The 55,780-nt window shown below is 68.3% G+C and carries 56 protein-coding genes and 1 pseudogene (2 of these 57 only partly in view); 30 read left to right on the plus strand and 27 right to left on the minus strand.

Features of this window, described 5'->3' with window-relative positions; translation table 11 throughout:
• The 4 genes in view from ACO0LU_RS15295 to ACO0LU_RS15310 are tightly spaced (at most 54 nt apart) and all read left to right on the plus strand, a layout consistent with a single transcriptional unit that may run on beyond the window.
• On the plus strand, positions 1-135 hold the 3' portion of the coding sequence (locus ACO0LU_RS15295) for a YqeB family protein (protein ID WP_424792215.1). 366 nt of this gene lie to the left of the window's left edge; the window shows 135 of its 501 coding nt (coding positions 367-501); its start codon lies beyond the left edge, outside the window; the stop codon is at positions 133-135.
• A 50-nt stretch (positions 136-185) separates the two neighbouring features.
• Complete coding sequence (locus ACO0LU_RS15300) at positions 186-650, plus strand: hypothetical protein (RefSeq protein WP_424792216.1); 465 nt, start codon at positions 186-188, stop codon at positions 648-650.
• A 54-nt stretch (positions 651-704) separates the two neighbouring features.
• Positions 705-1,184: an RNA polymerase sigma factor gene (locus ACO0LU_RS15305; RefSeq protein ID WP_424792217.1), complete on the plus strand. Its 480-nt coding sequence runs from the start codon at positions 705-707 to the stop codon at positions 1,182-1,184.
• Positions 1,181-1,852, plus strand: coding sequence for a methylated-DNA--[protein]-cysteine S-methyltransferase (locus ACO0LU_RS15310; protein WP_424792218.1), 672 nt, complete (start codon positions 1,181-1,183; stop codon positions 1,850-1,852). The genes ACO0LU_RS15305 and ACO0LU_RS15310 overlap by 4 nt, the downstream gene beginning before the upstream one ends.
• 28 nt (positions 1,853-1,880) lie before the next feature.
• Here the strand turns inward: ACO0LU_RS15310 and ACO0LU_RS15315 are convergent, their stop codons facing one another.
• Positions 1,881-2,444: an NADPH-dependent FMN reductase gene (locus ACO0LU_RS15315; protein ID WP_424792219.1), complete on the minus strand. Its 564-nt coding sequence runs from the start codon at positions 2,442-2,444 to the stop codon at positions 1,881-1,883.
• 75 nt (positions 2,445-2,519) lie between these two features.
• Between ACO0LU_RS15315 and ACO0LU_RS15320 the strand changes: the two genes are divergently transcribed.
• The 3 genes from ACO0LU_RS15320 (at position 2,520) to ACO0LU_RS15330 (ending at position 4,641) form a co-directional block, all read left to right on the plus strand.
• Positions 2,520-3,092 (plus strand): GNAT family N-acetyltransferase, encoded by a 573-nt coding sequence (locus tag ACO0LU_RS15320; protein ID WP_424792220.1) that lies wholly within the window; start codon positions 2,520-2,522, stop codon positions 3,090-3,092.
• Between the two features lie 80 nt (positions 3,093-3,172).
• Complete coding sequence (locus ACO0LU_RS15325) at positions 3,173-4,072, plus strand: sulfurtransferase (protein WP_424792221.1); 900 nt, start codon at positions 3,173-3,175, stop codon at positions 4,070-4,072.
• Between the two features lie 83 nt (positions 4,073-4,155).
• Entirely contained in the window at positions 4,156-4,641 is a 486-nt protein-coding gene (locus tag ACO0LU_RS15330; protein WP_424788781.1) for a SufE family protein, read from the plus strand.
• Positions 4,642-4,648: 7 nt separating this feature from the next.
• Here the strand turns inward: ACO0LU_RS15330 and ACO0LU_RS15335 are convergent, their stop codons facing one another.
• The gene (locus ACO0LU_RS15335) at positions 4,649-5,407 is read right to left on the minus strand and encodes a hypothetical protein (protein WP_424792222.1); all 759 of its coding nucleotides are present in this window, start codon (positions 5,405-5,407) and stop codon (positions 4,649-4,651) included.
• A 97-nt stretch (positions 5,408-5,504) separates the two neighbouring features.
• On the opposite strand from ACO0LU_RS15335, the gene ACO0LU_RS15340 reads away from it, so the two are divergent.
• Positions 5,505-6,557, plus strand: a complete 1,053-nt coding sequence (locus tag ACO0LU_RS15340; protein ID WP_424792223.1) for a LacI family DNA-binding transcriptional regulator — start codon at positions 5,505-5,507, stop codon at positions 6,555-6,557.
• A gap of 65 nt (positions 6,558-6,622) precedes the next feature.
• Here the strand turns inward: ACO0LU_RS15340 and ACO0LU_RS15345 are convergent, their stop codons facing one another.
• The 7 genes from ACO0LU_RS15345 to ACO0LU_RS15375 form a co-directional block, all read right to left on the minus strand.
• Positions 6,623-9,199 carry a glycoside hydrolase family 2 protein gene (locus tag ACO0LU_RS15345; RefSeq protein ID WP_424792224.1) on the minus strand — a complete coding sequence of 859 codons (2,577 nt, stop codon included), beginning with the start codon at positions 9,197-9,199 and terminating at the stop codon, positions 6,623-6,625.
• Between the two features lie 116 nt (positions 9,200-9,315).
• Positions 9,316-10,731 carry a GH1 family beta-glucosidase gene (locus ACO0LU_RS15350; RefSeq protein ID WP_424792225.1) on the minus strand — a complete coding sequence of 472 codons (1,416 nt, stop codon included), beginning with the start codon at positions 10,729-10,731 and terminating at the stop codon, positions 9,316-9,318.
• Positions 10,728-11,702, minus strand: a complete 975-nt coding sequence (locus ACO0LU_RS15355) for an ABC transporter ATP-binding protein (RefSeq protein WP_424792281.1) — start codon at positions 11,700-11,702, stop codon at positions 10,728-10,730. Before ACO0LU_RS15355 ends, ACO0LU_RS15350 begins: the two co-directional genes overlap by 4 nt.
• A gap of 8 nt (positions 11,703-11,710) precedes the next feature.
• Positions 11,711-12,664: an ABC transporter ATP-binding protein gene (locus ACO0LU_RS15360; protein WP_424792226.1), complete on the minus strand. Its 954-nt coding sequence runs from the start codon at positions 12,662-12,664 to the stop codon at positions 11,711-11,713.
• Position 12,665: 1 nt separating this feature from the next.
• Positions 12,666-13,634 (minus strand): ABC transporter permease, encoded by a 969-nt coding sequence (locus ACO0LU_RS15365; RefSeq protein ID WP_424792227.1) that lies wholly within the window; start codon positions 13,632-13,634, stop codon positions 12,666-12,668.
• On the minus strand, positions 13,631-14,626 hold the full coding sequence (locus ACO0LU_RS15370) for an ABC transporter permease (protein ID WP_424792228.1): 996 nt from the start codon (positions 14,624-14,626) through the stop codon (positions 13,631-13,633). The genes ACO0LU_RS15365 and ACO0LU_RS15370 overlap by 4 nt, the downstream gene beginning before the upstream one ends.
• Positions 14,627-14,777: 151 nt before the next feature.
• The gene (locus ACO0LU_RS15375) at positions 14,778-16,568 is read right to left on the minus strand and encodes an ABC transporter substrate-binding protein (RefSeq protein ID WP_424792229.1); all 1,791 of its coding nucleotides are present in this window, start codon (positions 16,566-16,568) and stop codon (positions 14,778-14,780) included.
• A 213-nt stretch (positions 16,569-16,781) separates the two neighbouring features.
• Between ACO0LU_RS15375 and ACO0LU_RS15380 the strand changes: the two genes are divergently transcribed.
• Positions 16,782-17,213, plus strand: coding sequence for a DUF6653 family protein (locus tag ACO0LU_RS15380; protein ID WP_424792230.1), 432 nt, complete (start codon positions 16,782-16,784; stop codon positions 17,211-17,213).
• A 138-nt stretch (positions 17,214-17,351) separates the two neighbouring features.
• On the plus strand, positions 17,352-18,266 hold the full coding sequence (locus ACO0LU_RS15385; protein ID WP_424792231.1) for a hypothetical protein: 915 nt from the start codon (positions 17,352-17,354) through the stop codon (positions 18,264-18,266).
• Here the strand turns inward: ACO0LU_RS15385 and ACO0LU_RS15390 are convergent.
• Complete coding sequence (locus ACO0LU_RS15390; protein ID WP_424792232.1) at positions 18,245-19,093, minus strand: NAD(P)H-dependent oxidoreductase; 849 nt, start codon at positions 19,091-19,093, stop codon at positions 18,245-18,247. The two genes, ACO0LU_RS15385 and ACO0LU_RS15390, sit on opposite strands and share 22 nt — an antisense overlap.
• A gap of 85 nt (positions 19,094-19,178) precedes the next feature.
• Here ACO0LU_RS15390 and ACO0LU_RS15395 point away from each other — a divergent pair, with 85 nt between their 5' ends.
• Positions 19,179-19,535, plus strand: coding sequence for a winged helix-turn-helix transcriptional regulator (locus ACO0LU_RS15395; RefSeq protein WP_424792233.1), 357 nt, complete (start codon positions 19,179-19,181; stop codon positions 19,533-19,535).
• A gap of 3 nt (positions 19,536-19,538) precedes the next feature.
• Complete coding sequence (locus ACO0LU_RS15400; protein WP_424792234.1) at positions 19,539-20,039, plus strand: DUF456 domain-containing protein; 501 nt, start codon at positions 19,539-19,541, stop codon at positions 20,037-20,039.
• Between the two features lie 515 nt (positions 20,040-20,554).
• Here ACO0LU_RS15400 and ACO0LU_RS15405 read toward each other — a convergent pair.
• Positions 20,555-21,145 carry a dihydrofolate reductase family protein gene (locus ACO0LU_RS15405; RefSeq protein WP_424792235.1) on the minus strand — a complete coding sequence of 197 codons (591 nt, stop codon included), beginning with the start codon at positions 21,143-21,145 and terminating at the stop codon, positions 20,555-20,557.
• Between the two features lie 69 nt (positions 21,146-21,214).
• On the minus strand, positions 21,215-22,054 hold the full coding sequence (locus tag ACO0LU_RS15410; RefSeq protein ID WP_424792236.1) for a helix-turn-helix domain-containing protein: 840 nt from the start codon (positions 22,052-22,054) through the stop codon (positions 21,215-21,217).
• A gap of 1,007 nt (positions 22,055-23,061) precedes the next feature.
• On the opposite strand from ACO0LU_RS15410, the pseudogene ACO0LU_RS15415 reads away from it, so the two are divergent.
• The 6 genes and pseudogenes from ACO0LU_RS15415 to ACO0LU_RS15440 all read left to right on the plus strand — a co-directional run.
• A pseudogene (locus ACO0LU_RS15415) lies at positions 23,062-23,217 on the plus strand (DUF190 domain-containing protein); the annotation flags it as partial.
• Between the two features lie 34 nt (positions 23,218-23,251).
• A complete protein-coding gene (locus tag ACO0LU_RS15420; RefSeq protein ID WP_424792237.1) occupies positions 23,252-23,377 on the plus strand; it encodes a hypothetical protein in 126 nt (41 codons plus the stop codon).
• A 249-nt stretch (positions 23,378-23,626) separates the two neighbouring features.
• Complete coding sequence (locus tag ACO0LU_RS15425) at positions 23,627-24,796, plus strand: MFS transporter (protein ID WP_424792238.1); 1,170 nt, start codon at positions 23,627-23,629, stop codon at positions 24,794-24,796.
• 398 nt (positions 24,797-25,194) lie between these two features.
• Entirely contained in the window at positions 25,195-25,428 is a 234-nt protein-coding gene (locus tag ACO0LU_RS15430) for a FitA-like ribbon-helix-helix domain-containing protein (RefSeq protein ID WP_424792239.1), read from the plus strand.
• Complete coding sequence (locus ACO0LU_RS15435) at positions 25,425-25,823, plus strand: type II toxin-antitoxin system VapC family toxin (protein WP_424792240.1); 399 nt, start codon at positions 25,425-25,427, stop codon at positions 25,821-25,823. Before ACO0LU_RS15430 ends, ACO0LU_RS15435 begins: the two co-directional genes overlap by 4 nt.
• Before the next feature lie 208 nt (positions 25,824-26,031).
• Positions 26,032-26,718: an SDR family NAD(P)-dependent oxidoreductase gene (locus ACO0LU_RS15440; RefSeq protein ID WP_424792241.1), complete on the plus strand. Its 687-nt coding sequence runs from the start codon at positions 26,032-26,034 to the stop codon at positions 26,716-26,718.
• A 175-nt stretch (positions 26,719-26,893) separates the two neighbouring features.
• On the opposite strand, the gene tenA is transcribed toward ACO0LU_RS15440, so the two are convergent.
• A complete protein-coding gene (gene tenA, locus ACO0LU_RS15445) occupies positions 26,894-27,568 on the minus strand; it encodes a thiaminase II (protein WP_424792242.1) in 675 nt (224 codons plus the stop codon).
• Between the two features lie 117 nt (positions 27,569-27,685).
• Positions 27,686-27,946, minus strand: coding sequence for a hypothetical protein (locus ACO0LU_RS15450; protein ID WP_424792243.1), 261 nt, complete (start codon positions 27,944-27,946; stop codon positions 27,686-27,688).
• A gap of 161 nt (positions 27,947-28,107) precedes the next feature.
• Between ACO0LU_RS15450 and ACO0LU_RS15455 the strand changes: the two genes are divergently transcribed.
• From ACO0LU_RS15455 to ACO0LU_RS15470, 4 genes are read left to right on the plus strand one after another with little or no spacing between them, the layout of a single operon-like run.
• Positions 28,108-30,204, plus strand: coding sequence for an MMPL family transporter (locus ACO0LU_RS15455; RefSeq protein ID WP_424792244.1), 2,097 nt, complete (start codon positions 28,108-28,110; stop codon positions 30,202-30,204).
• Positions 30,170-31,426 (plus strand): sensor histidine kinase, encoded by a 1,257-nt coding sequence (locus ACO0LU_RS15460; RefSeq protein ID WP_424792245.1) that lies wholly within the window; start codon positions 30,170-30,172, stop codon positions 31,424-31,426. Before ACO0LU_RS15455 ends, ACO0LU_RS15460 begins: the two co-directional genes overlap by 35 nt.
• The gene (locus ACO0LU_RS15465) at positions 31,423-32,043 is read left to right on the plus strand and encodes a response regulator (protein ID WP_424792246.1); all 621 of its coding nucleotides are present in this window, start codon (positions 31,423-31,425) and stop codon (positions 32,041-32,043) included. The genes ACO0LU_RS15460 and ACO0LU_RS15465 overlap by 4 nt, the downstream gene beginning before the upstream one ends.
• Positions 32,044-32,079: 36 nt before the next feature.
• Positions 32,080-32,532, plus strand: coding sequence for a DUF2871 domain-containing protein (locus tag ACO0LU_RS15470; RefSeq protein ID WP_424792247.1), 453 nt, complete (start codon positions 32,080-32,082; stop codon positions 32,530-32,532).
• A gap of 465 nt (positions 32,533-32,997) precedes the next feature.
• Here the strand turns inward: ACO0LU_RS15470 and ACO0LU_RS15475 are convergent, their stop codons facing one another.
• Positions 32,998-33,885 (minus strand): PHP domain-containing protein, encoded by an 888-nt coding sequence (locus ACO0LU_RS15475; protein ID WP_424792248.1) that lies wholly within the window; start codon positions 33,883-33,885, stop codon positions 32,998-33,000.
• Between the two features lie 260 nt (positions 33,886-34,145).
• Here ACO0LU_RS15475 and ACO0LU_RS15480 point away from each other — a divergent pair, with 260 nt between their 5' ends.
• Complete coding sequence (locus ACO0LU_RS15480; RefSeq protein WP_424792249.1) at positions 34,146-34,517, plus strand: DUF4267 domain-containing protein; 372 nt, start codon at positions 34,146-34,148, stop codon at positions 34,515-34,517.
• A gap of 205 nt (positions 34,518-34,722) precedes the next feature.
• Here ACO0LU_RS15480 and ACO0LU_RS15485 read toward each other — a convergent pair whose 3' ends face one another.
• Positions 34,723-35,739 (minus strand): magnesium and cobalt transport protein CorA, encoded by a 1,017-nt coding sequence (locus tag ACO0LU_RS15485; RefSeq protein ID WP_424792250.1) that lies wholly within the window; start codon positions 35,737-35,739, stop codon positions 34,723-34,725.
• Between the two features lie 415 nt (positions 35,740-36,154).
• On the opposite strand from ACO0LU_RS15485, the gene ACO0LU_RS15490 reads away from it, so the two are divergent.
• Both ACO0LU_RS15490 and ACO0LU_RS15495 read left to right on the plus strand, forming a co-directional pair.
• Positions 36,155-36,721 (plus strand): flavodoxin family protein, encoded by a 567-nt coding sequence (locus ACO0LU_RS15490; protein ID WP_424792251.1) that lies wholly within the window; start codon positions 36,155-36,157, stop codon positions 36,719-36,721.
• Positions 36,722-36,886: 165 nt separating this feature from the next.
• Positions 36,887-37,381: an SRPBCC family protein gene (locus ACO0LU_RS15495; RefSeq protein WP_424792252.1), complete on the plus strand. Its 495-nt coding sequence runs from the start codon at positions 36,887-36,889 to the stop codon at positions 37,379-37,381.
• Between the two features lie 29 nt (positions 37,382-37,410).
• Here the strand turns inward: ACO0LU_RS15495 and ACO0LU_RS15500 are convergent, their stop codons facing one another.
• The 4 genes from ACO0LU_RS15500 to dnaB all read right to left on the minus strand — a co-directional run bounded on the left by ACO0LU_RS15500 (position 37,411) and on the right by dnaB (position 43,333).
• Entirely contained in the window at positions 37,411-38,547 is a 1,137-nt protein-coding gene (locus ACO0LU_RS15500; protein ID WP_424792253.1) for a methyltransferase domain-containing protein, read from the minus strand.
• Between the two features lie 5 nt (positions 38,548-38,552).
• On the minus strand, positions 38,553-39,911 hold the full coding sequence (locus ACO0LU_RS15505; RefSeq protein ID WP_424792254.1) for an FAD-binding oxidoreductase: 1,359 nt from the start codon (positions 39,909-39,911) through the stop codon (positions 38,553-38,555).
• 228 nt (positions 39,912-40,139) lie between these two features.
• Complete coding sequence (locus tag ACO0LU_RS15510) at positions 40,140-41,780, minus strand: LuxR C-terminal-related transcriptional regulator (protein ID WP_424792255.1); 1,641 nt, start codon at positions 41,778-41,780, stop codon at positions 40,140-40,142.
• Between the two features lie 200 nt (positions 41,781-41,980).
• Complete coding sequence (gene dnaB / locus ACO0LU_RS15515) at positions 41,981-43,333, minus strand: replicative DNA helicase (protein WP_424792256.1); 1,353 nt, start codon at positions 43,331-43,333, stop codon at positions 41,981-41,983.
• A gap of 426 nt (positions 43,334-43,759) precedes the next feature.
• Between dnaB and ACO0LU_RS15520 the strand changes: the two genes are divergently transcribed.
• From ACO0LU_RS15520 to ACO0LU_RS15530, 3 genes are all read left to right on the plus strand, one after another.
• Complete coding sequence (locus ACO0LU_RS15520; protein WP_424792257.1) at positions 43,760-45,109, plus strand: MATE family efflux transporter; 1,350 nt, start codon at positions 43,760-43,762, stop codon at positions 45,107-45,109.
• Positions 45,110-45,295: 186 nt separating this feature from the next.
• Positions 45,296-47,335 carry an aldo/keto reductase gene (locus tag ACO0LU_RS15525; RefSeq protein WP_424792258.1) on the plus strand — a complete coding sequence of 680 codons (2,040 nt, stop codon included), beginning with the start codon at positions 45,296-45,298 and terminating at the stop codon, positions 47,333-47,335.
• Positions 47,328-48,371 carry a LacI family DNA-binding transcriptional regulator gene (locus ACO0LU_RS15530; protein WP_424792259.1) on the plus strand — a complete coding sequence of 348 codons (1,044 nt, stop codon included), beginning with the start codon at positions 47,328-47,330 and terminating at the stop codon, positions 48,369-48,371. Before ACO0LU_RS15525 ends, ACO0LU_RS15530 begins: the two co-directional genes overlap by 8 nt.
• 51 nt (positions 48,372-48,422) lie before the next feature.
• Here ACO0LU_RS15530 and ACO0LU_RS15535 read toward each other — a convergent pair whose 3' ends face one another.
• The 6 genes from ACO0LU_RS15535 to ACO0LU_RS15560 form a co-directional block, all read right to left on the minus strand.
• The gene (locus ACO0LU_RS15535) at positions 48,423-48,722 is read right to left on the minus strand and encodes a DUF4333 domain-containing protein (RefSeq protein WP_424792260.1); all 300 of its coding nucleotides are present in this window, start codon (positions 48,720-48,722) and stop codon (positions 48,423-48,425) included.
• A gap of 246 nt (positions 48,723-48,968) precedes the next feature.
• Positions 48,969-49,424 (minus strand): 50S ribosomal protein L9, encoded by a 456-nt coding sequence (gene rplI / locus ACO0LU_RS15540; RefSeq protein ID WP_424787294.1) that lies wholly within the window; start codon positions 49,422-49,424, stop codon positions 48,969-48,971.
• A 19-nt stretch (positions 49,425-49,443) separates the two neighbouring features.
• Positions 49,444-49,692 carry a 30S ribosomal protein S18 gene (rpsR, locus tag ACO0LU_RS15545; RefSeq protein ID WP_424787293.1) on the minus strand — a complete coding sequence of 83 codons (249 nt, stop codon included), beginning with the start codon at positions 49,690-49,692 and terminating at the stop codon, positions 49,444-49,446.
• A gap of 60 nt (positions 49,693-49,752) precedes the next feature.
• Complete coding sequence (locus ACO0LU_RS15550) at positions 49,753-50,271, minus strand: single-stranded DNA-binding protein (RefSeq protein WP_424792261.1); 519 nt, start codon at positions 50,269-50,271, stop codon at positions 49,753-49,755.
• A 10-nt stretch (positions 50,272-50,281) separates the two neighbouring features.
• Entirely contained in the window at positions 50,282-50,590 is a 309-nt protein-coding gene (rpsF, locus tag ACO0LU_RS15555) for a 30S ribosomal protein S6 (protein ID WP_424787291.1), read from the minus strand.
• A 251-nt stretch (positions 50,591-50,841) separates the two neighbouring features.
• Positions 50,842-53,025, minus strand: coding sequence for a transglycosylase domain-containing protein (locus ACO0LU_RS15560; RefSeq protein WP_424792262.1), 2,184 nt, complete (start codon positions 53,023-53,025; stop codon positions 50,842-50,844).
• 653 nt (positions 53,026-53,678) lie between these two features.
• On the opposite strand from ACO0LU_RS15560, the gene ACO0LU_RS15565 reads away from it, so the two are divergent.
• Together ACO0LU_RS15565 and ACO0LU_RS15570 are read left to right on the plus strand one after the other, a co-directional pair.
• Positions 53,679-54,758 (plus strand): inositol-3-phosphate synthase, encoded by a 1,080-nt coding sequence (locus ACO0LU_RS15565; protein ID WP_424792263.1) that lies wholly within the window; start codon positions 53,679-53,681, stop codon positions 54,756-54,758.
• Positions 54,759-54,866: 108 nt separating this feature from the next.
• On the plus strand, positions 54,867-55,418 hold the full coding sequence (locus ACO0LU_RS15570) for an rRNA adenine N-6-methyltransferase family protein (protein WP_424792264.1): 552 nt from the start codon (positions 54,867-54,869) through the stop codon (positions 55,416-55,418).
• Positions 55,419-55,517: 99 nt separating this feature from the next.
• On the opposite strand, the gene ACO0LU_RS15575 is transcribed toward ACO0LU_RS15570, so the two are convergent.
• Positions 55,518-55,780, minus strand: partial view of an alpha/beta fold hydrolase gene (locus ACO0LU_RS15575; RefSeq protein WP_424792265.1) — the 3' portion only. It continues 541 nt past the right edge of the window; only the last 263 of its 804 coding nucleotides appear in the window; its start codon lies beyond the right edge, outside the window; the stop codon is at positions 55,518-55,520.

Here is a 55,780-nt window from a genome sequence, read left to right on the forward strand (position 1 = left end):
GTGCGCCGCAAGGGGAGCAACATCGTGATCCTCAGCGCCACCGGCCGCGAACTCTTCCACGGCGAGGTCGAGGGATCCAAGGACGCACTGCGCGAGGCGTTCCTGCGCCACGACTACCCCTGGGAATCGGCCTGACCCGCACCGCTGACCCGCCTGTCCTTGAGGTCGGGTGAGATCATGGGGGCATGGCTACCGCCGTTCCCCGGCTGCAGGACGAGCAGCGACGCCGCGTTCGAGCTTTCACCCTCTCGACGATCGGCGTGGTGATCCTGTTCGTGGTCGCGATCATCACCTACGCGCTGGTGGTCGGCTTCGCCGTACCCGGCACGGGCACGATCGCCTCGGTGGCGCCCACACAGGAGAACGGTCGGGACCTGATGGTGCGCGCCGAGGTGACCGAATGCGACGAACTGACCGGGATCGAGGTACGTGAGTCCCGCAACACCGTGACCCTGACCGCCCGCACCACCAGCCCGAACGCCACCCGGTGGGGCGGGCTGAACTGCCCCGACGTGGTCACCGCCATGTTCTACACCGTGCGCCTGGACGCGCCCCTGGGTGAGCGCGCCGTGGCCGACTCCTCCAGGCCCGATGCCGAGGTGCCCGTCCTCGCCGACCCCGCCGACCTGCTCGAGCCTCGGCATGGCTGAGGCCCCGCACGACCGGCAACCTCACATCCACGCCGCCGGGTGCGTCTACCGGGTATGACGACTGTTCCGTTCGAGCAGGTGGTGACTCGCCACGGGGCCACCGTGCTGCGCGTGTGCACCGCGCTGCTCGGCCCCGATCACGCCCAGGACGCCTGGTCCGAGACGTTCCTGGCCGCATTGGGTGCCTACCCCGACCTGGACGAGGGGGCCAACCTCGAGGCGTGGCTGGTCACGATCGCTCGCCGCAAGGCGATCGACCACATCCGGCGCACGTCCCGCCAGGCCCGTCCCACCGCCGTCATCCCCGAACGCCCCGGTGCCCACTACCGGCCCGGCGGGTGGGAGCGCGACCTGTGGGAGGCACTGGGTGACCTCCCGGACAAGCAGCGCCACGCCGTCGTCTATCACCACATCGCCGGGCTGCCCCATGCCGAGGTCGCCGCGATCCTCGGCGGCAGCCCGGCCGCGGCGCGACGCGCCTGCGCCGACGGAGTCGCCGCGCTGCGCAGGCACTACCTCGAGGAGGCACAATGACCACCCACCACATCAACAATGGCGCCCGGCCCGCCGGTCCCGAGAGGCCTCCGGAGCGCACCGGCGTTCGCGCTCTGGATGAGGCGATCCGGGGAACCGTGGAACCGGCCACACTGGCGCGGCTGCTCGACGACCTGGCCGAGCGTGCCGATCACGACGGATCGCTGGACGTGGGCTACGACGTGGTGGACACCCCGATCGGGGGCCTGCTACTGGCTGCCACACCACGGGGTCTGGTGCGCGTGGCGTTCGAGTCCGAGGGGTACGAGGCGGTGCTGACGAACCTGGCCGCACGGATCAGCCCCCGGATCCTGCGCGCACCCGGGCGGCTGGCACCGGTGCGGACACAGGTCGCCGAGTACTTCGAGGGCCGACGGCGGCAGTTCAGCGTCGAGGTGGACCTGTCCCTGACCAAGGGGTTCCGCCGGGAGGTGCTCGATGAACTGCGGGCGGTGGAGTTCGGGGAGCGCGTCACCTACACCACCCTGGCCGCGCGGTCCGGACGGGCACGGGCGGTGCGTGCAACCGCGAGCGCCTGCGCGACCAACCCGGTGCCGGTGGTGGTGCCCTGCCACCGGGTGGTGCGCTCCGACGGCTCCCTGGGTGGCTACCGCGGTGGATTGCCGGCGAAGGAGAGGCTGCTGGCGCTGGAGTCGGTGGCGGCCTGAGCGGAAGGAGGTGCTCAGCCGGCTCAGGTCAGGAGCTCGAGCGCTGCTCGTCCAGGAACTGCGCGAACGCGTCGACGAACTCGCTGATCACGTGCCGCACACCATCGTCATGGATGGTGCCGTCCTCGTCGATCGTTCCCTCGGTGTACTGGAAGTACATCTCCGGGGCTTGCAGTTGCGGGGAGTCGGAGTAGGTGAGCATCGAGCGCAGGTCCTGCTGTGCCACCGCGGTGCCGACGGCGCCCGGGGAGGCGCCACAGACGGCGGTGGGCTTGCCGGTCAGGGAGTTCTCCCCGAAGGGACGGGACGCCCACTCGATCGCGTTGGTCAGCGCCGCGGGCACCGACCGGTTGTACTCCGGGGTGATGAACAGCACCGCGTCGGCGCCCTCGATCTGATCCTTCAGCCGCTTCGCGGGGCCGGGCAGGTCATCATCAAGATCGCGGTTGTACACGGGCAGGTCACCGATCTCGATCTCGGTCAATCTCATCCGGTCCCCGGCCACGTGCCCGAGGGCGGCGGCCAGCCTCCGGTTGATCGATTCCTCGGACAGGCTTCCCACGATGAATCCGACGTCATAGATGGTCGCCATTCTGTGCACGGGTGCGGCCGGAGCGCATCTTCCGGCGCTCGGGCACCGGGCCCGACGGTGGCGTACCGTTCGGGTGTGGCCACCAGTTCAGCCCCGCGCCCGGACGTGCTGATCCGCCCGCTCGTGCCGGCCGAGGCCCGCGATCGCGGTCTCGTGCAGGCCGTCACGGCCCTGACCAACCAGGTCTACGCCGAGGCCGAGGCCGGGTTCTGGCGGCAGGGTGCCACCCGCACCGACGCTGGGCAGGTCACCACCGCGATAGCCGCCGGCTCGCTCGTCGTGGCCCAGCCGGTCGACGGCGGGCGCATCGTCGCCGCCGTGCACTCCAGCACCCAGGGTCAGGTCGCCTCCTTCGCCATGCTCGCGGTGGCACCGACGGCCCGCGGCGTGGGGCTGGGCCGCCGGCTCGTGCAGACGGTGGAGCACCTGGCGCGGGAGTCGGGCGCCACCTCGATGCAGATCGAGGTGCTCACCCCCACCGACCGGCCGCACGCCGGCAAGGCCGAACTGGGCCGCTGGTACGAGCGCCTGGGCTATGCCCGTTCCGGGGAGGTCGAGGTGACCGCCCGCTATCCCGGGCTGGCCGAACGGCTCGCAACGCCCTGCCGGTTGCACCTGTACCGCAAGGCGCTGGTGTCCAGCACGTGAGCACCGCCGCCCACACGTTCCCGGGGCGGCGGCGTGGATGAGAGGATCGGTGCAGACCACGTCCATTCCAGGAGGCACCCATGGCTCTGCCCTTTGACGACCACCCCAAGTTCGCCGCCTACGCCCACCCCGAGAAACTGGTGTCCACCCAGTGGCTCGCCGACAATCTGGGCCGGCCGGGCCTGGCGGTGGTGGAGAGCGATGAGGACGTCCTCCTCTACGACACCGGTCACATTCCCGGCGCCGTCAAGATCGACTGGCACACCGACCTGAACGACCCGGTGACCCGTGACTACGTGGACGGGCGGGGCTTCGCCGACCTGCTCGGCCGCAACGGCATCAGCCGCGAGGACACCGTGGTGATCTACGGCGACAAGAACAACTGGTGGGCGGCCTACGCCCTGTGGGTGTTCACCCTGTTCGGTCATCAGGACGTGCGCCTGCTCGACGGCGGACGGGCCGCATGGGTGGCGCAGGAGCGGGAGTCCACCACCGAGGTGCCCAGCCCCGAACCCGTGGACTACCCGGTGATCGAGCGCGACGACTCGGCGATCCGGGCCTACAAGGAGGACGTGCTGGACTTCCTCGGTGGGCAACTGGTCGATGTGCGCTCGCTGCCGGAGTACACCGGGGAGAAGACCCACATGCCCGATTACCCGCAGGAGGGCAGCCTGCGTGGTGGGCACATCCCGGGTGCGGAGTCGGTTCCGTGGGCACGCGCGGCCAACGAGGACGGCACCTTCCGCACCCGCTCCGAACTCGAGGAGATCTACCGGGGCGAGAAGGGCCTGAACCCACAGGAGCCGGTGATCGCCTACTGCCGCATCGGGGAGCGCTCGGCGCACACCTGGTTCGTGCTGCAGTACCTGCTCGGGTTCCCCGACGTGCGCAACTACGACGGGTCCTGGACCGAGTGGGGCAATGCCGTGCGGGTGCCGATCGCGGTCGGGTCCGAACCGGGCCAGGTCCCCGGTCGCTGAGCCGGCCCGCGAGCGCACCAGCCCGGGAGCGCACCAGCCCGGGAGCGCACCAGCCCGGGAGCGCCCGGGGGCGCACAGGTGAGATGATCGGACGTGGCCACCTTTCCCGTCTGATCGAAGGAACGCCCGTGTCATTGCCTCCCGCCATGGCCCAGATCGTGGACGACTTCAACGCGCTCACCGTCCCGGACCGGCTGCAACTGCTGCTGGAGTTCTCCGGCGGTTTGCCGCCGCTGCCCGAGCGCTACAGCGACCATCCGGAACTGCTCGAACCGGTTCCGGAGTGTCAGTCACCGCTGTTCCTGGTCGCCGAGGTGGACGGAACCGGGGACGACGGCGTGGTCCGGTTGTTCTTCTCCGCACCTCCCGAAGCACCCACCACGCGCGGCTTCGCCGGGATCTTGCAGGAAGGTCTGGACGGGCTCACTGTGGCCGAGGTCCTGGACGTGCCGGCCGACGTCTCGGACCAGCTGGGCCTGGGTGAGGCGGTCAGTCCACTGCGCCTGCGCGGCATGGCCGGGATGTTGTGGCGGATCAAGCGGCAGGTGCAGGCCAAGGCCGCGCTCTGACCCCACCTCAGGCTTGCTGGGCGTCCCGGGCGGGCCGGGAGGGCGCATCGAGTGCACCGGCGATGCGCTGGCGGACCGCGTCGTCGGTGGCATCGGGGATGGCGATCAGACCCAGCAGCTCGTGCTGAGTGCGTCGGTAGGCCTGCTGCCGTTCTGCACTGGTGGCGGCGGAGTCCTCGGCCAGGGCCAGGAACTGCTTCGCCCGTTCCAGGGTGCGCCGTTCCTCGGGGGAGAAGTCGGTGGACCGGCGCCGCTTGGCCTCCCGCTCTGCGATCTCGAAACTGATGGCGTACTCCCGCACGGCCTCCCGGTAGTCGGCCAGGGCTTGCTCCTCGCCCAATCGGGCCGGATCGTCGGGCCGCAGGCCGTCGGCGGTGCGCTTGGCCCGGTGGAACTCCACGGTCACCGGTTCACGCATATCACTCATCACCGGGAAGTCGATCAACTTGGCCAGGTCGAGCTCGTAGGACAGCCAGCGCTGGTCGATCTCCTGATGCTCGGCGATCAACCGCTGGGCCTCGCTGCGCCGGGCGGCCGCCTGCTCCGCCCTGGCCGCGCGGTCGCGGCCGCGGCCGCGGCCCGGTGCGCCGTCGGCGACGGGCGGCCGGTTCCCGTACTTGATCCTGGCGAGTTCCAACTTGTGCTTGCGCCGGCGTTCATCCCAACGGCGCACGGCTCGGGCCCAGCCCCCCGCCACCCCGGTGAGGATCCCGCCGAGCGGGAAGACCAGCCACCAGTACGAGCCGATGAACTCCCAGACATTCACTCCCCCAGCGTAACGAGCGGGTCCCAGCCGGCGCCATGACTACTGTCATCCAGCCGATCCCGAGCATCCTCGCGCCCGGCCGTGGGACAGTAACCGAGTGAGCAACGGCAACCGCCTGACGATCGCCGATCTGGCCCGCCGGCTGGACCTGTCGCCGGCAGCGGTCTCCTACGCCTTGAACAACCGGCCGGGGGTGAGCCAGGAGACGCGTGACCGGGTGCAGGCCCTGGCCCGGGACCTCGGGTGGTACCCGAGTTCATCGGCGCGAGCGCTGTCCAAGGCGCGCACCGGTTCGATCGGGATGGTGCTCTCCCGTGACCCGGAGATGATCGGCACCGAGCCCTACTACATGCAGATCATCGCCGGGGTCGAGCATGTGCTGATCGAGGCGGACATGTCCCTGACGCTGCGGATGGTCAGCCCGCAGTCCGGTGCGGACCTGGCCATCTACTCGCGTTGGGCGGCCGAACGCCGGGTGGACGGCGTGATTCTCTTCGATGAGCACGTGGACGATCCCCGGTTGCCGCTGCTGACCCGCCTCGGCCTGCCGGCGGTGCTGCAGGGTGGTCCGGCGACCAGTTCGACCATCCGCAGCATCGAGACCGATGACCGGGCGGTCGCGGAACTTATCGTGGACGCGTTCGCCGCCCTGGGGCACCGATACCTGACCTACCTCACCGGACCGTTGCGCATGATGCACGAGCGGCACCGTCTGGCCCAGGTTCGTGCGCAGGCGGAGCGGCGGGGGATGAGCATCGAGGTGATCGAGGGTGACTACACGATGGCCGGGGCGCATGCCCTGATCTCGGAACAGTTGCGCACCGGGCCGGTGCCGAGCGCGATCACCTGCTCCAACGATCTGATGTCCGTCGGCACGCTCCAGGCGGCCGAGGAGGCGCGGGTCAGCGTGCCCGGGGACCTGTCCCTGATCAGTTGGGATGACTCGCTGCTGTGCTCGGTCTCGCGTCCGGCGATTACCGCGGTGGACCGGCACCCGGTGGAGTACGGGATCCGCACGGCGCAGGCCCTGCTGCACCTGATTCGCGGCGGTACCGACACCACCGAGGAACTCACGCCCAGCCAGATGGTGCTGCGCGGGACCACCGGGCCGGCACCGGGTTGGGTGCCGGCCCACAACCTGGGCGGTTAGCGCCGGGACCGTCCTGTTGCGATTCGCCCCGACACCCACTCCGGCTTCCCTGCCGGCCCAGCCGATCAGCGAGCAGGGGCCAGTTCCTCGATGTCGTTGGCCGCGCGCAGCACCGGGCGGGTCATCAGCGCCTCGGCGTGCTCGGGGCCGGCGCCGGGGATGCGGATCCGGGTGGACTCTCCCGGTAGCAGCGTGATGAGCGCGCGGGAGGCCACCGCCGACGCCGGCAGCGGGTCGCCGTCGGCGTTGAGCAGCCGGTCGGGGAAGACGGTCAGGTCCCGCACCAGCGTTTCGGCGGTCACCACCAGGTCGACCCCGTCCTGCGCCTGGTGCACCTGGGTGTCCCAGCCGGCGCGCGGGTAAGCCAGTTCGGTGTCACGGGCCCAGAACCACGTGGTGCGCTCCGCACCCGGGGCCTCGATCACCAGCAGCTCGGCGCGCTCGTCCCCGGGTGTGGCGACCCGGGCCGGCAGGGCCACCTGCGCCGTACCGGCGACGGGAACCTCGAGGGCAACCTCGGTGCTGGCGTGCTCGGTGCCGTCGAAGGCCACCCGGCGCACCGTCGCAGTGACGCTCCAGGGCTGCCCGGAGTCGTTCACTGCAGCCAGGACCAGAGCCCCAACGCGTGGCTGCACGCTCAGGCGTTGCGGCGCGAAGGCCGAGCGGAGGGCGTACCACAGCGGCTTGAGCCGCTCCTGCGAGTCCACCGCGGCCCAGGAGATCACCGGCCAGCAGTCGTTGAGCTGCCACACCAACGCCCCGGTGCACCGCGGCAACGAACGTAGGTGGTCCACGCCCAGGATCAGCGCGCGGGCCTGGTGCAGCTGGGCGATCCACAACCAGTCGTCGTCGGTAGCCACGGCGGGGAAGTGCGCACCGATGCGGCTGTTCAGCTTGTGCACCCCGTTCTCCGCGCGCAGGTGGTGGCGCACCACCGGGTTGTCCAGTGTCAGCTCCCCCTCGGGGACGGCTGCGCGCAGGGTGGCGTGGGTGGGCGGTCCGCAGAACCCGAACTCCGCGGCGAAGGGCGGGGTGCGGTCCCGGTAGGCCACCATGTCCAATTCGTTCCACACGTCCCACAGGTGCGAGGGGCCGCGTTCGTCGGCGTTCGGGGAGGTGGTCAGGTCCCCCGAGTTCGGACTGCCGGGGATGTAGGGCCGGGAGGGGTCCAGTTCGGCCACCAGCGACGGCAGCAGTTCGCCGTAGTAGTGCGCGCCCCAGGGCCGCCCGTCCAGGATCTCCTTCCAGCCCCACTCGTCGTACCCCATCAGGCACTCGTTGTTGGCGTTCCACAGGATCAGCGACGGGTGGTGGGACAGGTCGGTGATGGCCTGGCGGGCCTCGGCCTCGATCTCCTCGCGGAACCACGGGGTCTCGGGGTAGGCGGCGCAACTGAACAGGAAGTCCTGCCATACCATCAGGCCGCGCTCGTCGCACGCGTCGTAGAACTCCGCCGGTTCGAAAATCCCCCCGCCCCACACCCGCAGCGTGTTCGCGTTGGCTGCGCGCGCCTGGTCCAGCCGCCGCCGGTACCGCTCGGCGCCGATGGCCGACGCGAAGGGCAGGTCCGGGATCCAGTTGAAGCCGCGCGCGTTGACGGCCCGGCCGTTGATCACGGTCTGGAAACCCACGCCGTGGGCGTCCGGCTCCTGCACCAGTTCCACAGTGCGAAAGCCCACCCGGCGTTCGACCCGGTCCAGGACCTGACCGTCGGCCGTGCACAACTCGAGGGTGACCGGGTAGCGGGTCGCCTCCCCCATCCCCACCGGCCACCAGGGACGCACCTGGGGTATCCGCACCTCGGCCTCCACGCGGCCCCCCCGGACCTGCGCGGTGGTGCGGTAGGCACCCGGGTGGGCGCCGTCGTCGTGCCCCCCGGCCCCGTCCCCCGGAAAATCCCCGCCCCCGCTGTGCGGGTGGTCCTCGACCCGGACCCGCACCAGCAGATCTGCCTCGGCTCCGGTGGACCGCACGGTCGCCGCCAGCCGGAGCACCCCGTCGTCGCCGTCGAGGGTGGCCAGCAGCACCGGATCGTCCAGCGCGGCCACCGACCAGGTGTCCAGCAGCACCGGTCGCCAGATCCCGGCGGTGATGAAGACCGGGCCCCAGTCCCAGCCGAAGTTGCAGGCCATCTTGCGCACGTACGGATAGTGGGTGGCCTCCACCGCCGGCATGACACCGACGTCCTCGCGGACCCGGTCCACCTCGGCCATGATCGGGTGGAACACCACCTCCAGGCGGTGTTCGGCGTGGCTGAGCAACCCGGTCACATCGAACCGGAACCGGCGGTGCATGTTCTTGGTCTCACCCAGGCGCGCCCCGTCCAGGAACACCTCGGCGTGGGTGTCCAGGCCCTCGAACAGCAACTCGGTGCGCTCACCCTGCTCGGCCGGGGCCGCGATCGTGGTGGCGTAGGACCAGGTCGAGGCCCCGATCCAGTGCTGCTCGTCCTCTCGGGTGCCCACGTTCGGGTCCGCCAGGTGACCGGTGGCGATGAGGTCGGTGTGCACGGTCCCCGGCACGACGGCATCGATGGCCTGGTTCTGCAGGTCCGCCGGGGCGCCCGGGGCGCCGTGGCGCAGGTGCAACTGCCAGCCGCAGTGCAACGGGGCGCGCCGGCGGGCGGGGTCTGGGTAGGTCACGGGTATTCCTCCGATGTGCTCCGGCGATCGCACCGACGTGCAGGCCGGCACGCGCCGGCGGCGTCCACGTCAGGTCATGGGGGCGGGATGGTGGGCAGTGGGTGGTGGCTGGGTGATCAGGTGCCCGCGTGGTGGGCGCGGTGGGCGGTGGTCAGATCGCGGTACCAGTGGCCGCTGTCCTTGATGGTGCGGGCCTGGGTTGCGTAGTCCACGTGCACGATGCCGAACCGTTTGTCGTAGCCGAAGGCCCACTCGTAGTTGTCCAGCAGCGACCAGGCGAAGTAGCCGCGCACGTCCACGCCCGCTTCGACCGCCTCGGCCACCGCCTCGATGTGCGAGGACAGGTAGTCGCGCCGGTCGTGATCGTGCACGGCGCCGCCGATGAGTTCGTCATCGAAGGCGGCCCCGTTCTCGGTGATCATGATCGGGGGCACCGGCCAGTCCCGCTTCAGCCGGATCAGGAGGTCCCGCAGACCGTGCGGCTCGATGCTCCAGCCCATCGCGGTACGCGGGTGCGGTGGCGGCAACTGCTCCACGTGCTCCTGGCCCGCCTGTCCCGGCTCGGTGGCCGGCACCGGTTCGGTGCCGATCACGTGGTGCTGGCTGTAGTAGTTCACCCCGAGCACATCCAGTGGCTGTGCGATTACCTCCAGGTCGCCGTGCTGCACCGCGTCCGCGGCCCCGAAGCGCTCCTGCAGGGCCACCACCTCCTCGGGGTAGGTCCCGAGCAGGGTGGCATCGAGCCAGAGCCGGTTCTGCAGCACATCGGCGGTGTCCGCCGCGCGCCGGTCCGCCTCGGGATCCCCGGAGTCACCGGTGACCACCCCGTAGAGGTTCGGCACGATGCCGTACCGGTGGTCCTGGTCCTGGGCACGCATGGTCTGTACCGCCCGGCCGTGGGCCAGCAGCAGATGGTGCGCGGCGCGCAGCGCGGCCCGCGGGTCGGTCAGGCCGGGGGCGTGTACTCCGTAGCCGTAGCCGAGGAAGGCGGCGCACCACGGTTCGTTGATGGTCATCCAGGTGTCCACCAGGTCACCCAACTCGCCATGGACCACCTCGGCGTACCGGGAGAAGGCGGCCACGGTGTCCCGGTTCGCCCAGCCGCCGCGGTCCTGCAGCGATTGCGGAAGGTCCCAGTGGTACAGGGTGGCCACCGGTTCGATGCCGGCCTCCCGAACGGTCTGCAGCAGCCGGCGGTAGAAGTCCAGCCCGCGCTGTTCCACCGCGCCGGTGCCCTCGGGGATGATGCGGGGCCAGGCGATCGAGAATCGGTAGGAGGTCAATCCCAGGTCCGCCATGATCGCGACGTCCTCGGCGAACCGGTGATAGTGGTCCACCGCCACCTCACCGTTCTGCTGGCCGAGCACCTTCCCGGGCACCTGGGCGAAGGTGTCCCAGATGCTCGCGCCGCGGCCGTCCTCGCGGGCTGCGCCCTCGATCTGGTAGGACGCGGTGGCGGCGCCGAAGGCGAAATCCCTGGGGAATCGTGCGGCCAGCGCCGTGGTGGTCGGCTCGGACTGGGTGGTGGTCATCGGTCGGCTCCGGTCATTGAACGTCTCGCTTCGGTCATCGGGCACACCTCGTCGGCGTCGAGGCTGAAGCAGCCCACCTGATGACCGGGGGCCACCTCGACGGTGCCGTAGTTTGGCGCGGAGGCGGCGTCGTCGTGCTCGTGGAACAGGCAGCGGCCGGCCAGCACCGCGGAGCGCTCGGCCTCCTCGGCCTCCACCTCGTCCCAGCGCCGGTTCAGTTGCGGCACCGAGGCGAGCAGGTTGCGGGTGTAGGGGTGCAACGGTTCGCTGAAGACCGCGCTCGTCACGCCCTGCTCCACGATCCGGCCGCGGTGCAGGATCACCACCCGGTCGCTGACGTAGTTGCCCAGGGAGAGGTCGTGGGTGATGAACAGGATGCTCAGTCCGCGTTGCTTCAGGTCTCCGAGCAGATTCAGCACGTCGATCCGGGTGGAGGCGTCCAGCATCGAGATGATCTCATCTGCCACCAGGAACTCGATGTCCAGCAACAGCGCGCGGGCGATCAGCAGCCGCTGCAACTGGCCGCCGGAGAGTTGATGAGGGTACTTGCCGCGCACGGTCGCGGGCTCGAGGCCGACGGCGTTGATCGCGTCGTCGACCTTGCCCTGCCATTCCTTGTTGGACATGGAGGCGAAGTTGGTTCGCCGCAGGGCATCGAAGGTGCGATCGATGGGGAAGATCGGGTTGTAGGAACTGAAGGGGTCCTGGAACACCCCCTGTGCGCGGCGGTAGTAGCCGCGGAGGTCGCGGCGGTTCAGGCCCAGCACGTCGGTTCCGGCGAAGGTGATCCCACCGGAGGTGGTCGAGGTCAGACGCAGCGCCATCTTGCCCAGGGTGGACTTGCCGGACCCGGACTCCCCGATCAGCGAGACCACTTCACCCTGACCGACGTCGAAACTGACGTTCTTCACCGCGTGCAGGCTGCCGGTGCCGAAGGTGCCGACGCTGTAGACCTTGTTCACATCGCGCATGCTCAACATCAGTGCGTCACCGCCCAGCAGGCCACCTGGTGGCCCGGTTCGATCTCCACGAAGGGAGGGGTCTTCACGCATCGGTCGTGCGCGAGTGGGCACCTGTCCCGGAACCGGCAACCGGCCGGTGGGTCCAGCAGCGCCGGCGGGCGTCCGGGTATGCCCTCGAGCTGGGTGCCGTCGTACCGCTCGCCCACCTCCGGCAGCGCCCCGATGAGCAACTTGGTGTAGGGGTGCTTGGGGTTGTGGATGATCGTCTCTGCCGAGGCCTTCTCCGCCAGTTGCCCGGCGTACATCACCATGATGGTGTCGGCGATCTGGTAGAGCACCGAGATATCGTGGGTGATGACGATCATCGAGCGCACGAAGCCGCGGTCGCGGAACTCCACCAGTGCCCGTGCCACCGCCTTCTGGCTGGACACATCCAGCGCGGAGGTCACCTCGTCACCGATCAGCAGGGACGGGTCCAGCAGGGTGGACAGCACCAGCACCATGCGCTGCTTCATCCCGCCGGAGAGTTCGATCGGGTAGCGCGCGAGCACCTCGGTGTCCAGCCCCACCAGTTCCAGCCGGCGGTGCAGTTCGGGTAGGAGCTGCTCGTAGGAGATCCCGCGGGAGCGGACCAGTTCCCGGATCATCCGGCCGATCTTGCGGGTGGGGTTCATCGCGCTCATCGCGTACTGCGGGATGAGCGAGATCTCGTGGAACCGGTAGGGCCGCATCGCCTTGTCGTCGCCGACCGGCAGTTTCTCCCCGTCCAGTTGCGCGCTGCCGCCGATGTGGCGCATCCGGGTGTCGAACCGGATCAGGGACTTGCCGAGGGTGGACTTGCCGCAGCCGGACTCCCCGGCGATCCCCATGATCTCGCCGTCGGCGATGGAGAAGGTGACTCCGTCGAGGGCTTTGACGTCCCCGGACAGGGTGCGGTAATAGACCCTCAGGTCGTCGACGTCCAGACTCATCTCAGGTCTCCCTCAACTTCGGGTTGAAGACCTCATCCAGGCCCACATTCATGATGTACAGCGATCCGACGATCGCGGTGATACCGATTCCCGGCGGCACGAACCACCACCACATGCCCAGGTGCAGCGCGCTCCACTGCACGGCCTGGTTCATCATCAGGCCCAGTGACATCGCGTTCGTGGGGCCCAGCCCGATGAAGTCCAGCGACGCAGCGGTCAGGATCGATCCGCCGAACAGCAGCACGAAGGTCATGAACAGGTAGGAGTACATGTTCGGGGCGATCTCGCGGCGGATGATCGCGCCGGTGGACAGGCCGGAGAGCTTGGCCAGGTCCACGAACTCCCGGGCGCGTAGCGAGAACGTCTGGGCGCGTACCGCCCGGGCCACCCATGGCCAGGAGAACAATCCGATGTACAGCGCCTGCAGCGGCACGCTGCGCACGCCCAGGTAGGCGTTGATGACGATGAGCACCACGAAGCCGGGGATGACCAGCACCACGTTGGTGAGCATGTTGAGGATTTCGTCGATCCAGCCCCCGCGGTAACCGGCTACGAACCCGATCGTCATCCCCACCACTGCGGCCAGGCTGGCCGCCAGGACACCCACCATGTAGGTGGACCGCAGACCGGCCACGAACTGGGTGAACACGTCCTGGCCGAACATCGTGGTGCCGAACCAGTGCTGCGCCGAGGGGGGTTCGATGGCTGCGCCGACGTAGTCCATCGGGCCGTGATCGAAGGTGAGCGGGGCGATCATGCCCAGGCCGAAGAGCCCGAGCACGACGACGAGGGCGCCGACCACCTTGGGGTTGCGCAGAGCGAAGTACAGCGTCTCGTTGCGCTTGCCCTTGCGTGCTCGCCCCGTCCCGGGGGTGGCCGCTGCGGTGTCGGGTGCCTCAAGGGCATCGCCGGGAAGTTCCTTGGTAGGTTCCGGTGCGGCGCCGGCAACGGGTGGAGGTGTGGTGCTCATGCGTTCGCCTCCTGCATTCCGGTTCGGGTTCGTGGGTCGACCACCACGTAGGCCAGGTCGATGATGAAGTTCGCGACGAGCACGCCGACCACCACGAACAACAGGGCACCTTGAAGCAGGAAGAAGTCCTGGTTCTGGATCGCCTGCAGGATCAGGTAGCCCAACCCGGGGTAGGCGAAGACCACCTCGGTGACCAACGCGCCACCCAGGACCGTGCCCAGTTGCAACGCCAACCCGGTGATCTGCGGCAGCAGGGCGTTGCGGTAGGCGTAGCGGCGCACCAGGCGGTGCGGGGCGCCGAGGGCTTCGAGGTAGTTGGCGTAGTCCGCTTCGAGTTCGTAGATGATGACGTTGCGCATCCCGATCGCCCAGCCGCCCAGGGCGACGAGGAACAGGGACAGAAATGGCAGGAACCAGTGCGTGAGCAGGTTGAGCACGAATCCGACCGACCATGTGGGCCGGAGGGAGAAGTCATAGCCACCGGCCACCGGGAACCAGTCCAGATTGATGCCCAGCACCCACACCAGCAGGATCGCGACCCACATGTACGGGGTGGCGCTGAGCAGGTAGCCCAGCGGCAGGATGGTGTTGTCCAGGATCTTGCGGCGTGCGGTCAGCGCACCCACCTTGTTGCCGATCAGCCAACTGAGCAGGATCGCCGGGATCATCAGGCTCAACGTGTACGGGACTGCCTGCCACAGCACGTCGCTGACCTGGGCGGGGAAGAGCCAGACGCTGACGCCCAGGTTTCCCTGCAGGAGTTCGGCCCAGTAGTTGATGTACTGGCGCCAGGCGGGTAGGTCGAGCCCGAAGATCCCCTCGTAGTACGCCCGCATCGGCCCGATGGCCTCCGGGTGGGCCACCGAGGCCCGCGCGATCATGCGATCCACCGGGTTGCCGGGCATCAGTCGTGGAATGGCCCAGTTGACGCTGACCGCCACGACGAACGTGGCGAGGTAGATCGCGAGCTTCCGTACGAGATAGCGTCCCACGTTCCCTCGTCTCAGGTGGATTGGACTGGCGACGTTCCGGCGGCAGCGCCGGTAGATGCGCCGGCACCAACCGGTGCCGGCGCCGCCTACGCTTCAGCGCGCCACAGCCGTGGCGGTGCCCCACCGCTCATGGTGGGGCACCGCCGACGGATCAGCCTGCCGGCTCGATCTCAGCCAGGGTGTGCAGTCCGCCCTGGTGGAAGCCGCCGCCCCAGGTGTTGGGGAAGTAGTCCGGGCCGGACTCGGAGTTGGGCCAGTTGGTCCACACCTCCGTGTTGTACTGCGCCCACATCCCGTTGTACCAGAGCGGGATCATCGGCAACTCGGTCATGGTGATCTCCTGCAGATCGGCCATGATGTCCATGTAGGCGGGGTCGTCCTGAGCGGTACGGGCCAGTTCCTGTACCAGATCCCAGGCCTCGTCGTTCTCGTACCGGCCGAAGTTGCCGGGGAACATCTGCTCCTGGATGGGCTGGTGGAACACGTAGTTGAACCAGGTCCAGGGGGTGTTGGACACACCCGAGAAGTTGTTCAGCAGCAGGTCGAACTCGCCCGTGGCACGGGCATCGTCCAGCGCTCCGGCGTCCGGGAAGTCCGCGACGACGTTGATGCCGGCTTCCTGGGCACCTTCAGCAATGACCCGGGCCGCCTCCATCCAGTCGGTCCACCCGGCCGGCACGATCAGGGACAGTTCGATCGGTTCACCATCAGGTGTTTCGACGTACCCGTCACCGTCACTGTCCTCATAGCCGGCGTCGGACAAGATGCTCCGGGCGGTGTCGGGGTCGTAACCGAAACCGTGTTCGGAGGTGACGTCCTCGGCGTAGAACTCCTCGTACGCCGGCAACATCCCGGAGGGGTGTGCGGCTTCGACGATGTTGCCGTAGGCACCGGTCACGATCTGGTCCACGTTGATAGCGTGCGCCAGCGCCTGCCGGAACGCGGCGTCGTCCATCGGCTCACGCAGGGTGTTCGGGAACAGGGCTGCCGTGTTCTCCGAGAGCATGTAGGGCGCTTCGGGGAAGTAGGTTTCCACCTGGCCGCTGTCGGCCAGGGTGTTGATCCCGGGCAGGAAGTTGTTGCTCAGGTCCAGGTTGCCCTGCAGCAGCAGACCGAGGGCGACCTCGTTGGAGGGGTTGACGATGTCGACGATGTACTGGGCCGGCATCTCCATCCCGAGCGCGTCGATTCCCCACCAGTCGTCGTTGCGTTCCCACACCATGCGGTCCGGGCCGTGGGTGGAGTACAGATAGGCACCAGAACCCACCGGGTCCTCGTTCTGGCTGGAGATGTAGTCGTCCTCGCTCCAGTCCCCGAAGATGTGCTCGGGCACGATGTTGTTGGTGTAGAGGAAGTTGTCCCACTCCTCATACCGGGGGTCGGAGAAGGTGTACCGCACCGTGGTGTCGTCCACGGCCTCGGCCTCATCGAGCCAGTTCCACAGGTTCGACCAGGGAACCTGGGGGTACTCGCCGAGTTCGATGGTGAAGACCACGTCGTCAGCGGTGAGCGCCTCGCCGTCGGACCAGGTCAGGCCCTCGCGCAGGTTGATCTCGAAGACGTCGTCGGAGACCCACTCCCCACTTTCGGCCAACCATGGCTCGAGTTCCAGGGAGTTGGGGTGGAACATGAACAGCGGCTCGTACAGCAAGCCGCGCACACCGGTGGCCTCACCGGACTGGGTAATCGGGTTCCAGCTGGACGGCGGCCCCCATTGCTGCCCACTGGTGAACACGGTCTCATCCCGCGGGTACTCGCTGACCAGTTCCTCAACCTCGGCCAGGCCTTCGGTTTCCTCGTCGGTGTCCTCATCGACCTCGGCGCCCGCGCCGCCATCCCCTTCGGGAGTCGGATCGACGTCGTCGGCCTCCCCCGCGCATGCTGCCAGCACCAAGGCCGAGGCAGCAACCAGGGCAATTGCCCCATGTCCACGTCTTCTCATCGTTCTGGATCCTCACTTCCTCGTAAGTCACGGCCACATCGCTACCGCCGACGGGGGTGACCCGTCAGGCCCCATGCTTAACCGCTTAAGTTCATAAGTCAAGGGGACGAGGAGTCACGAAGTGGTAACGTTCCGGACGTTTCAGCCGGATATGTCAGAAACTCGTGGAACGAGGTGCTTGCGGCACAGCCGAGTGACGATCAGGCTGGACCTGTGCCGCCCGAGGAGACGTTCTACGCCTGGCTGTTCCAGCGGCACGCTCATCCGATCAGCGCCTGGTCGAGGCTCCTGAGCACCCCACTGTTGTTGGTTCCCCTGTGGACGCGGCGCTGGTGGTTGTACGCGCCCATCGGCGCCTGGATGGCGGTCAACCCGGTGATAACCCCGCCGGCTCACGACACGTCCTCGTTCGCGACGCGGGCCATTCTGGGTGAAGAGTCCTGGACCCGGGACCCCAGGTCGGAGCCGATGATCCTGGCCCTGACAGCCGTGGTCAGCGGTTCGCTCGTCGGCGCGATGATGGCCGCCCATCGGCGTAACATGACCGGCGCGATCGCTGGCACCGGGATGTCGATGGCACTCACGTTGTGGCAGTGGAAGTTGTGGGCGGACCGATTCACGCGAACAAGCCGGACGGCAGCCTGACTTCAGTCCTCACTAGGCGGACGGTCTGGTATTGCCGCCACGTACACACCCCTTGCGGCATAAGCGCGGAGCGCGTTTCGAATCCTGCCGTCACAATCGCCACCCCCGGCACACAGGGGAGGCAGGGAGGGTGGAGCAATGCATCGAATCAGATCCGCAGCAGCGCTCGCTGTCGTGCTGGGCGTGGCCACCGGTTGCGGTGCGGCGGGCGCGGAACACCAGGAGGCCGGCGAACTGATCGCGACCTACTCCGAGGCCGGCCAGGGCCGGGAGTGGGTCGGGCAGGTGAACCTGGCCGAGGCGGTGGTGCTGGGTTCCGACGTCGATGTCGACAACTGGGTGAGCACGTTGCCCGGTGCCGATCCGGCCGAGTTCGTGGAGTTGGATGAGGTTGACCTGACCGAGCACTTCCTCGTCATCGGTGGCTACCACCAGTGCACCGAGACCAGTTCGATCATCGTGATCACCGAGGACGACGACGTCCGCGTCGTTTTCGAGGTCGCCTCGCCCGATCCCGACACGGTGTGTGACTGGTCGCCCTACACCCTCGACGTGTGGGCCGTACCCCTCAGCCTCACCGGCGGCGAGGTCCCCGGCTCGGTTCCGATCACCTCCGGCACCGGCTCCAGCACCACGGCACCGGAGCCGGCGCGACCGACGGCGGTCGGTGACTTCCTGGCTACCTGGGATGAGAACACCGTCGACCGTGATGCGATGGAGGCGGTGGCCTCGCACTTCTCCGGGCCGGTGCGGCACCAGAACTCCTTTGACGGCCTGGCCGCTGCCCTGGCCGACTTCGGCGAGTCCGGCCCCGGACTCCTGGCGGTCCAGGACGCGGATCCGAGCACGGCCCTTCTGCTGGTCACCGGCTACCACAGTTGTACCGAGCGCAGCATCGTCCAGGCCGACCTGGACGCCGACCCCACCCGGGTGTGGATCGAGATCGAGTGGGACGCCGATGTGGACTGCGTCTGGGCGCCCTACACCCTGGATGTGTGGCAGGTCGGGCTCGCGGAGGTCGGCGATTTCGTCTACGTCGAGGCCGCCGCGTAGCACCCATCGACTGCCACCTGGCGTTCGGCGTCAACGGCCTCGCCAGGGTCCAGCACGTGCACCGACAACCCGGTCTCGCCCGGCCGGATGTGGTCGCTCAGCTCCCACTCACGGGTGTACTGGCCGGTGAACTGCGGCCGGTAGGCGATGGGCGCGTCGGTGAAGAAGGCGTCCAACCGGGTGCGCAGTTGCGCCCTGACCTGGCCGTACCCGTGGCTGTCGAGGAAGTCGGCACTCGGGACGGGCAGCGGCTGCAGTACCTCCATCCCGGTGTAGGCGAGGGTCCCGTGCAGCAGGCCGAAGAGCATCTCCTGCAGTTCCCCGCTCTTGCCCCGTGGCCCGATCGAGCGCGGCCGATCGCCCAGCGTGACGACGACGAGGGCGCGTTTGCCGGCGAAGGGCCCCTGTTCGAAACGCAGCCGGCGGCCCGTGGCCGGGTCCTTCCCGAACGCGAAGCCGGAGTGGAACACCCTGTCGAACCACCCCTTGAGGATGGCGGGCATGCCGTACCACCACAGGGGGAACTGAAGCACGACGGCGTCCGCGGCGAGCAGTTTCTCCTGTTCGGCCACGATGTCCGGGGCGAGGCCCCCGGTGAGGTAGGCCCGTCGTACGTCGTCGGAGGGGTTGAACCGGCTTGGGCGTGAGATCACGGCATCCGGTCCGAGGACGGGGTTCCAGCCCATGGCGTACAGATCGGACTGCAGCACCTCGTGGCCGCGTCCCTGCAGGTGCGTCGTGGCATCGCGCCTCAGGTGCCCGTTCAGCGAAGCCGGCTCCGGATGGGCGCTGACCCAGAGAAACGTGTGGGGAGGCGTCGTCGTCATGCTGCTACTGTCACAGCCCGACGTCGACGGCGGAAGTACCGAAATTCTGTGCCGGTACGGCCATTCGTGGCCGAGAGGAGGAAGCGTGCGAGCATCGGTCCAGCGAGCCGCGCAGGTGTGTCCGGTGGAGATCGCGGTCGCGGTCCTCGGGGGAGCCTGGAAACTCACCATCGTCAAACACCTGCTGGAGCACGGCGTGCACCGCACCCACGAGTTGCACCGACGCCTGCCCACCGCCAGCGAACGCACGCTGACCCGTCAACTGCGGGAACTGGAAGAGGACGGCATCATTCAACGCACGGTCCACCCGCAGGTGCCCCCGAAGGTGGAGTACGCACTCACCGAACTGGGCACCACGCTGCGTGCGGTGGTGCAGCAAATGGACCATTGGGGCGCCACCTATGGCACCACCCAGGCTCCCGCCACCGCGCGGACGACCTGAACGATGGATCCCACCACACTGGACGTGATTGTCACCGTCGTGGCTGCGCTGCTGCTCGCGGTGGCGGTTCTGGGCACGATCTTCCCGATCCTGCCCGGATCAGCGTTGACTCTTATCACCGTCGTCGGCTGGGCCTGGATCCTGGGGTCGGGTGCCTCGTGGACGGCCGGCATCATCGGCGCGGTGCTCGCCCTGGCGGGGATGAGCGCTTCCTTGATCCTGACCGGCCGGAAGATGCGTCGAGAGCGCATCCCGAACACTCCGGTCCTGGTCGGCGTGGCCGGCGCCATCGTGGGCATGTTCGTCATTCCGGTCGTCGGGCTGTTCCTCGGCTTCGCCATCGGGCTGCTGGCCGCGGAGTGGTACCGCCGGCGCGACCTCCGGGCCGCGCTGCGTTCATCCGTGGAGGCGATGAAGTCGATGGGGCTGGGGATGATCATCGAGTTCATCTGCGCGTCGTTGGCGGCGTCGGTGTTCGCGATCGGTGCGTTGGTGCACTTCTGAGTTGGCCAACGCCGACACTGAATATCTGGAGGGCTCGGCCGCCAAGCCGATGACGTCGACTCCTGCTAGCCCTGCTCGGGTCTAGCCACCGCATGCCGGAACTGGCGCCCGACATCGGCTGGTCGATCACCGCAGGTGTGGTTGCCTCAGCGGGCATGGCCGACTCTGGCGTTCTCCCCGTCCGAGCGGACCGCCAGAAGTCAACTGCCGCCTACCCGGACCAGGCCGCTCTCGTAGGCGAGAATCGCCAGTTGTACCCGGTCCCGCAGGCCCAACTTGGCCCAGTCGATGCTGACAGCGCCTGGCACGCCCGCTTCTTGCGGCGTCACCGAGAGGGCGTTCAGATAACGCCCCCTCACCGGACACATCACCGGACTGGTCTTACGGGACGGACCGGAACGAGCACGGACGTTAGCGCAGGTCAGCGGAGCGCTTCTGCGTTGAACGTTCCGGCTACGGGACGTCCGGACATGGCTGGCTGAGGCTCTCGGCCTCTACGAATGCACGTGACGTGATCAGCTCGGCAACCGCCGTACGCCATAGCGCAGGTGGAGCACTCGGATGCCCTGAATGATCAGGTCGGGATCGTCCAACAGGTGCTGAGCATCGACCGACCCGAAGAAGCGCTTGCCGGAGCCGAGCACGACGGGGACGACGTCCATCCGCACCTCGTCAACGAAGCCCGCGGCGAGGAACTGGCCGCCGACGTCTCCGGCCGCGACCTCGACGGTGCGGTCACCCGCGAGTTCCCGCGCCTTGGCCACCGCTGCCTCGATACCGTCGACGAAGTGGAACGGCGCCTCGAGGTCCCACCGATCCGGGGGCGGGCGGTGGCTGACGACGACGACGTGGTCAACCCCAGCCGGCGGCGTCCCGTCCCAGCCGTTGGTGATGTCGAAGACGTGGCGCCCGGCGATCGTCACCGCAATCTCGTCCCAGTAGGGTCGGACGTAGTCGTAAGACGCCTGCGACACCTTCAGCACGCCGGTCTCATCCAGCGCCACCTCACCGCTGACCAGCCACTCGAACAACGGCCCGGGGTCGTCGTTCTGGGCTGCGATGAAGCCGTCGACCGACACCGACGCGTACATGACTACCTTGCTCATGGGGACTCCTTCGATGGGGCTCTGCCCCTGAAGTCTGCGGCGCGTCAAGCTGTTCGCTCTTGTACGAAATCAATCGGCCGGCAACGGCCAGCCGTCGAGCACGTGGCCGGGATGCTCGCGCAGGAAACGTCTCCGGACCTCGACGTACCGGGTCGGCGTGAAGCCGGTGAACTCTCGGAACTCGTGAGCGAAGTGCGCCTGGTCGAAATAGCCGGCGCGAGCGGCAAGGTCTGCCCAGTCGATCGGGTCGGCGGGGTCGAGAGCGAGCACGGTGGTAGAGAAGCGGTGGGCTCGGGCCAGCCGCTTCGGCGTGACGCCGATGACCTGCTTGAAACGTCGTGCCAGATGGGTGCTGCTGACACCTCGCGCCGCGATCAGATCGCCGATCGGCACCGTCCCACCGGACGCCGCGATGGCGGCGCTCACGTGGCGAACCAGATCCAGGCCGGGGATCTCCCGCAGGTGACGCGTCAGCGCCTCCTCGAGCAGCGTCAGCATCTGGTCGGGTTCGGCCACTGCGGCCACCTGGTTCCGCAACTCGGCGATGGTCGGCCGACCCCACACCTGCTCGATGGTCGCCGGCCGGTCACGCAGTTCGTCCGCGGCCATCGGCAGGAACGGTGCCAGCCCCCATGGCTTGAAATGCACGCCGACCGACCGGCTGGGAATCGGGTAGCTGAAGTCCCACGCACGGGTGGGCGTGCTGACCACACAGCCGTCTGCGTACTCGGCCGCCTCGACGGCGTTGCCCGCCCGGATGTGGAACGGCGCCCCGAGATTCACGATGAGCAGCGGTGCCGGCGCCGCTGGCAGCGTCAACCGGCGGTACGGCGGCTCGCCCGCCAGGTAGTAGATGTCGTGGACCAGGCCGTCGAGCGGCGGTCGCAGCGTCCTGGACACGTACTCCATGCGTACAGCATTGCCCACGACGCTGCCCGAGGCTGAACCGCAGCAGCGCCCCAGGACTCGCCGGACCGATTGCTTCCCCCGTAGGACGATCCCCTGCGGGACGTCACCACCGCACCTCCCGATCGTCGCCTGTCTCTATGCCAGCGAGCCGGCGGAAGCACTTCGGCTGAAGCTGATCGCGATGTCGGAAGGACATGCCATGCTCCGCCACATGGATGGTGGTCCGCATGGATAGTGGCTGGATCAGCGCGGTCGTCGCCGGGATAGCGAGCCTCGCCGGGGCTCTGGGGGCGGGGTACATCGGGGCCCGAAGTGCACTTCGACGCGACATCGAGCTGAAGAGGAGGACAGCGGCTCAGGTAGCGGCGACCGAGATCGTCGAGGAATTGCACGCTCTCCGAGACGTCATCAAACGCTCCAGGTCCGCGGAGGTGCGACCGACCGAGGTCTCCCAGGCGACCGCCCGTTTCCAGCGTGCGTGGGAACGACAATCGCATCGTCTTCCCGAGGGGTGGCCCCACTTCGACCGTGAACTGATGCAAGCACTAGGGACGCACTTCGGGGCGGTCGGGTGGTCACATCGCTTCCCGGAGCACGCGCGGAAGCCACTCGCGGAGCTTGACCCGGTGTGGTGGGAGAACGCCCATGAGTACGTGCGACACCTGGGTTACTGGACCGCGCGATGGGGTGACGACCCGGACCGCGGAAAACAAACTCCACTCGGATTCGACCCATGGCTGACGCGGAGGAACATGCTTGCGAACGGACCACCGCCCTCATTTGCTACTCGCTTCTTCCAGCGGGTGCTAGGCGCATGAGTTGCACGTGCGTTGCACATGGCTCGGGGAACTGCCGTGGTGACGCTCCGCAGGGGGATCCCCTGTGGGTGCCCCACAGGGCAGGTTCGTTTCCGTGGGCGACCTTTGTCGCCAACGTGGGCAGGTGTGTGGTGATCGGCGTCCTGATGGTTCTCCTGACCGAGTTCGGCGGTTGTCCCCAGCCTCAGCGAGGACCTGCCCCTGAGCATCGTCCTCATCGACGAGGCGGACAAGATCCGCGCGTTCCTGCCGCAGCTCAACGGGATCATCACCGAGGGCATCGCCGTGATCGACGACGTCGAGGTCGTGCGCCACTTCGGCGACACCCCCACGGAGCCGGCATGACGCTCGTCCTGACAGCACGTTCGGCTACGAGACCATGCGCCTGTCCGAGAGGGGCTCCCGCCTCTACGCCCTGGTCAACATCCTGCTCAGGCTCGCCGCCGGCCTGGGCGCCGCCTGGGCCGGGCTCGCGCTCGCGACGGCCATCTGGCCATCGGCGTGAACACCGGTGGCGCCAACACAGCCCTCCGCGCCGCTACGATCCTGGGCTCCCGGGCGGCACCGGTGTGCAGCGTTCATCGGGTGGAGCAGAGCGGGTCAGTCTTTCCGCCCGCGGTGGCCGTGGATGACTTGCCGAAAACGTCGGCGGCATCGATCGTGGCCATGGGCGGGTTTCTGCCGCAGTAGGTGAGCAGTCAGGCTGTCGCGGGGGCCAGCGGCACCAGCGCATGCCAGAGGATGAGGAGCATTCATGACGCTCACCGCGGGCGGCCGGGTCGGCCTGGCCGGAGCGGCGGTTGTCGGGGTCGCCTTCGGCATGGCCCGTTACGCCTACGGCCTGACGCTCCCCGACATCCGGCAGGAGTTGGGGCTGTCCGAGCTGGTGCTCGGCCTTGTCGCCAGCGCCACGTTCGCCGGCTACCTGGCTGGCCTGCTCCTCGCAGGCCCGCTCGCCGCTCGCCGCGGCTCGCGCGCTCCCACGACCGTGGGCGGGACCTGCGGCGCCCTGGGGGCGCTGATCGTGACGGTCGCGCAGTCCCCCTGGCTGCTGGCAGTCGGTGCCGTCCTGGCCGGCAGCGCGGGTGGCTGGGTCTGGGCACCGTACTCCGACATCGTGACGCGGACGGTGTCCTCGCGGCAACAGCCCAAAACGTTGGCGATCATCACGACCGGCACCAGCGGTGGACTGGTTATGCTCGGTGGCTTCGCCGTCCTCGCCGCCCTGGGATCATGGCGGCTGGTCTGGGCCGGCATCGCCCTGGCCGCCACGGCCGCCGCCGTCCTCAACCTGCGCCTGGTGCCGCGGACCCGGCCGGGCCCACGCGCGGACGGACAGCGCGGCGGGCCCTCGCTCGCTAGAGCGCTGCGCGTCCCGGCCGCCTACTCCGTGGTCTACTTCGCGGTCGTCGTCATCTACTTCACCTACGCGGCGGACGCCCTCGACGCCAGCGCCCTCCCGACCGCAGCCATCCCGGCGCTGTACGCCGCCATCGGCCTCACCGGCATGGTGGGAGTGACGACCGGTGCCCTCGCGCAGCGACTGGGCAGCCTCAGGGTCGCGGCGCTGTGCCTCGTGACGCTGGCTGCGGCGCTGGCGCTGCTCGGGCTGGCCAGCGATTCCCCGGCCGCGACCGCGACCTCAGCGTGCATCTTCGGCATGGGATACATGACCGGGTCGGCGATACTCGCTGTCTGGACCGCCGAGCTGGTGCCCGACCGCGCAGGCGCGGCATTCACGGCCTGCCTGGTCGTGGGAGCCGTCAGCTCGGTGGCAGCCCCGGCCCTCGCCGGTGCAGCTATCCCCAACCTCGGGCTGGGGACGCTGCTCGTCCTCACCGCCGCGGTCGCACTGCTCAGCGCAATGGGGCTGATGCTGCATGGACTCCCGAGACGAGGCACCGTTGCGGAAACCGGGCGCTGACACAGGAGCACCACTCGCCGTCGACGCGCACACCCTGCATTGTGAAGAACCACGTTGATGACGTGTAGTAAGGGCTGAACTGGGCTGCCGTAGTCCCCAGGGGGTCGGCGCCTGAACAGCCCACGCACATGAGGCGGTCACGTCACACCGTCTAGCCCGTGAGGGTCAGGATCAGTTTCACGGCCGCGATGATCAGCACCAGCCCGAGCAAGCGGTAGTTGCTCTTCGTGGCGGCGGTCCGGGAGCCGTACCGGGAGCCCAGATACCCGCCGGCTAGGTACAGCTAGGGCCAGCGGCACCCAGGTGGCACCCACGGCTGATGCGCGCTCGGTCCCGATGGCCGATCCTCAACCGGACGGGTGCCGATGCTGTGCTGGCAATGCTGTTAAAATGACTGCATGGTTGCTATCACGGTACGCGAGGTGCCGGACAACGTTCGGGACGAACTGGCGGCGCGTGCTGCCCGCGCGGGGATGTCCCTGCAGGAGTACCTGCGCGGCATGCTCATCCAGAGCGCCGGGCGGCCTGCGGTCGACGACGTTCTCGCTCGTGCTCGCTCCCGCGTTGAGGCCACCGGCGTCCGAGTCGACGCCGAATCGATCCTCGCCGCTCGCGACGCCGATCGGCGATGAGGCCACGCGTCGTTTGCGACGCCTCCGCGGTGGTAGCGGTCCTGTTGGATGCAGGTCCCGATGGTCGCTGGGCCACTGACGCTCTCACCGGAACCGACCTCGCCGCTCCCAGCCTGCTCCCGTTCGAGACAGCCAACATCATCCGCCGCCACGAACGCGCCGGGCTCATCACCCCTGACCAGGCTGCGCAGGCGCATTCCGACCTTCTGGACCTGGCCATCGAGCAATGGCCGTACGACCTCCTCACACCCAGGGCCTGGCAACTTCGCAAGAACCTGACGACCTACGATGCCAGTTACGTCGCCCTCGCCGAACTTCTTGGCACCCCGATCGTCACACTTGACCGTCGGATCGGCCGCGCACCCGGCCTGCGCTGCACAGTCACTACACCGTAAGCCGATCCCTTGCGGAACGTGGCTTGCCTCTGCGCCGAGGAGGCTGGCGAGCCCTACGGCCGGAGCGCGACTGGTTCTTCAACCGGGAGGGTGCGACATGTTCCGATAAGGGGCTCGGCCACCTGTTCGGCAACGCTTCGCCGTCCTTGCCGTCGCCGTGACGATGAGCGTCTCACCGTCCGTGACCTTTCGGTGCCAGACTGGCTGGGTGTTCGATCAAGGGAAGATCGCTGTGGTCACCGGAGCAACGGGTGGAATCGGTAGTGCGCTAGTGGCTGAGCTCCTGGGACGGGACTTCTCCGTGGTCGCCATCGGACGGAACCTGGAGAAGTTCGCGGAGGTCGAATCGCACCGCCAGCTCCGGGTCGTTCAGTGGGACCAGGGCCAGGATGGCGAGGTGCCGCAGGAGCTCTCGTCCCTGACCCGGGTCGATGTTCTGGTGCACAACGCGGGGATCGCGCCCATCAGGACGGTGGCCGACACGACCACGACGGGGCTGGCCCACATCATGTCGGTGAACCTGATCTCCGCGGCAGCCCTGACAGCGGCCCTCCTGGGCGCACTCCGGGCCGTCCGTGGTCACGTCGTCTTTGTGAGCAGTTCTCCGGGCCTGCGCGGAGTTCCCGGCTGGTCCGGCTACATGGGCAGCAAGTCGGCACTGAAAGACCTTGCCGACTCGCTTCGACATGAGGAGCGGAATTCGGGGGTCAAAGTGACGACGGTGTTCCCCGGAGCCGTCGCGACCGACCTATTGAGACAGGTCCGTGAGGGTCGTGGCGGCCAGTACCACCCAGACCAGTGCGTCAGCGCGTTCAGCGCAGCAAAGCTGATTGCCATGGCCCTGGACCATCCCGAAGACGGATACCTCACCGACGTGTCCTTCACGAAGCCCTAGTCGCCAGGGGCGTTCTCATGGTGCGAAACGCCCAGCAGGGCCGCAGGAGGATCGCACTGCGGCACACCGGTCCGTGGGCTGATGCGGCCCCAGCAGGGCTGGGAGTTCGTCCCGGCACGGACCAACGCGCTGGCACCGCCGGCCCAGTGAGGACGGTCAGTAGTCACCGGCGGCGTCATGCATGCGATGAGGCTCCTGCCTCGTGCAGGGCCTGTTGCCAGAATGCCGACTCCATGCGCGTGGCAGTGGCGAAGATCCGGCTGATCACAGCACGCCGGGAATCGGTCAGGAACCGCTCGGCGAGTGTGTCGATCACCCTGATCTCGGCCTGTGCGCCGGCCTGGAATCCGTCCGAGGCGTAGGTCTCGATCCACTCCCGGTAGGGGTGGTCGGCGACCTCGTCGAGACTGGGCTCCAGCCGACGGCCGATCTCGGCGTAGCCGATCACACAGGGGGCCAGGGCAACGTGCAGGTCCAGCAGATCCCCGGCGAGACCGGTATCCAGCACATAGCGGGTGTAGGCGACAGTCCCGGGCTTCTCCGGGGTGCTCTCCACCTCCCCCCGGGTCAGCCCCCAGCGTTCGGTGAGCCCGACGTGCAATTCGGTCTCGCGCACGATCAGCGCGAGTCCCTCGTGTGCGTTCCGGATGTCGTGCAGGGTGCGGCTCTTGAAGGCCGCGAGTGCGTAGGCGCGCGCGAAGTGCACCAGGAAGTGGTAGTCCTGCACCAGGTAATCCTGGAAGTTCGCCAAGGGCAGCGTGCCGGCGTCCAGATGCCGCACGAATGCATGATCGATGTAGTCGTTCCACTCACTGGCGTTCGCCGCCTTGAGTTCAGCGAAGAAGGACATCGAGATGGTGCCACCTTTCCTACGCCGGCATTACCCGGACAGGTTCGATCGGTCTGGCGGCCGCGTCAGCCGTCTCTCAGCCCGTGCGTCGGGGCTCCCGAGGGGTCGGCGTCGACGCTACCAGTGCACCGCTGCGTCAGTGCCGGTGAGGATCGCCAGTTGCTGGGTGGCCCGGGTCATCGCGACGTAACGGTCAACCGCCACCGGTGTGCCGGTGCCCAAGTGCTGCGGGTCGACCAGTACCACCAGGTCGAACTCCAAGCCCTTGACCAGCTCCGGTTGCAATGAGCACACCCGGCCGGACCCAGCGAACGACGGCGCCCCGATCACCGCCCCGACGCCGGCGGGGTGCTGCACCGCTTGCGGGACGGAGTCCATCGGCGATGAACTCCGTCCCGCAAGCCCAACCCGCCGTGCCGAGCCGACCGGAGGATGCTCATCGAACGTCGCGGCCACGGCCCGTCTCGATCGTTTGGTTGATCTTTCCTTCGGTCCTGCTCCCGATGATTGCCGGCGCCGTACTTGGTGGACTCGACGGTATGACGGATTCCCTCGTTTGCCCGCGCTTCTCCGAGTTGTTGACCTCGCGTCGTGGGGCTCGGATTGCTCTCGGCGTGGTCGTGATGGTGCTGGTGGCGCTCTTCGGTCTCTTCGGTGGGGCTGAGGCTCCCCAGCGCACTGCACATGCACCTGTCGACTCCGAGTCACACCAGGTGGGTGAGCTCCTGGCCACGTTCCCCGATGCGGATGTGCAGTCCGTCCTGGTGGTCGGCTCGCGCGCGGACACCGGAGTGCTGACGGCGGCCGATGTCGAGGCCCTTGAGTCCCTTGTGCCCGTCCTGAGCTCGTCGGCCGGTGCTGAGGCCAACGGGCCGATGGTGAGCGAGGACGGACAGGCCGCTGTCATCGTTGTGCCGATCACCGTGGGTGAGAGCGGTTCGCAGACGGCGGAGATCGTCGAGGAGCTGCGTTCGGACATCGCCGGTGAGGCTCCTGCTGGCCTGGATCTCCAGGTGACTGGTGGTCGGGTGTTCGGGGCGGATGTGGCCTCGGCGTTCGAGGGGGCGGATGTCACTCTCCTGCTGGTGACGATCGCCATCGTGGCGGTGCTGCTGATCGTCACCTACCGCTCACCCGTCCTGTGGCTTGTTCCGCTGATCGTGATCGCGCTTGCCGATGGGCTCGCCGGCCGGCTGACGGCCGCTGCTGGCTCGGCGTGGGGCTTGGCGTTCGATGCGGGCATCGTCAGCGTGCTGGTGTTCGGTGCCGGCACGAACTATGCGCTGCTCCTGATCTCTCGCTACCGCGAGGAGCTCCTGACAACGGAGAGCCACCGGTTGGCTCTGAGCAGGGCGTGGCGCAAGACGGTCCCGGCGATCCTGGCCTCCAACATCACGGTGGTCCTCGCGCTGCTGACGCTCGTCCTGGCAGCCATCCCGATGACCCGCGGGCTGGGCATCCCCGCCGCGCTGGGTCTGCTGGTGGCGTTGGTGGCCGTGCTGTTCGCCCTCCCACCTCTGCTCGCGGTCCTCGGCCGCAAGATCTTCTGGCCTTTCGTCCCCCGTCCCGGCGTGACTCCTCGACAGGGCCGGGCCTGGCGGGCGGTGGCCTCGCACGTGGTGCGGCGCCCGGGCACGAGCATGCTGGCTGCTCTCGCGCTGCTCGCCGTGATGGCCACCGGTCTGTTCGGTACCTCGATCGGGCTGGACCAGTTCGAGAAGTTCCGCGTGGAGTCCGAGTCGGCCACCGGCCTGGAGGTCCTGTCGGAGCACTTCCCGCCCGGCGAGGCCCAGCCGATCTTCGTCGTCACCGACAGCAAGTCCACCGACGACGTGCTGACCGCGGTCAACGGCGTCGAGGGTGTCGTACGTGCCCACCCGGCCGGCACGACCGCCGACGGGGAGTTGACGAGCCTCATGGTGACCGGCGCGTACACGCCGAGCACCGACCAGAGCCTCGACCAGGTCGAGCAACTGCGCGGGGCCGTCCACGGTGTGCCCGACGCCGATGCCCTGGTCGGTGGAGCCGTTGCCGAGGACCTTGACGCCCGGGTAGGTAACGAGCAGGACCTCGTGCTCGTCGCGCCGCTGGTGCTCACGGTGAGCTTCTTGGTCCTGGTGCTGCTCCTGCGCTCCGTCGTGGCACCGGTGCTGCTGCTCGTGGTGAACCTTGTCAGCGCCGTTGCCGCGATCGGCGCTGGAGCATTCCTGAGCCGGGCGCTGTTTGACCAGCCGGCACTGGACCTGCAGGTCCCGCTGCTCGCGTTCCTGTTCCTGGTCGCTCTGGGGATTGACTACACGATCTTCCTCGTGCACCGTGCCCGGGCAGAGGCCGAGAGGCTCGGCACCCGCGCTGGGATGGTCGAGGCCGTCACCAACACCGGTAGCGTCATCACCAGTGCCGGGATCGTCCTGGCGGCCGTCTTCGCCGCGCTAAGAGTGTTGCCTCTGGTGACACTCAGCCAGCTGGGCCTGATCGTGGGGCTGGGAGTGCTCGTTGACACGCTGATTGTCCGTACGGTCATCGTTCCAGCGATCTTCAGCCTCGTGGGCGAGCGCATCTGGTGGCCTGGCCATCTCAAGTTAAGTGGAGAATCGGCGCATGAGTCTCGTGAGTTCACCGCTGTCGCGCACTGAGCCGGCCGGATCGGCGCCCGCGGCGAGCACCGTGCGGGCTATGGAGGTTGGCCAGCACCTCATTGCCGGTGTCCTGACCGTGATCGGTGTCATCCGCGCGATCGGTGTGGGAGTCATGCCCGCGGCGGCGGTCAGCGCGGGCGTGGCGATCCTGGTCTGGCACGTCGCCGGCACGATCCTGCCGTCCAAGGTGCGCTCGTGGCCTCTGGTCGTTGGGTGGCTCATCGGGTTCGCCCTCGTGTGGGCCGCGGCCGTTGCCGTGTCGGCCGAGTTCGTCTGGGTGTCGTTTCTGCTGTGGCTGCTGGCCGGGCACCTCCTGCCCCTCCGCTGGGGCCTGGTGTTCTCCCTCGTCGTCTTCGTCGTCGTCGTGACTGCCCCGATCCTCCACTACGGCACGACGAGTTACGCCGACGTCTTCGGTCCGCTTATCGGCGGGATCTTTGCCTTTGGCATCTCCCGCGGTTACCTCCAGCTCCTGCATGATGCGGACGAGCGGGAGGAGCTCGTCGCCTCGCTCACGCGTGCGCAGCGGGAGATGGCCGAGTTGCAGGACGAGTTGGCCCTGGCCCAGCGCCACTCCGGAGCAATCGCCGAACGCACCCGGATTTCCCGAGACATCCACGACACCGTCGCTCAGGGGCTGTCCTCGATCCGGCTGCTCGCCCACGCTGAAGCCAACCGCACCGAGGACCCCTCGGCCACGCGCACGCTCGGCCAGGTCGAGACACTCGCCGGCGACAGCCTCGTCGACGTACGCAGGATCGTCGCAGCCCTCACACCGGCCGAGCTGGAGGAGGACCCGCTGGCCGCTGCGCTGCAGCGCATGCTCGACCGGCTCCGCGGGGAGACCGGGATGCAGGCCGAGCTCCATGTCGATGACACGTTGCCGACCCTGCCGACCGTGGTCGAGGTCGCGCTGCTGCGCACCGCGCAGTCGGCCCTGGGCAACGTCCGTCTGCACGCCTCGGCATCCCGGGTGGTCATGAGCCTCATCGACGCCGAGGACTCCGTGCGCCTCGACTTCATCGACGACGGCACCGGCTTCGACGTCACCGCCTGGGAACAGGCCAGCGACCGGCCCTCCTCGAGCTACGGGCTGCAGTTCATGCGCTCCCGCCTGCGCGAGCTCGGCGGTGGCCTGGACGTCGAGAGCACCACCGGCGAGGGCACTGCCATCTCCGTGCACCTCCCCATCCACCACCCGACCCAGGAGAAGCCATGACGACCACCGTCTTGCTCGTCGATGACCATCCGGTCGTCCGCAGCGGACTGCGCGCCGTCCTCGACAGCGGTGAGGCCGTGCAGATCGTCGGTGAGGCTGCCACCGGCGAAGAGGCGATCACCCTCGCCGCACACCTCCACCCCGACGTCGTCATGTGCGACCTACGCCTGGGTAAGGGGATCGACGGCATCGCGACCACCGCAGCCCTGCGCGCACTCGACCCGGCCCCAGCCGTCCTCATCCTCACGACCTTCGACCGGGACGCCGAGATCCTCGGCGCCATCGAAGCCGGCGCCGCGGGCTACCTCCTCAAGGACGTCGCACCCGACGTCATCATCGACGGCATCCAGCGCGCAGCCGCCGGCGACATGGTTCTGGCTCCCGACCTGGCCTCACGCGTGCTGCGCGGCATGCGCAACCCGCTGCCCAGGCTCACGGCGCGCGAGATCGACGTACTCAAACTCCTGGCCACCGGCTCCACGAACAAAGAGATCTCCCGCGCCTTGTTCGTCACCGAGGCCACCGTCAAGAGCCACCTCAACCACATCTTCACCAAACTCGACGTCGACAGCCGCTCCCGAGCCGTTCACCTGGCACAACAAACCGGGCTCATCTAGCGCCCGACGACATCTCCAACTGAAGGACCCCACCCCGTGAAGAAGCTCTTCTACGCCTCGTTCGCCTACATGCTCGTCGGCGTCGGCTCCGGCCTGTTCTACCGCGAGTTCACCAAACTCAACGACTTTCCCGAAGGCCAGTTCACCCAGCTCGGCCTCGCCCACACTCACCTGCTCACCCTCGGATTCATCGTGCTGCTCATCGTGCTTGCCCTCGAGAAGGCGTTCACGATCTCCAGCAGCAAGAAGCTGTTTGACTGGTTCTTCGGGCTCTACAACGCCGGAGTGATCCTCACCTCCGCGATGCTCATCGCGCACGGATCCCTCACCGTCCTGGGCCAGGAGTCGAACAAGATGATCGCCGGTATCGCCGGCCTGGGCCACATGCTCATCACCGCCGGAATGATCGTCTTCTTCCTCGCCCTTCGCCGTGCCGTCCTGCGGCCCGCGCCGGCTACGAACACCACCGTTCAGGCCGCAAGCGCATGAACTTCCTCATGGAGTGCTCAGTTTCGGAGTTCGATTCGCGCACACTCCGAGCGGGATCAGTTCCCGCTTTCCCCACGGATCAAACTCCTTGGACCTCCATGATGAAGTCCCCTCACGCCCCGGCCCACCCCCTAGAGCCGAGGTACACGCTCGTCATCCGCCTCGACCCGCTTTACCGCACCGCTGGCCTCCTCAAGGTCCTCTCGGTGCTGCACTCGCGACGCGTCACCATCCACCACATGCAATACGGGCCGGGCGACGACCACGCCCACGTGGCCACTGTGGAGTGCTCGCTAGGACCTACCGGGGTCGAAACGGTCTGCAGGAGCGTCGCGAACGCCGTGCCAGTCCTAGCCGTCAGCAGCGGTACCGCAACGGTCGGACTGGACCAACAGGGTGCGCCGTCGCCGCATATGCGCAGGGCTTCCGTAGTGAGCCCGACCTCCGTCCCGGTGGGGGATCGGCCTACAGAACGTCGCCAGTGAAGACCGCTGTCGCTCTCGACCGGACCCACAGGTCTTCTGGAGTTCTCCCGGGTTGGAAGCCGAAGTGTTCCAGCATGGCGGTCGCCTCAGGGAAGTTGGCGGCGACTGCGTCGGGGGTGTGGGCGTCACTACCGAAGCTGACCGCCTTGCCGCCTGCTTCTGCCCACCACTCGGGAATCCAGGACCAGAGGCGGCGCGTGTTCATCTCCAGTGCCCGGTCGCCGTCCGCGATCGACCGCATTGCGCCCCTGAATGCGTCCTCAAATGGGCGCGGATCGAAAGGTCCCACCGTGGCGGTGGGCCACGTCCGAATCGCGTAGTCGATGTGCGCAAGCACTTCGAACACGTCGGAACCGTTGACCATGACAGGAATCTGTTCGAGGTAGGCGTTCATGACCACAGTCGGGTTGTGCTCGCGGAACAGTGTGCCCGGCTCCGCGCGGCCGTTTCCGAGGTCGAGTGAGTGCAGGGAACCGAGAACGCGATCTATGAGATCTAGGTCAATCACCTCTGCCGCCTCGCGGCCGAAGAGGTGCGGCTGGCCGAACTCGACTCCGGTGTGGATGCGCAGGCCAGGAAACTCGTGGCGCACACGATCGATGGCCTCGAAGTAGCCGACCGTGTCGAATGGTGCGAAGTCGACTCTGCCCGCACTGTTCAGGAACCCCCGTTGATGGGGCATCAAGTCCTCTGGCTCTGCCCGCCAAGTGTCGGGGATGTCGAGGTGCTCGGTGAAGTAGATCGCTTCGAGACCGATCCTCACTGCATAGGCGCACGTGGCTCGCATACGTCCAGTCGCGCGCGACGTGGGGCCACCGGTATCCCATGACCACTCGCTATGAACGTGACTATCAGCAGGCAACATCATGAATCAATGATGCCCGTGGAGGATCAACACCTGTTGGCCGGGCCCCACGCGACTGCTAAGGCGGAATCGGTGGCCTGCCTGGGTCCGACCTGCGGGCGCAATGCGTCCGGTCGAGAATGATCCCGAAGCAAGACGACCCGATCGCCCATCCACTTGCGGTAACCAGTTTATAAGGTCGCCAGAAGAGGCCTCCTATGACCTCGTGTCTCCCATTAGGGTCGCTGGATATCGAAGTTGCTGGCACTTTCGACAGGACACGCATGGAACTCGCTGGGCTAATGCTTGCCGCTCTCGCCGGGTTGGCGATCACCGCGGTTGGAGTCTTATACCTCGTGAAGCCCCGGATGATGGCTGCCACCTTCGGCCTGCCGGTCGTCCCACATGAGGAGGCGACGCCTTGGCTCCGACTCAAAGGGATTCGCGACCTCGCGACCGGCGTAGTGGCCGGCACGCTTATCCTCGCGGCGCCACCCACCGTCGTCGGCTGGGCGCTCCTTGCATTCACTCTTGTTCCGGTAGGCGATGCCGCAACAGTGGTCGCATCGCGGGGAAGCGCCGGTGCGGCATGGGGCATTCACGGGACAACAGCAGCATTCATGCTGGTCGGCGTGGTTCTCCTGCTCCGTGCATGACTCCCGTCGGGGAACGTAACTCTTCTAGCAGGGTCGATCTCCCCGCACCTGACATCCCCGTCACGGGAACTCGCGTCACGACCGCGATTGTCGTGCGAAGGGCTCAACTGGAGGACGAGCATGCAGCCGAGGCCCTACCCAGGCGTTTCACCTATGGGTGTCAACTCTCAACGCTCATACAGCCACGGCCCGCAAGCAAGCGGACTCATAGCCAGTGGTGCCTCTTGAACACGGCGTACAGGACCGCACCGAGAGCGACCATCCCGAGCAGGGCGAGGGGGTAGCCGTAGGCCCAGTCGAGCTCTGGCATGTGGTGGAAGTTCATGCCGTAGATGGTGCCGACCAGGGTGGGGGCGAGGAGGATGGCCCCCCATGAGGAGATCCGTTTGACCTGCTCGCTTTGTTGGTAGGTGGCCTCAGTGACTCGGCGCGTCTCTTCGCTCTGCTGCTGGGCCACCAGGGTGGCGTTGACTGCCAGGGCGTTCTGCAGCAGGCTCCGAAACGCGTCGGCACGTTCGACCACATGCAACGTGTGGTCGTGGACGTCACGAAGCCGGTGACGCAGTTCCACGTCCACGTCGTCATTGACGAAGCCCTGCTCGAGCCCTTCGAGCATGCCCACCAGGGGGTGGGTGGCGCGCTGGAAAGCCATGACCTCACGGGAGAGTTCGTAGATTCGGCGTGAGACCGCCGGGTCGCTGTCGAAGAGCTGATCCTCGATCTCGTCGATGTCGTTCTCCAGGCCGACCACCACCGGGCCGTACTGGTCCACGACCTCGTCCAGGATCGCGTAGAGCACCGCCTCGGGACCAAGACGGAGAACGTCCGGGTCGGTCTCGAGACGGTGCCTGACCCGGCCGAGGTCAGGTTTCGCCTGTCGCCTGACGGTGACGACGAGACCAGGACGGGTGAATACGTGCAACTCACTGAACTCGACCTGTTCGACATCCTCGAGGTATCGAGCAGGGTGCAGCACCGTGAACAGGGTGTGGCCATATCTTTCCAACTTGGGCCGTTGGTGCGCCTTGTCGGTGTCCTCCGCGACCAACCCATGCAGGCCGAACTCGCCCGCGATGAAACTGACCTCCTGGGAGGTGGGCCGGTAGAGCTCCACCCAGGCCATGCCACCATGTTGATGAAGCAGTTCGAGGGTCTGCTCCAGGCTGTCCGGTGTCGCGACCGGTAGGCCGTCGACGTAGACGGCGCTGGCTATCACGCTCATGAGTGCCCTCGTCTCAGGTGCCGTCGGCCGTTCAGCCCCATGGCGACCGCGTACTGCTCGGCGATGTCCTCCGCGGAGACCACTGCAGTTTCCATGTTGTCTGACATCGTTGCTCCTCTCGGGTCCCGGGGCCCGATCGGGTCCCGGAGCACCGATGTCGGCGCGACGCCAGTGAACCACGGTCGACGGCCCTGCGAGCAGGACCGTGGTTCATACCTACGCTCTACGCCGATGGCGGCGCGCCCGCGCGCCGGGATTACCGGCGACGTCTGCATGTCCAAGGACTTTAGTCGGTTGCGTCTGCGCGCCCGCGGAGGAGAGTGGGAGTGACCGAGGAGTCCAGTGAACACTCTGACCGAGCCAGCGGGCTACCGGCACCACACGACGCTCGACCTCAAGGAGGGCCGGCGAGGCTGTGGTGCTCGTGCAGGTCGGCTTTCTGTACGAGAGGAGCACACCGACCATGGATGTCACCATCGTCTACGAATCTGCCTGGGGGAACACCAAGGCCGTCGCTGAGGCGGTTGCCCTCGGCGTGACTACGCAAGCCGGCGTCAACGTCACGGTCCTCGACGTCGGTGCGGCACCGCCCGCCGACACCCTGGATACCCACCTTCTCGTCGTCGGCGCCCCGACACACGCTTTCGGCCTGAGTCGCCCGCAGACCCGCGAGGACGCCGCCCGACGCGGAGGCCACCCAGGCGACGCCGGGCTGCGAGAATGGATCGAGGCGGCCGGCAAGATCCGGCCGCCTGTGGCGGCCTTCGACACCCACGTCCGCCACCCGAACCTGCCGGGCGCCGCCAGCAAGAAGGCCGCCAAGCTGCTCCGTCGGCACGGCGCCACGCTCCTCGTCGAACCCGAGAGCTTCTACGTCCACGGATACGAGGGGCCGCTCCTTGCCGATGAGCTCGACCGCGCCCGGTCCTGGGGCACCGACCTCGCCGACCGGCTAGCGGAGGGGGCGTCCCAGGTGCACTGACACCGCCGCCCACGCCCGTACATCCGGCATTGAACTGCCCGCCGGCAAGACCTACGTGGACTCCGTCAGAGCGCCTCTCTCTTCGCCGACTACCAGCCGGTATCGAGCACGGCAGCAGCCGCCGCCATCCTCGAAGCGGTCGCTACTTAAGAGACGATGGAGGCTATGCAGCGAAGTTACGCCGAGTCGATCACCATCGCCGCTTCACCGGAGTCCATCTATGCCCTGGTCAGCGACGTCTCCCGCACGGGTGAATGGAGCCCGATCTGCCGTCGCTGTGAGTGGGAAGACCCCGACAACACCGGTGTCGGCGCGCAGTTCACCGGTTTCAATGAGACACCGCAGCGCTCCTGGCAGACCCGGTCAACGGTGGTCGCCGCGGAGCCAGGCCGGGCGTTCGCCTGGGAAGTAGGCGAGGGCTACGTTCGGTGGGGCTACGTGCTGCGACCGGTCGACGGCGGGACCGAGGTCACCGAGCACTGGGAATTCCTGCCAGCCGGGCTGGAGATGTTCGCAAGGCGGTATGGCGCGGAGGCGCCGGCCCAGATCGAGGAACGCACCCGCGCCGCACACCAAGGCATCCCCCGCACCCTCGCGGCGATCAAGGACATCGCCGAGGCGGAACGGCACACCACCGATCCACCCGCTGCGCCTCGCTGACCACACAAGCGCACCCACGCACCATCACCTCAGGGCCGGGCTTCCAGCACCATGAACATCGGGGTCTGGGCCGCACGCCGGAACCGGGTGAACCCGGCTTGACCGGCAACCTGCTCAAGTTTCGCCTGCCCCGCTTGGGCGCCCAGGGCCGCCTCAGCGCCCTGGGCGAGCGCGCTCGGAGTGCACACCATGGTCGAGACGGAGTAGAAGGTGCGGGCCCGCACGCTCTCGGCCGGGTCGTCGTCGGCGCGCGGTTCGGTGAACATCCACGTCCCAGACGGTGCGAGGGTGCGACGAATGTGCCGCGCTGCACCGACCGGGTCGCCCCACTCGTGCAGGGCATTGAAGACGCAGACCAGGTCGTAGTCGCGGCCGGGGAAGTCCTCCGCGGTGGCCACCTCGAAGGTGACGCGGTCGCTGACCCCGGCCTCGGCTGCCGCGGTGCGTGCCGCCTCGATCGAGGCGACGTGATTGTCGAATCCGGCGAACCGGGAGGCCGGGTATGCCTCGGCCAGCCGGATCAGGGCCTCGCCATGACCGCATCCGACGTCGACCACTCGCGCGCCGGACTCGAGCCGGGCCTGCATGCCCTCCAGGGCGGGGATCCAATTGGGCACCAGGTTGGCGCGATAGACCGGCCCGAAGAGACGCTGTGTGCCCACGTACAGGTCGGGGTGGTGCCCGCCCCACCCGAGGCCGCCGTCGGAGGTAAAGGCGCGGGCGAGGGCGTCGACGTCCTTGTGGTTGGAACTGGCCGCGAGCATTCCACCGATCAGGTAGTTCGGGCTGGCCGCATCCGCCAGGCACGCCGCCTGTTCAGGGGTCAGCCAGTAGGTACCGCCCGCGGGGTCATGCTCGGTGTACCCGCTGGCCACCTGGGCGTTGAGCCACTCCCGCAGCAGCCGCGGGTGGCAGCCGGTCGCCTCCGCAAGGTCTTCGGGTGGGCAGGGACCATGGGCAGCGAGTGCGGCATAGAGCCCGAGCCGGTCGCCCAGCACCACGGTGGCGGCGTGCATCGTGGCGGCCTGGTCGGCGCCGTAGCGTTCGATGAACGCTTGCAGCCGGTCGGAGTCCGGGGTCGACGCCGACGCAACTCCGGACGGTGCGGCACCCGCGGAGTCCGGACCTCCAGGAGCGGCTTCGATCGCGTTGACTCTGCTCGGCATGACCCTCACCCCTGGATGTTCTGGTTGACATGGAACAGGTTGCTCGGGTCGTAGGCGGACTTGACCTGCAGGAGCCGGCCGTAGTTGTCGCCGTAGGTGGCGCGCACCCGATCCGGACCCTCATCCATCATGAAGTTCACGTACGCCCCGCCGACGGTGAACGGGTGGATCGCCTCCCAGTACGCGCGGGCCCAGCGGGTCAGTGGCTCCGCGAGCTGGGGATCCGGGTCGATGGCAGCAATGACCATGGACCAGGTGGCATCCCGGAATTGCCACGCGGTGTCGGCGGGATCGACGTCGTGCACCGCCCCGTCGATGGGGTACAGGTGCATCAGGGACTTCTCACCCGGTGCCCGGGCGGAGTGCTCCAAGTGGGCATCGATCGCGTCGTCGGGCAATTCCTTGACCACATCGCCCTTCCAGTACCACTGAAGTCCGGGCGGGAGCAGCGGGTCGAACATGGACTGCAGCGCCGGGTAGGGCATCTGGGTGCAGCCGTCCAGCAACGGCGTGGGCAGTTCGTCACGGATCGGGCGCATCGCCTCACGCGCTTCGTCCTCCGGCCCGTCGTAGCAGCACACCAGGACGCATGACTGCCTTCCCCGGATCTCCGTCGGGAACGGCGGCACCGACGGCACCCGCTTGAGTCCCAGGAAGGGGGAGAACCGGGGTGCGGCCCTGGGCAGGAAGTCGCGGTACCAGGCCATCACCTCCCGGGCGTGGGCGATGTCGAAGAAGATCGGCCCTGCGAACACGGTGGCCACCGGGTGTGCGCGGAACAGGAACCTGGTCACCACCCCGAAGTTCCCGCCACCACCGCGAACCGCCCAGAACAGGTCCGGGTGCTCCTCCGGGTTGGCGGTCACCAATCGGCCGTCGGCGAGGACGACGTCGACCTCGAGCAGATTGTCGATGGTGAGCCCGTGCTGGCGGGTCAGGTACCCGTGCCCACCGCCGAGGGTCAGGCCCCCGACCCCGGTCGAGGAGACGATGCCGGCGGGCACGGCCAGCCCGAACGGGTGGGTGGCGTGGTCGACGTCGCCCTGCGTGCACCCGGGTTCGGCGGTGACTGTGCGGGTCGCCGGATCGACCCGCACCTCCTTCATCGGCGAGAGGTCGATCATCAGGCCGTCGTCGCAACTGGCGAAGCCGGCACCGTTGTGCCCGCCGCCACGGACGGCGATCGGCAGCCCGCTCCCGCGCCCGTAGGCAACGGCGTTGATCACGTCCGCGGCACTGGTGCAGCGGATGATCATGCGGGGTTTCTTGTCAATCATGCCGTTGTAGAGGGCGCGGGTGATGTCATAGCGAGCGTCATCGGCGTCGATGACCTCGCCCCGGAGTCGTTGCCGCAGATCCAACATGAGGAGTCCCTTCTCGTGACCGATTGCCTCACGCTAGGAGCCGACATCGACAACGCGCATCGGCCCGATTGCCCAATCTCGCTCCGGTCATGGGTCATCTGACCCACAGCACCGGCGGGGTCACCCGGTCGGCGCCGGTCGGCGCCGGGCAGGCGTGCGCGGTCAGTGCCGTCAGGACACGGTCGGGCGGTCGGGACGCGGTCGGGCGTTCAGGACGCGGTCGGGCGTTCAGCGCGGTGAGCGCGGCACGAGGCCCTGCTCGAAGGCGTAGGCGGTGGCCGCTGTGCGGGAGGAGCAGCCGAGTTTGGCGAAGATGCTGGACAGGTGCCGGGCCACGGTCTTCCTGCTGATGAACAGCTCCGCCGCGACCTCCCGGTTGGTGCCCCCCAGGGCGACCACGGCCAGCACCTCCACCTCGCGCGGCGTGAGTTTGCCGGCGCCTCGGCTCGTCCCATCCAGGGCTGTCACCTGCTCGAGGTCACCGACTGCGCCGAGTTCGGCGAACAGCCGTTGCGCGGCCGCGCGTTCCCGGCGGGCGCCGTCGAGGTCTCCCAGGGCCTGACAGGTACGCCCGAGCAGAGCCTGCACCCGGGCCAACTCATACGGCACACCGAGTTCGCTCCACAGCCGGTGCGCTTCGCGCAACTCGCTCACCGCCCCCTCCAGGCGGTCCTGGGCCAGGTAGACCGCGCCTCGGGTGGCGTGTGCGGTGGCAGTGAACCCCGAGGTTGCGTAACGAGCCGCGATGCCGGCCACATCCGTGGCTGCCTGCTCCGCGACCTGCACCTCACCAGCGGCCAGCGCGACCTCGACCTGGGCGACCCGCAGCGGCAGACGCCGCAGCGCGTCCACGGCGGACCCGACGGCGATGGTGAGGCCGGCCAAGGCTGCATCGTGCTGGCCGCGCGCGCACTGGAGCAGAGCCAGGCCGGGCTGGGGATCGCGCCCCCGGGCACGAGCCTGCTCATAGGCAACGTCTGCGTCGTCATACTCCCCGCGCAGCCGCCGCAGTTCGGCGATCTGGTAGTGCGCTTCGGCGGCGCTCGCGACGTGCAGGTGCTCCAGATCCGCGCACACCTTGGCCGCCTCCGTTTCGGCCTCAGACCATCCGCCACTGGCCTGCAGGACTTGGGAGCGGTGCACCCGGCAGATCCCGGTGAACAGCACGGCCGCGGGCAGGCTGTCGAGCCACTGCGTGGTGGCGCCGGTCCAGGAAACCAGCCGGCGCACGTCTCCCAGTTCGTGGCAGGCAGCCATCAGGTGGCAATAGATGTTTCCCGCCCACGTCGGATGAAGATCCTCGGTGAGCACCGCGACCATCGCCTCGTCCAGAAGCGAGAGCCCCTCGGTGGTGCGGCCCTGCTTGACCAGCGCTCGTCCGTGCCCAACGATGCTCAGGGCCACCAGGTTGGCGTCGTTGTGTCGCCGGCCGAGCTCGGCTACGCCGGCCGCGCTCGCCACCACGTCATCGTCGACCGGCCCGCCCAGACCTGCCTCCACCTCGAGCATGTACATCAGGTAGCCACGCTCAGCGCAGTCGGGGTGATCCTCGAGCAGCCGCTGGGCGCGGCTCAGCCATCCGGAGCCCAGCACCGTATCGCCGCGGAGCAACAAATCGACCGCGATGTGAATCGCGGCCATCGCAGCCCGCGCGGGTAGGTCGCCCTCGAGGTAGCGGCGATAGGCGCGTTCTGCGGCAGCCAAGGACTCCTCGACCTCACCCAGCCACCAGGCAGCGTCCGCGAGCATGAACGTGTCTTCAGCGGCCAGGTCATTCTGAGCCTCTGCCTCGGCGAAGCGGTCGCGGGCAGCATGCCAGTCACGGCGCTGGTAAGCCGTCCGCGCTGCCGTCACCAGAGTTGCGCTCAAGTCCTCCACCGAGCCTCTCACCCTCGATGGTAATACGTGCCGCCGGCGGACCTCAGTGGATCCTGCTGGGTGGTCAAGCGGCATGCCTCAGATCGAGGAGGGTCCCAAAGGCGTCGAGACCAGAACTGCGGCAGCTCCCTGTGCGGGTGGGGATGGATGTGCCCGCGTCGCCGTATCTCTCGACAATCGCGACGGCACGGTCACTGCGCCATGTCGACGAAGCGCGTGTAGTGGCCCTGGAAGGCCACCACGATGGTGTCGGTGGGACCGTTGCGGTGCTTGGCCACGATCATGTCCGCCTCACCGGCGCGGGGGGACTCCTTCTCGTACATGTCATCGCGGTGCAGCAGGATCACGACGTCGGCGTCCTGTTCGATACTGCCCGATTCGCGAAGGTCGCTCATCTGGGGACGCTTGTCGGTGCGCTGCTCCGAGCCGCGGTTGAGCTGGGAGATCGCGATCACCGGCACCTCCAGTTCCTTGGCCAGCAACTTCAGCGCACGCGAGAACTCCGAGACCTCCTGCTGGCGTGACTCCACCCGCTTACCCGAACTCATCAACTGCAGGTAGTCGATCACCACGAGCTTGAGGTCGTGGCGCTGCTTGAGCCGGCGACACTTCGCCCGGATCTCCATCAGTGACATGTTCGGGGAGTCGTCGATGAACAGCGGGGCATCGGAGACCCGGCTCATCGTGCGGGCCAGCCGAGTCCAGTCCTCGTCGCGCATCGTGCCCTTGCGCATGTTGTTCAACGGCACCTGGGACTCCGCCGAGAGCATCCGCATGGAGATCTCGTTGCGGCTCATCTCCAGGGAGAAGATCACCGACGTCATCCCGTGCTTGATCGAGGCCGCCCGCGCGAAATCCAATCCTAGGGTTGACTTGCCCACAGCGGGCCTGGCCGCCACCACGACCATCTGCCCGGCGTGCAGGCCGTTGGTCAGGGCGTCGAAGTCGACGAAGCCGGTGGGCACCCCCACCATGCCGTCCCCGTGGTGGGAGGCGGCGTCGATCTCCTCCATGGTGGAGTTGATGATGTCCTTCAGCGGGACGTAGTCCTCGCTGGTGCGACGTTCGGTGACCGCGTAGACCTCGGCCTGGGCGGTGTTCACCAGATCGTCGACGTCCCCGCCATCGGTGGCATAGCCCAACTGCACGATCCGGGTGCCCGCGTCCACCAGTCGGCGCAGCACCGCACGCTCACGCACGATCCGGGCGTAGTACCCGGCGTTCGCTGCGGTGGGCACCGACGACAGCAACGTGTGCAGATAGGGCGCCCCGCCGATCCGGCCGAGTTCACCGCGTTTGGTCAACTCCGCCGAGACCGTCACCGCATCCGCCGGCTCGCCCCGGCCGTACAGGTCCAGGATCGCCTCGTAGATCGCCTCGTGCGCCGGGCGATAGAAGTCGGTGCCCCGCACCACCTCCAGCACGTCCGCAATGGCGTCCTTGGACATCAGCATGCCGCCCAGCACGCTCTGTTCGGCCGCCACGTCCTGCGGTGGGGTCTTGTCGAAGGACTCCCCCGGGGGAGCCATCTCCGCCAGGCTCATCGGCCCACCCCCTGGTTACGTCTCACAGTGCGCCTCGCCGTCCTCGCTGAAATTCCGTACTCATGTTCTACATCCGACCACTGACACGGGTCGGGCCGCACCGGTGCGGCGCCCACGTGACCCGGCCTGGCGTCGTCGGACTTCCCGGGTGCACTCCCGCCCTGCCCGGCGACCATCCCGGCGCCGTCTTCCCTGCGACGCCTGGATACCCACCCAGCGCGAGGCTAGGGCCCCACCGGCCGATCGCCAAACCCCGGCGTTCCCGCCCTGTGCACGAAGACCATCTAGGCTGTGGACACGGTGTGGACAGTGCGGCCCCTCGTTGTGCACAGGGCGGGGACACCGGTGTGGATAACTCCTCAGAAGCGTGCCGTCACAACGAAAAGTCCCTGTGGATGCTGTGCATGGAAAGAAGTCGGAGGATCCGTGGACGACACGCCCGCCCAACACGCCGACCGGGGCCGGGCACTGGATCGTCGCATCCTGTCCCTGGCTTGGCCGGCGCTGGGCGCACTGGTCGCCGAGCCACTCTTCGTCCTGATCGACTCCGCCGTGGTCGGCCGCCTGGGCGTGAACGAACTCGCCGGCCTCACCCTGGCCTCGACGCTGCTGGTCACCGCGGTGGCGATCTTCGTCTTCCTCGCCTACGCCACCACGGGTGCGGTTGCCCGCCAACTCGGCGCCGGGAACACCCCCAAGGCACTGGCCATGGGGATGGACGGGATGTGGCTGGCGCTCGCACTCGGCCTGATCACCATGACCATCGGGTTCGTCACCGCGCCCTGGGTGGTGAACCTGATGGGCGCCCCGGCCCCGGTGGCCCCGCACGCCATCGACTACCTGCGCTACTCCCTTCCCGGCGTCCCCGGCATGCTCGTGGTGCTGGCCGCCACCGGCGCCCTGCGTGGGTTGCAGGACACCCGCACCCCCTTCGTCGTCGCCGTCGCCGGGGCCATCGTGAACACCATCGGCTCCATCGGCCTGGTGCACGGGGCTGGGCTGGGTATCGCGGGGTCGGGCCTGGCCACCGCCCTGACCCAGATCGGGATGGGTGTGGTGCTGGCCGTGGTGGTGGTGCGCGGAGCCCGCGCGCACGGGGTCTCGGTCAAGCCAGCCTTCGGCGGGATACGGGCCAACGCCCGCGCGGGGATGCCGCTGCTGATCCGTACCCTGACGTTGCGCATCGCGGTGCTGCTGACCGTCGCCGCGGCCACTCACCTCGGGGCGGTCACGATGGCCGCCCACCAGATCGTCAACGCCATGTGGGGCCTGGCCGCGTTCGGCCTGGACGCCCTCGCGATCGCCGCGCAGGCGCTGATCGGGCACGGCCTGGGCCGGCGCGACGTGGAGTCGGTTCGGCGCATCATGCGCCGGTCGCTGCAGTGGGGCACTGCCGCCGGGGCGGTGCTCGGCCTGATCTTCGCCGGGACCGGCTGGTTGATCACGCCCCTCTTCAACGCCGACCCCCAGGTGCAGCAGGCCGGCGCCTGGGGGCTGGTGGTGATCGGGGTGCTGATGCCGATCGCCGGATGGGTGTTCGTGCTCGACGGCGTGCTCATCGGGGCCGGCGACGGACGCTTCCTGGCCTGGGCCGGTGTGGTCACGCTGGTGGCCTACCTGCCGTTGCTCGGGCTGGTGTGGTACTTCGCACCCCCGGGCGTGCCCGGCCTGATCTGGCTGTGGATCGCCTTCGCCGGTGCCTTCATGCTGGCCCGGGCGATCACCACCGGCATCCGCGCCCGCGGCAGCGCCTGGATGGTGCTGGGCGCGACGTAACAACCCGACGACGGCGGCACGCGAGTAGGTCAGGCATCGGCCGTGAGTGCTGGGAGCGCCTGCAGGCACCGCTCGGCCCGCGCGCCGTTGGAGGGCGACCCTGCCGTCCGGAGTGGCGGCGGGTGGGTCTACGCTGGTCCGTGAACGTTCACGGAAGGCCATGACGCAGTAGGAAACGGAGCACCGATGCCCACCACAGTCCGTTGGGCGGTCCTGGGACCGGGCCGGATCGCGAGGCGGTTCGCCTCCCAACTCCCGCACAGCCGGCACGGGCGGCTGACCGCCGTCGGCAGTACCGACGCCAGCCGGGCGCAGACCTTCGCCGAGGAGTTCGGGGCAGGCAGCACCGGAACCTACGAGCAGGTCCTGGCCGACCCGGAGGTGGATGCCGTCTACGTCTCCACCGTGCACACCACACACGCCGAACTGACCCTGAGGGCGTTGGCGGCGGGCAAGCACGTGCTGTGTGAGAAGCCGCTGGCACCCAACCACGGCACGGCGATGGCGGTGGTCGATGCGGCACGCAGTAGCGGAAAGGTGCTGCTGGAGGCGTACATGTACCGCTTCCACCCGCTGATCACCCACGTGCTGGACCTGGTGCGCCACGGCACGCTGGGAGAGGTCCACCACGTGGACGCAGCATTCTCCTTCCGGGCCGGCGGCACCGGGCGGCTGTTCGACCCGGACGTCGCCGGCGGCGGCATCCTGGACGTGGGCGGGTACCCCTTCTCCTTCGCCCAGGCGGTCGCCCGCGCGAGCGGCGTCAGCGGTGTCCCCGAACGTTTCCACGCCGGCGGGCAGGTGCGCGGGGGCGTCGATGAGTGGGCACTGGCCACGCTCGGCTTCACCGGCGGCCTCACCGCCACCATCCGCACCGGCATCCGGATGCACACCCCCTCCACCATCGCGGTACACGGCACCGCCGGCACCGTGACCATCACCGACCCATGGCTGCTGCAACCCGGTGACGCCGCGGCCACCATCGCCCTACTCGGCAGCGAACCGGAGGTGGTGGCCGCCGGGGAGGCACACACCTACGCCCTGGAGGCCGACGCGCTGGCCCGGGCCGCTGCGGCGGGTACCGGTGAGGTGCCCGAACTCCCACTCGACCACTCCCTGGAACTATCCCAGGGCCTGGACCGCTGGCGGGCCGCACTCGGGCTGCGCTACCCCTTCGAGACCGACACCGCCGACATCCCACCACTGCGGGAGGTCAGCGCCCCCACCACCGGGGGCATCCCGAGCGCACCGATCGAGGGTGCCGGCGAGTTCTCCCGCCTGGTGCTGGGTTGTGACAACCAGCCCGACCTGGCACACGCCTCGGCCCTGTTCGATGCGTTCTTCGCCAGCGGCGGCACCACCTTCGACACCGCTTACATCTATGGTGGCGGGCTGCAGGAACGCCTGGTCGGGCAGTGGCTGCGCAACCGGGGACTGCGCGATCAGGTCCGCCTCATCGTCAAGGGCGCCCACACCCCGCATTGCGACCCGGAGTCGATCGGGCGCCAGCTCACCGAGTCCCTGGAGCGTCTGGGCACCGACCACGCCGACCTGTACCTGATGCACCGGGACAACCCCCAGGTACCGGTCGGTGAGTTCGTCCAGGCCCTGGACGAACAGATCAGCGCCGGTCGGATCCGCGCCTTCGGTGGTTCCAACTGGTCACTGGCGCGCCTGCAGGAGGCCAACACCTGGGCGCAGGAGCACCAGATGCAGGGCTTCGCCGCCCTGAGCAACCACTTCTCCCTAGCCCGTGCCCTCGATGTGCCCTGGTCCGGATGCGAGCACGTGTCCGACCCGCAGAGCCGGCGCTGGCTCGAGGAGCAGCGGTTCCCGCTGTTGCCGTGGTCGGCGCAGGCGCGTGGCTTCTTCACCGGCCGGGCACACCCGCAGGATCGCTCCGATGCCGAGTTGGTGCGCTGCTACTACTCCGAGGACAACTTCGAGCGGCTGCACCGCGCATCGCAGATGGCCGCCGAACGGGACGTCCCGACGACGGCGATCGCCCTGGCCTACGTGCTCGCCCAGTCCTTCCCCACCTTCGCCCTGATCGGGCCACGTTCGCTGGCCGAGTTCCGTTCCTCGATGCTGGCCCTGCAGGTGGAACTGAGCGCCGAGGACGTGGCCTGGCTGGACCTGCGTGACCAGGAGGAGGCAGTTTCCGGCCCGGGACCGGAGGCGGGGGCCGGGGAGTCGCGCGGAGGCGCTCCGCGCGCGGGTGCCTGAGCCGATGGCCGCGCGCGGCAGGGTCACGATCCTCGATGTGGCGGCTGCGGCCGGGGTGTCCCGCCAGACGGTGACCCGGGCGATGAACGATATGGCCGAGATCGCTCCGGCCACCAGGGAGCGGGTGCTGCAGGTGGCCCGGGAGTTGCGGTACCGGCCCTCGCGGTTCGGCCGGGACCTGGTCAGCGGGCGGCGCCGCACCATCGCCCTGGTGGTGCACAGCCTGATCAACCCGTATTACCCAGAACTGGCCTCGGCCGTGGTGGGGGCGGCGGCCCGGTGCGGCTGGAACGTGGTGCTGGCCGACTCCCGTCATGCCAGCAGCCCGAAGCAACTGCTCGCCGATCTCGGTGAGCAGGCGGACGTCGTCGTCGGCTATCTGGGTGCCATCCCGCCCGACCACCGGGGTGACCTGCTTCCACTGGTGGTGATCGACGGCGATGCGGGATCCGGCCATGCGGTGGTGCGTTTCGATGCCGCCGCGGCGATGGCAGATCTGGCCGGCCACCTGGCTGGGGCAGGGGTGCGCCACCCGGTGATGGCGGTGCCCGGGTCCGGGAACGCGCGGGCCCGGGAGTTCGCCGCCGCGATGGCCCGGCACCAGGTGCCGGTGCGGGTGCTGACCTACCCGGAGCACGGAGCAGGGGCCGATGGGGACCCCACCCGCTCCGGCGGTGAGGACCTGGACGGAGGGATCAGCGTGGCAGCCGCACTGGTGCGAGAGATCCAGTCCGGCGCCGCCGCGACCGATGCGGTGCTGGGTTTCAACGACCTCACCGCGTGCGGGTTGCTCAAGGGATTCCGCCGGGCCGGGGTCGCGGTGCCGGATCAGGTGCGGGTCGCCGGAATCGACGGGCTGAGCCTGGGCACGGTGGTCTCTCCGGAACTGACCACCCTGGCACTGGACCTCGACGAGGTGGCCGAGCACGCGGTGGACCTGGCGATCGAGATCTTCGACGGCAGGACCGGCCCCGGTGAAACCGAAGGCACCGCGCGGCAGGTGTCGCACCGCCTCCTGGTACGCGAGTCGGCCTGAGCCGGGGAGGCCGAGTGCGGGCGGATGGGTCGCGCTCAGCCGGTGCGGAACTCAGCCGATCGGCTGTTCGTCGACCTCGATGTCGAAGTAGGCGGTGCCGTTGTCCACCTCGGTGACCACCAGGTAGACCTCGTACTCATCCGGGTCCCCGTCCAGCGAGGCCACGCACGTCATCTCGGTACCGATCTCGGCATCCAGGTCACCAGGGCACTCCACCTGAGGGCGCTCTCCGATCAGCTCCTCCAGGCTGTTCGCCGTGGTGTCCTCGACCTCGGACTGCCCTACGGCATTGCTGCACGCGGTCAGGAGGAGGAGGCCGGCCAGGAGGACGGCGCTGAACTTCTTGAGCATGATGACCTTTCATCAGGAGTTTCGTCTCGGGTCCACTCTGCCGGGCGCGCGCCGCCCGGGCCATGGGCAGAACTGCCCCGGGGAGGCGAGCCCGGGTGCACGGCGTCGGTGCGGAGGAGGTGCTGGGGCGACCGTGAGGCAGCCTGACGGATTGGTGGTGCGCCAACGCACCCGCACAGCACGCGGCCCGGCACCCGCAGGGGGCACCGGGCCGGGTGGTTGCGCGCTACGCGCGATTAGGCGTGATCAGGACGCCGGAACGACGTGGACCTCCACGGTCGCGGACACATCGGCGTGCAGGCGCACCTGCACGGTGTGCTCGCCCAAGGACTTGATCGGCTGATCGACCTCCACCTTGCGCTTGTCCACGCTCGGACCACCGGCGGCCGAGATGGCCTCGGCGATCTCGGATGTGGTCACCGCGCCGTACAGGCGCCCGCCGGCGCCGGCGTTGACGGGGACCACCACGGTCTTGGCCTGCAGTGCGTCACGCACTGCGCGGGCGTCCTCCACGGTCGCGATCTCCCGCTTGGTGCGGGCCCGGCGGATCTGTTCGATCTGGCGCTCGGCGCCCTTGGTCCAGCCGGTGGCCAGTCCACGGGGCAGCAGGTAGTTGCGTGCGTACCCGTCCTTCACCTCGATCACGTCGCCTGGTGCGCCCAGGCCGGTCACCTCATGGGTGAGGATCAGTTTGGTCGCCATAGTCTTCTTCTCCTCAGCCTCAGCGAGCCGAGCTCGAGTACGGCAGCAGGGCCATCTCGCGCGCGTTCTTGACGGCCCGAGCGATCTGGCGCTGCTCCTGGGTGGTGACACCGGTGACCCGGCGGGCTCGGATCTTGCCGCGGTCGGAGATGAACTTGCGCAGCAGCGCAGTGTCCTTGTAGTCGATCCCGTTCTCGAGTTTGGCTGCCTTGAGCGGGTTGGCCTTCTTCTTCACCACCGGTTTGGTGCGGGGCGGCTGCTTAGCCATGGGGGTACTCCTTGATGTGCGGGTGCCGGGCACGGGCCCGGCAAGAATGAATGGTTCGTATCAGAACGGGGGCTCGTCACCGAAGGTGGAGCCGCCGGATGCCCACGGGTCGTCGGGCTGGTTGCCACCGCCGGAACTCTGCTGGCCTCCGCCACCGCCACCGCCGCCGTAGCCACCGCCGCCTCCGCCGCCGTAGCCACCACCTCCGCCGCCACGCTGGGCGCGGGTGACCTTCGCGGTGGCGTACCGCATGGACGGGCCGACCTCGTCGACCTGTAGTTCCACCACGGTGCGCTTCTCGCCCTCACGGGTCTCGAAGGAGCGCTGCACGAGGCGGCCCTGGGCGATGACGCGCATCCCCTTGGTCAGGGACTCGGCCACGTTCTCGGCGGCTTCGCGCCAGATCGAGCAGCGCAGGAACAGCGTCTCGCCGTCCTTCCACTCATTCGACTGGCGGTCGAACTGCCGCGGGGTCGAGGCGACCGTGAAGTTGGCAACGGCTGCACCCGAGGGGGTGAAGCGGAGTTCGGGATCCGCGGTCAGGTTGCCGACCACGGTGATGACGGTTTCTCCAGCCATGCGGCGCTCCTTAGTCCTCGGCGCGCTTGCTGCGCGTCTCCGGGCGGATGAGCTTGGTGCGCAGCACGGACTCGTTCAGGCCGAGCTGGCGGTCGAGCTCCTGAGCGAGCTCGGGCGTGGCGATCATGTCGATCACGGCGTAGATGCCCTCGGAACGGCGGTCGATCTCGAAGGCCAGGCGACGCCGGCCCCAGATGTCCACCTTCTCGATGGTGCCACCACCGCTGGTGATCACGTTGAGAAACTTCTCCAACGACGGAGCCACGGTGCGTTCATCGACCTCGGGGTCGAGGATCACCATCATTTCGTAATTGCGCATGCTTTCAACCCACCTCCTCTGGACTTGGCGGTCACGGTCTCTCCGTGACAGGAGGGTGATGCGAAGGCCCGGACGTGCGCAGGGCGCACGGAGGCCACCCCCGAGGATAGCCGACGACGGCGGCCCTGCGGGCGTGGCATTCCTCACCTAAGGGTTGAACGCTGACTTCGCGGCAAGGGTCTCGAGTTCGCGAGGGGCCTCCACCGAGGTCAGGGCAGGTGCCGCGATGTCAGCGGGCTTGCTCCACGGCGTCAGTCGTTGTCCCGGCCGAACAACGGGGGTACCGAGAGGCCCTCCGCGTCGGTGTCCCCATCGGCGTCGCCGCCGCCGTCGCCGTCTCCCCCACCGTTGCCGCCGCCACTGCCGCCGTTGCCGTCGCCGCCGTTGCCGTTGCCGTTGCCGGGGTCATCGGTGGACTCGTCGGTCTCCTCCTCGGACTCCTCGGTCTCCTCCTCCTCGGACTCCTCGGACTCCTCGGGCTCCTCCTCGGACTCCTCGGTCTCCTCCTCCTCCGGCTCCTCGGGCTCCTCCTCCTCGGGCTCCTCGGTCTCCTCCTCCTCCGGCTCCTCCGTCTCCTCCTGGGTGGGCTGCCGGGTGGGCTGCGGAGCAGGCGGGGCGACCGGCTGGGAGCGCTCGGGGAACTGCTCCACGTCCAGGTCCGCCACCGCCACGGTCATGAAGTCGGTCCAGATCTGGGTGGGGAAACTGCCGCCGGAGATCACGTTCTGGCCGCCCCAGCCGCCCATCGCCTCCTCCGAGCCGTCCTCACCCACCTGATACATCGAGACCGCGGTGGTGATCTGCGGGACGAAGCCCACGAACCACGCGGACCGGTAGTCGTTGGACGACCCGGTCTTGCCCGCGGCGGGACGGCCCAGCTGGTTGGCGGTGGAACCGGTACCGCGCTCGACCACCTGGCTCATCGCGTAGGTGGCATCGGCGGTGACCTGGGGGTCGACGACCTGTTCGGCGGAACTTTCACCGGTGTAGATCACATTGCCCTGGGGGCCGGTGGCTTCGGCCACCAGGTAGTTCTGGTGCCGCTCGCCACCGGAGGCGATGGTGGCGAAGGCCCTGGCCATGTCGATATTGCGCGGGGAGGCGCTCCCGAGCACGTTGGAGATCACCGGCTCCAGGCCCGCGGTATCTTCGGGGAGCCCGAGGCGGTGGGCCATATCCACGGTGTGTTCCGGTCCCACCTCCTGGTTGAGCTGCACGTAGTAGGTGTTCACCGAGTCGTAGGTGGCGTGGACCAGGTCGATGTTGCCGCGGTTGCGTGGGGAGTCGAAGTTTCGCACCGGGGCGTCATACCCGTCGATCTCCATGGGGGAGTAACTGGGGTAGCGCTGTTCCAGGGTGATGTCGTTCTCCAGGGCAGCCAACAGGGTGAAGACCTTGAACGTGGACCCGCCCTGGGCGGTGTCCTGGGTGGCGGCGTTGCGCTGGACCTCCAGATAGTCCCGGCCCCCATACAACGCCAGGATCGCACCGGTTTCGTTGTCCACCGAACTCAGGGCCACCCGTAACTCCTCCGGGGCGTCCTCGGGCAGGTCCTGGGCCGACTCGACCGCGGCGTCCTGCATGGTCTGATCGATGGTGGTGGTGATCTGCATCCCGCCGCCGTCGATCTCCGCCTCGGTGAACTCGGCCGCGACCAGTTCGAGGCGCACCATGGCCAGCAGGTGTCCGTTCGGGCCGGCGTAGACGTTGGTTCGTACGGGTTCGGCCACCTCGGGGTACTCGGCCGCATCCGCCTCCTCCTGGGTGATGAAGCCCGTGTCCGCCATGTACCGCAGGGTGCGGTCAAACCGTCCCTGCGCCTGATCGGGGTTGACGTCCGGGTCCCAGAGCGAGGGTGCCGGGATGATGCCGGCCAGCACGGCCGACTCTTCCAGAGTCAATTCCTCGGCGGGCTTGTCGAAGTACTCCTGGGCGGCGCGCTCGATCCCATAGGCACCCCGGCCGAAATAGATCGTATTGAGGTAGTTGCCGAGGATCTCGTCCTTGGACTGCTCCCGGTCGATCTTCAGGGCCAGGATCGCCTCCTGGAACTTACCCGCATAACTGGTGGTCTGACCCACGTAGTAGCGCTCCACGTACTGCTGGGTAATCGTGGAGCCACCCTGGGTGGGGTTACCGCGCAGGTTGTTCCACAGCGCGCGCAGGATGCCCATGGGATCCACGCCCACGTTGGAGTAGAACCGTCGGTCCTCCGAGGCCACCACCGCCTGGCCGACGTGCTCGGGCAGCGTGTCGGGATCGATGATCTGGCGGTCCACCTCGGCGAAGGAGCCCATCGGGGTCTCGCCGTCGGCGTAGAAGACGGTGGAGCTCTCCGACATCGCGAACTCTTCGGGTTCGGGGATGTCGATGGTCAGGTAGGCGGCCACGAAGACGCCCACGCCCAGGGCCATCAAAGTCAGGAAGGCACCCACCAGGAATCGCCATCCCGGCAACCAGCGCAGCACCGGCCCTTTGCCGCGGCGGGGATAGTTCCAGAATCCGCCCCTGCCGCGGCCGCTCCCACTGCCGCCGGCACGACCGTTGCCGGAACCACCGCCGCCGCGGCCACCGCCCCGGCCGCCACCGGATCCGCCGCTGCCCCGGCCCCCGGAACCAGCCGAACTCTTGCTCGTCGTTGCCGCCCCGGTCCGTGCCTTGGTGGTGGTGCTCGCGCCACTCCTGACCGAACCACCACCTCGCGCAGTGCCGCTCCCGGCTGCGCCCATCGTCGCCGTCGTCCCTGCGCCGGCCGAGCCGGCGGTGGATCGCCACGCGGGCTTTCCCGCCGGGCGCGCGCCGCGTTCGTGCACGCTGCGGCGTGCGGGCCCTGCGTCCCTGCCGTGCTCTGGCGGCACCGGCGACTCCTCGTCCTCAACTCCTGCGCCCGCGCACGGGCGAGCCCTCGCTGCCGAGGGCTTCACCCAGTATGCGCTGATCGGACTTGGCTGGACAGCGGAGCGTGACGGTCTTCACCGCCAGCTCACACGATCTGCCCGCCCACCGTGACCGGGCCCACATCTGGCATTAACCTGCAAGGCGAGCCGACCGCCGGTCCTCGGGCCCGGCACGACCATAGGGAGCAACAGTGAGTTCAGTTCGGGTAGCGATCGCCGGTGTGGGCAACTGTGCCGCGTCACTGGTCCAGGGCGTGCACTTCTACGCCGATGCTGATCCGGATCAGACCGTGCCGGGCCTGATGCACGTCCAGTTCGGCGACTACCACGTGCGGGACGTGGAGTTCGTGGCCGCCTTCGACGTCGACGCCAAGAAGGTCGGGATGGATCTGGCCGAGGCGATCGGCACCAGTGAGAACAACACCATCTCGCTCTGCGATGTGCCGCCGCTGAACGTGCCGGTGCAACGCGGGGACACCCTGGACGGGCTCGGCCGGTACTACCGCGAGACGATCGTGGAGTCCGACGCCGAACCGGTGGACGTGGTGGCCGCCTTACGGCAAGCACGCGCCGATGTGCTGGTGTGCTACCTGCCGGTGGGGTCGGAGGATGCGGCCCGCTACTACGCCCGGGCGGCGCTGGAGGCCGGAGTGGCGTTCGTGAACGCGTTGCCGGTGTTCATCGCCTCCGACCCGCACTGGGCGAGCAAGTTCGCCGACGCCGGCCTGCCGATCGTCGGTGATGACATCAAGTCCCAGGTCGGCGCCACGATCACGCACCGGGTGCTGGCCAAACTCCTCGAGGACCGCGGGGTGGTGCTGGACCGCACCTACCAGCTCAACATCGGCGGCAACATGGACTTCAAGAACATGCTGGAGCGGGACCGGCTGGAGTCGAAGAAGACCTCGAAGACGCAGGCGGTGACCTCCAATGTGGAGCACGATCTGGGTGAGCGGAACGTGCACATCGGCCCATCCGACTACGTGCAGTGGCTCGATGACCGCAAGTGGGCCTACGTGCGCCTGGAGGGTCGCGCCTTCGGTGAGGTGCCGGTGAACCTGGAATACAAACTCGAGGTGTGGGACTCCCCGAACTCGGCCGGCATCATCATCGATGCGATCCGGGCGGCCAAGATCGCCCTGGACCGGGGTGTCGGTGGGCCGATCACCTCGGCCTCTGCGTACTTCATGAAGTCCCCGCCGCAGCAGTACAACGACGAGACCGGCCGGGCGATGGTGGAGGCCTTCATCGCCGGCGACGCCGAGCGCTAGCCGCGGTCGACGCGGCGCACACGGCCCCGGGGCAAGGAAAAACACGTGGCGCTGCGGCACGCTTCGTTCCTACTGTGATGCCCATGAGTATGTTCTTGATGGTGCGTCGTGTCCGGGAACGGGCGCCGCGGTGCGTGGGGATGGCATCCACTACGGCCTGACTGGGCCCGGCGGATCGTGGCCGAGTCCGGCGTCGGCGCCGGGGATCTGGTGTTCGATCTGGGCGCCGGCACCGGTGCGCTGACGCTACCGCTGATCGCCTCCGGCGCCGAGGTGGTCGCGATCGAACTGCACCCGGAGCGGGTGCAGGATCTGCGTGCCCGGGTGGCGGGCCGGGCCAGGGTGGTCCACGCCGACCTGCGAGGGTTCTACGTCCCCGGCCGTCCCTTCCGGGTGGTGGCGAATCCCCCGTTCGCCCTGACCACCCACCTCGTGCGCTCCCTGCTCGCCGCTCGCGGTCTGCGTTCGGCGGACCTGGTCCTGCAGCGCGGCGCGGCCCGCGGGCTGAGCCGGCGCCCGCCGGTTCCGGAGCGGTCGGGGCGGCACTCCGGGCAACGGCGCGGTCGGCCATGGACGGTCAGGGTGGGTCGACATCTTCCCGGGGCGGCGTTCGTGGTGCCGCCGTCGGTGGACGCGGCCGTGTTGCAGATCCGCCGTTGACGGTGGCCGTTGTCGAGCGTGCGGTCCGCCGCGGTGTGGTGCCGTCGCGTGCCCTGCGGTGGGTGCTCTTTGCGGTGCCGGGGCGAGGCGGGCGCGAAACTACCCCGCATCGCCGGCGAACCGGCTGATCGAGCGGGTCAGGGTCGTGTCGTCCACGCCATGCCACTCACCCGGCAGTATCTCCACCTGCGCGTGCGGCATCGCCTCCTCCAACGCGTTGGCGTACTCATACATTTCGGGTGCGGTGGCGCTCGAGGCCACGATCAACGTGGGCTGGGCCACCGACGCGAACCGCCGTGCCGGCGTCCCGGGCAGGAAGGTCAGTTCGTGCAGCAGCGACGGCGCGTCCCTCAGGTTCGCCT

Origin of the sequence: Pseudactinotalea sp. Z1748, assembly GCF_049725185.1 — a bacterium.
In the GTDB taxonomy this organism is placed as follows: Bacteria; Actinomycetota; Actinomycetes; order Actinomycetales; family Beutenbergiaceae; genus CALKWS01.

Bases quoted from the DNA above. Each gene is read 5' to 3' on its own strand.
- ACO0LU_RS15300 (WP_424792216.1), top strand. From the start codon at position 186: ATGGCTACCGCCGTTCCCCGGCTGCAGGACGAGCAGCGACGCCGCGTT.
- ACO0LU_RS15305 (WP_424792217.1), top strand. From the start codon at position 705: ATGACGACTGTTCCGTTCGAGCAGGTGGTGACTCGCCACGGGGCCACC.
- ACO0LU_RS15310 (WP_424792218.1), top strand. From the start codon at position 1,181: ATGACCACCCACCACATCAACAATGGCGCCCGGCCCGCCGGTCCCGAG.
- ACO0LU_RS15315 (WP_424792219.1), bottom strand. From the start codon at position 2,444: ATGGCGACCATCTATGACGTCGGATTCATCGTGGGAAGCCTGTCCGAG.
- ACO0LU_RS15325 (WP_424792221.1), top strand. From the start codon at position 3,173: ATGGCTCTGCCCTTTGACGACCACCCCAAGTTCGCCGCCTACGCCCAC.
- ACO0LU_RS15330 (WP_424788781.1), top strand. From the start codon at position 4,156: ATGATCGGACGTGGCCACCTTTCCCGTCTGATCGAAGGAACGCCCGTG.
- ACO0LU_RS15350 (WP_424792225.1), bottom strand. From the start codon at position 10,731: ATGACCACCACCCAGTCCGAGCCGACCACCACGGCGCTGGCCGCACGA.
- ACO0LU_RS15355 (WP_424792281.1), bottom strand. From the start codon at position 11,702: ATGCGCGATGTGAACAAGGTCTACAGCGTCGGCACCTTCGGCACCGGC.
- ACO0LU_RS15360 (WP_424792226.1), bottom strand. From the start codon at position 12,664: ATGAGTCTGGACGTCGACGACCTGAGGGTCTATTACCGCACCCTGTCC.
- ACO0LU_RS15365 (WP_424792227.1), bottom strand. From the start codon at position 13,634: ATGAGCACCACACCTCCACCCGTTGCCGGCGCCGCACCGGAACCTACC.
- ACO0LU_RS15375 (WP_424792229.1), bottom strand. From the start codon at position 16,568: ATGAGAAGACGTGGACATGGGGCAATTGCCCTGGTTGCTGCCTCGGCC.
- ACO0LU_RS15385 (WP_424792231.1), top strand. From the start codon at position 17,352: ATGCATCGAATCAGATCCGCAGCAGCGCTCGCTGTCGTGCTGGGCGTG.
- ACO0LU_RS15390 (WP_424792232.1), bottom strand. From the start codon at position 19,093: ATGACGACGACGCCTCCCCACACGTTTCTCTGGGTCAGCGCCCATCCG.
- ACO0LU_RS15400 (WP_424792234.1), top strand. From the start codon at position 19,539: ATGGATCCCACCACACTGGACGTGATTGTCACCGTCGTGGCTGCGCTG.
- ACO0LU_RS15405 (WP_424792235.1), bottom strand. From the start codon at position 21,145: ATGAGCAAGGTAGTCATGTACGCGTCGGTGTCGGTCGACGGCTTCATC.
- ACO0LU_RS15410 (WP_424792236.1), bottom strand. From the start codon at position 22,054: ATGGAGTACGTGTCCAGGACGCTGCGACCGCCGCTCGACGGCCTGGTC.
- ACO0LU_RS15420 (WP_424792237.1), top strand. From the start codon at position 23,252: ATGCGCCTGTCCGAGAGGGGCTCCCGCCTCTACGCCCTGGTCAACATC.
- ACO0LU_RS15425 (WP_424792238.1), top strand. From the start codon at position 23,627: ATGACGCTCACCGCGGGCGGCCGGGTCGGCCTGGCCGGAGCGGCGGTT.
- ACO0LU_RS15430 (WP_424792239.1), top strand. From the start codon at position 25,195: ATGGTTGCTATCACGGTACGCGAGGTGCCGGACAACGTTCGGGACGAA.
- ACO0LU_RS15435 (WP_424792240.1), top strand. From the start codon at position 25,425: ATGAGGCCACGCGTCGTTTGCGACGCCTCCGCGGTGGTAGCGGTCCTG.
- tenA (WP_424792242.1), bottom strand. From the start codon at position 27,568: ATGTCCTTCTTCGCTGAACTCAAGGCGGCGAACGCCAGTGAGTGGAAC.
- ACO0LU_RS15450 (WP_424792243.1), bottom strand. From the start codon at position 27,946: ATGGACTCCGTCCCGCAAGCGGTGCAGCACCCCGCCGGCGTCGGGGCG.
- ACO0LU_RS15455 (WP_424792244.1), top strand. From the start codon at position 28,108: ATGACGGATTCCCTCGTTTGCCCGCGCTTCTCCGAGTTGTTGACCTCG.
- ACO0LU_RS15460 (WP_424792245.1), top strand. From the start codon at position 30,170: ATGAGTCTCGTGAGTTCACCGCTGTCGCGCACTGAGCCGGCCGGATCG.
- ACO0LU_RS15465 (WP_424792246.1), top strand. From the start codon at position 31,423: ATGACGACCACCGTCTTGCTCGTCGATGACCATCCGGTCGTCCGCAGC.
- ACO0LU_RS15475 (WP_424792248.1), bottom strand. From the start codon at position 33,885: ATGATGTTGCCTGCTGATAGTCACGTTCATAGCGAGTGGTCATGGGAT.
- ACO0LU_RS15480 (WP_424792249.1), top strand. From the start codon at position 34,146: ATGGAACTCGCTGGGCTAATGCTTGCCGCTCTCGCCGGGTTGGCGATC.
- ACO0LU_RS15485 (WP_424792250.1), bottom strand. From the start codon at position 35,739: ATGAGCGTGATAGCCAGCGCCGTCTACGTCGACGGCCTACCGGTCGCG.
- ACO0LU_RS15495 (WP_424792252.1), top strand. From the start codon at position 36,887: ATGCAGCGAAGTTACGCCGAGTCGATCACCATCGCCGCTTCACCGGAG.
- ACO0LU_RS15500 (WP_424792253.1), bottom strand. From the start codon at position 38,547: ATGCCGAGCAGAGTCAACGCGATCGAAGCCGCTCCTGGAGGTCCGGAC.
- ACO0LU_RS15505 (WP_424792254.1), bottom strand. From the start codon at position 39,911: ATGTTGGATCTGCGGCAACGACTCCGGGGCGAGGTCATCGACGCCGAT.
- dnaB (WP_424792256.1), bottom strand. From the start codon at position 43,333: ATGAGCCTGGCGGAGATGGCTCCCCCGGGGGAGTCCTTCGACAAGACC.
- ACO0LU_RS15525 (WP_424792258.1), top strand. From the start codon at position 45,296: ATGCCCACCACAGTCCGTTGGGCGGTCCTGGGACCGGGCCGGATCGCG.
- ACO0LU_RS15535 (WP_424792260.1), bottom strand. From the start codon at position 48,722: ATGCTCAAGAAGTTCAGCGCCGTCCTCCTGGCCGGCCTCCTCCTCCTG.
- rplI (WP_424787294.1), bottom strand. From the start codon at position 49,424: ATGGCGACCAAACTGATCCTCACCCATGAGGTGACCGGCCTGGGCGCA.
- rpsR (WP_424787293.1), bottom strand. From the start codon at position 49,692: ATGGCTAAGCAGCCGCCCCGCACCAAACCGGTGGTGAAGAAGAAGGCC.
- ACO0LU_RS15550 (WP_424792261.1), bottom strand. From the start codon at position 50,271: ATGGCTGGAGAAACCGTCATCACCGTGGTCGGCAACCTGACCGCGGAT.
- rpsF (WP_424787291.1), bottom strand. From the start codon at position 50,590: ATGCGCAATTACGAAATGATGGTGATCCTCGACCCCGAGGTCGATGAA.